General features: G+C 51.1%; 29 protein-coding genes (2 of these 29 cut by a window edge). 11 read left to right on the plus strand and 18 right to left on the minus strand.

Features of this window, described 5'->3' with window-relative positions; translation table 11 throughout:
* On the minus strand, positions 1-11,152 hold the start of the coding sequence (locus ACTJJS_RS29870; protein ID WP_440667345.1) for a Calx-beta domain-containing protein. It extends 13,625 nt beyond the left edge of the window; only the first 11,152 of its 24,777 coding nucleotides appear in the window; its start codon is at positions 11,150-11,152; its stop codon lies off the left edge, out of view.
* Between the two features lie 659 nt (positions 11,153-11,811).
* Here ACTJJS_RS29870 and ACTJJS_RS29875 point away from each other — a divergent pair.
* Positions 11,812-12,477: a response regulator transcription factor gene (locus ACTJJS_RS29875; protein WP_343745865.1), complete on the plus strand. Its 666-nt coding sequence runs from the start codon at positions 11,812-11,814 to the stop codon at positions 12,475-12,477.
* On the opposite strand, the gene ACTJJS_RS29880 is transcribed toward ACTJJS_RS29875, so the two are convergent.
* Both ACTJJS_RS29880 and ACTJJS_RS29885 read right to left on the minus strand, forming a co-directional pair.
* On the minus strand, positions 12,443-15,439 hold the full coding sequence (locus tag ACTJJS_RS29880; RefSeq protein WP_440667348.1) for an ATP-binding protein: 2,997 nt from the start codon (positions 15,437-15,439) through the stop codon (positions 12,443-12,445). The genes ACTJJS_RS29875 and ACTJJS_RS29880 overlap by 35 nt on opposite strands.
* A gap of 241 nt (positions 15,440-15,680) precedes the next feature.
* The gene (locus tag ACTJJS_RS29885; RefSeq protein ID WP_440667349.1) at positions 15,681-16,013 is read right to left on the minus strand and encodes a hypothetical protein; all 333 of its coding nucleotides are present in this window, start codon (positions 16,011-16,013) and stop codon (positions 15,681-15,683) included.
* Between the two features lie 297 nt (positions 16,014-16,310).
* Between ACTJJS_RS29885 and ACTJJS_RS29890 the strand changes: the two genes are divergently transcribed.
* The gene (locus ACTJJS_RS29890) at positions 16,311-17,198 is read left to right on the plus strand and encodes an alpha/beta fold hydrolase (protein ID WP_440667351.1); all 888 of its coding nucleotides are present in this window, start codon (positions 16,311-16,313) and stop codon (positions 17,196-17,198) included.
* Here ACTJJS_RS29890 and ACTJJS_RS29895 read toward each other — a convergent pair.
* The 3 genes from ACTJJS_RS29895 to ACTJJS_RS29905 form a co-directional block, all read right to left on the minus strand.
* A complete protein-coding gene (locus ACTJJS_RS29895) occupies positions 17,191-18,135 on the minus strand; it encodes a pentapeptide repeat-containing protein (protein ID WP_440667353.1) in 945 nt (314 codons plus the stop codon). The genes ACTJJS_RS29890 and ACTJJS_RS29895 overlap by 8 nt on opposite strands.
* A gap of 134 nt (positions 18,136-18,269) precedes the next feature.
* The gene (locus ACTJJS_RS29900; RefSeq protein WP_440667355.1) at positions 18,270-19,844 is read right to left on the minus strand and encodes a hypothetical protein; all 1,575 of its coding nucleotides are present in this window, start codon (positions 19,842-19,844) and stop codon (positions 18,270-18,272) included.
* Between the two features lie 62 nt (positions 19,845-19,906).
* Entirely contained in the window at positions 19,907-21,721 is a 1,815-nt protein-coding gene (locus ACTJJS_RS29905) for a cytochrome c peroxidase (protein WP_440667356.1), read from the minus strand.
* A gap of 469 nt (positions 21,722-22,190) precedes the next feature.
* On the opposite strand from ACTJJS_RS29905, the gene ACTJJS_RS29910 reads away from it, so the two are divergent.
* Positions 22,191-24,551: a metallophosphoesterase gene (locus ACTJJS_RS29910; RefSeq protein WP_440667358.1), complete on the plus strand. Its 2,361-nt coding sequence runs from the start codon at positions 22,191-22,193 to the stop codon at positions 24,549-24,551.
* A gap of 79 nt (positions 24,552-24,630) precedes the next feature.
* On the opposite strand, the gene ACTJJS_RS29915 is transcribed toward ACTJJS_RS29910, so the two are convergent.
* Positions 24,631-25,701: a hypothetical protein gene (locus tag ACTJJS_RS29915; protein WP_440667359.1), complete on the minus strand. Its 1,071-nt coding sequence runs from the start codon at positions 25,699-25,701 to the stop codon at positions 24,631-24,633.
* Positions 25,702-25,952: 251 nt separating this feature from the next.
* Here ACTJJS_RS29915 and ACTJJS_RS29920 point away from each other — a divergent pair, with 251 nt between their 5' ends.
* From ACTJJS_RS29920 to ACTJJS_RS29930, 3 genes are all read left to right on the plus strand, one after another.
* Positions 25,953-27,344, plus strand: a complete 1,392-nt coding sequence (locus ACTJJS_RS29920; RefSeq protein WP_440667360.1) for a B12-binding domain-containing radical SAM protein — start codon at positions 25,953-25,955, stop codon at positions 27,342-27,344.
* Positions 27,345-27,449: 105 nt separating this feature from the next.
* Entirely contained in the window at positions 27,450-27,809 is a 360-nt protein-coding gene (locus ACTJJS_RS29925; protein ID WP_440667361.1) for a SnoaL-like domain-containing protein, read from the plus strand.
* 232 nt (positions 27,810-28,041) lie between these two features.
* Complete coding sequence (locus tag ACTJJS_RS29930) at positions 28,042-28,800, plus strand: basic secretory protein-like protein (RefSeq protein WP_440667363.1); 759 nt, start codon at positions 28,042-28,044, stop codon at positions 28,798-28,800.
* A gap of 144 nt (positions 28,801-28,944) precedes the next feature.
* Here ACTJJS_RS29930 and ACTJJS_RS29935 read toward each other — a convergent pair whose 3' ends face one another.
* Positions 28,945-29,451 carry a hypothetical protein gene (locus ACTJJS_RS29935; protein ID WP_440667364.1) on the minus strand — a complete coding sequence of 169 codons (507 nt, stop codon included), beginning with the start codon at positions 29,449-29,451 and terminating at the stop codon, positions 28,945-28,947.
* Positions 29,452-29,726: 275 nt separating this feature from the next.
* Here ACTJJS_RS29935 and ACTJJS_RS29940 point away from each other — a divergent pair, with 275 nt between their 5' ends.
* Both ACTJJS_RS29940 and ACTJJS_RS29945 read left to right on the plus strand, forming a co-directional pair.
* On the plus strand, positions 29,727-31,310 hold the full coding sequence (locus ACTJJS_RS29940) for a right-handed parallel beta-helix repeat-containing protein (protein WP_440667365.1): 1,584 nt from the start codon (positions 29,727-29,729) through the stop codon (positions 31,308-31,310).
* Positions 31,311-31,490: 180 nt separating this feature from the next.
* A complete protein-coding gene (locus ACTJJS_RS29945) occupies positions 31,491-33,377 on the plus strand; it encodes a hypothetical protein (RefSeq protein WP_440667367.1) in 1,887 nt (628 codons plus the stop codon).
* Positions 33,378-33,422: 45 nt separating this feature from the next.
* Here ACTJJS_RS29945 and ACTJJS_RS29950 read toward each other — a convergent pair whose 3' ends face one another.
* From ACTJJS_RS29950 to ACTJJS_RS29970, 5 genes are all read right to left on the minus strand, one after another.
* Positions 33,423-34,265, minus strand: coding sequence for a YwqG family protein (locus ACTJJS_RS29950; RefSeq protein WP_440667368.1), 843 nt, complete (start codon positions 34,263-34,265; stop codon positions 33,423-33,425).
* Positions 34,266-34,443: 178 nt separating this feature from the next.
* Positions 34,444-35,802 carry a hypothetical protein gene (locus ACTJJS_RS29955; protein ID WP_440667369.1) on the minus strand — a complete coding sequence of 453 codons (1,359 nt, stop codon included), beginning with the start codon at positions 35,800-35,802 and terminating at the stop codon, positions 34,444-34,446.
* 11 nt (positions 35,803-35,813) lie between these two features.
* Positions 35,814-36,572 (minus strand): ABC transporter ATP-binding protein, encoded by a 759-nt coding sequence (locus ACTJJS_RS29960; RefSeq protein ID WP_168873531.1) that lies wholly within the window; start codon positions 36,570-36,572, stop codon positions 35,814-35,816.
* A 99-nt stretch (positions 36,573-36,671) separates the two neighbouring features.
* Positions 36,672-37,601: a helix-turn-helix domain-containing protein gene (locus ACTJJS_RS29965; protein ID WP_440667371.1), complete on the minus strand. Its 930-nt coding sequence runs from the start codon at positions 37,599-37,601 to the stop codon at positions 36,672-36,674.
* 5 nt (positions 37,602-37,606) lie between these two features.
* On the minus strand, positions 37,607-38,470 hold the full coding sequence (locus tag ACTJJS_RS29970; RefSeq protein ID WP_440667372.1) for an NmrA family NAD(P)-binding protein: 864 nt from the start codon (positions 38,468-38,470) through the stop codon (positions 37,607-37,609).
* A gap of 244 nt (positions 38,471-38,714) precedes the next feature.
* Between ACTJJS_RS29970 and ACTJJS_RS29975 the strand changes: the two genes are divergently transcribed.
* From ACTJJS_RS29975 to ACTJJS_RS29985, 3 genes are read left to right on the plus strand one after another with little or no spacing between them, the layout of a single operon-like run.
* A complete protein-coding gene (locus ACTJJS_RS29975) occupies positions 38,715-41,843 on the plus strand; it encodes an AsmA family protein (RefSeq protein ID WP_440667374.1) in 3,129 nt (1,042 codons plus the stop codon).
* Positions 41,844-41,885: 42 nt separating this feature from the next.
* Positions 41,886-42,227: a HopJ type III effector protein gene (locus ACTJJS_RS29980; RefSeq protein WP_168873527.1), complete on the plus strand. Its 342-nt coding sequence runs from the start codon at positions 41,886-41,888 to the stop codon at positions 42,225-42,227.
* Positions 42,228-42,258: 31 nt separating this feature from the next.
* Positions 42,259-43,455 carry a winged helix-turn-helix domain-containing protein gene (locus tag ACTJJS_RS29985; protein ID WP_440667376.1) on the plus strand — a complete coding sequence of 399 codons (1,197 nt, stop codon included), beginning with the start codon at positions 42,259-42,261 and terminating at the stop codon, positions 43,453-43,455.
* Here ACTJJS_RS29985 and ACTJJS_RS29990 read toward each other — a convergent pair whose 3' ends face one another.
* The 5 genes from ACTJJS_RS29990 to ACTJJS_RS30010 form a co-directional block, all read right to left on the minus strand.
* Positions 43,456-44,289, minus strand: coding sequence for a hypothetical protein (locus ACTJJS_RS29990; RefSeq protein WP_440667378.1), 834 nt, complete (start codon positions 44,287-44,289; stop codon positions 43,456-43,458). It lies immediately after the preceding gene.
* Positions 44,290-44,319: 30 nt separating this feature from the next.
* Complete coding sequence (locus ACTJJS_RS29995) at positions 44,320-46,809, minus strand: TonB-dependent receptor domain-containing protein (protein ID WP_440667380.1); 2,490 nt, start codon at positions 46,807-46,809, stop codon at positions 44,320-44,322.
* Positions 46,810-46,826: 17 nt separating this feature from the next.
* A complete protein-coding gene (locus ACTJJS_RS30000; RefSeq protein WP_440667381.1) occupies positions 46,827-47,537 on the minus strand; it encodes a thioesterase II family protein in 711 nt (236 codons plus the stop codon).
* A gap of 1 nt (position 47,538) precedes the next feature.
* The gene (locus ACTJJS_RS30005; RefSeq protein WP_440667383.1) at positions 47,539-49,233 is read right to left on the minus strand and encodes a cyclic peptide export ABC transporter; all 1,695 of its coding nucleotides are present in this window, start codon (positions 49,231-49,233) and stop codon (positions 47,539-47,541) included.
* A gap of 84 nt (positions 49,234-49,317) precedes the next feature.
* Positions 49,318-57,671 carry the 3' portion of a non-ribosomal peptide synthase/polyketide synthase gene (locus tag ACTJJS_RS30010; RefSeq protein WP_440667385.1) on the minus strand. It continues 12,532 nt past the right edge of the window, so 8,354 of the gene's 20,886 nt are visible here — the last part of the coding sequence; its start codon lies beyond the right edge, outside the window; the stop codon is at positions 49,318-49,320.

Below are 57,671 nucleotides of genomic sequence, written 5' to 3' on the forward strand. Positions count from 1 at the left end.
TAGTAACGCCGCCAAAAGTGGAGAAGTTCTGTATACCGCTGAATTCCACGTATTCCACGCCGTCCTGTTGACCGGTAGCGGAAGGTGTCAGTTCATTAATATTGGCCAGTCCTGCGGCAGACAGGTCTGCAAGGGTAGCGGTGATATCGCCGGTATGTTTGAACCATGCCCAGCGTTGAGCGCCGGTTACGCCGCGCGTGCCGGAGAGCATGTTCTGTGCGTTGGCTTTTTCGGCCGGGTTCCAGAACAGGCGGAGGGTAACGCCACCGTTCTGTGTCAGGTCAGCGCCGGTGTAGCTGATCTGTACCAGTCTGCGCATCAGCTGCGTACCGTAGTCGGTGCCGCTGTTTTTGCCCAGGGCTGCGTTCATGTCCCTGTTCACGTCTACCAGGGCGGACAGTTTGGTCACGTCCATGGTGTTACCGTTCAGGGTAATGGAAGCAATGTATTTGTTGGCATCGGAAGGATCGATGAAATACAGGGTGCCTTTGTCGACACAGGTGGACGCTACTGTTCTCACGGTAGCATCCGGTACCAGGTTGGCCGTACGTTGCAGGTGGCTGGTCACGAGGGTGAATACCTGGCCGTCTTTCAAAGTGCTGATGTTATCGAAGCTCACGATACCGCCATTGAAGCTGGTAGCAGGAATTTCGGTGATGGTGCCGGTAGCGAAGTTACCGTCGCCGTCTTCGTCCACCAGAATGGTGAAATCAGCAGCAGCAGTGCCTTTCACCGTGATGCCGTTCAGGTTGAACTGCATGCTGAGTGGCTGTGTGCTGATATCGTAGTTGGTGAACTGTGTTTTCCATTCCTGGGTGAGGCGTTCAGGGATACAGCTGCCGACAGGCAGGTCCGTACCGCTTACGGTCAGTGCATTACTGTTGCTGCCCAGCATCAGGTAACTCTTGTCTGTACCGAAGGTATTGCCGTTATCAGCATTGGTAGCAGCGATGGTGCGCATACCGATTGTCAGGATGGAACCGGGATGGATGCTGCGGGACTGTTTCTGTGTCAGTGCTTCGCGGTCGTCGCGGCCGATACCGAAGATATTTGTTTTATAAGTGTTGTTCGCAGTGGCGTTCCAGATCACGGAGCCGTCGGTGGCCAGATAGTTCTGTGCGGTGGACTGGTCCAGCGTAATGCCATATTTAACACCGAGGTAGGATTCCACCTGTTGGGCTTCCGTAGCCGTGAGGGCAGATTTGTAAACGATCACCTCGGGGATTTTACCGTTGAAGATGCGGTCGTCAAAGGTGGCAACATCTGTGGTGCGGCCACCTATTTCAAAGAAAGAACCGCCTGCCTGCGTAAAGCAGTCCTTGGTAGCGGCAGTACCCTGTAAGCCATTCAGCCACGTGCCTCCATTCCGCCCGTTATTGGTACTTACATACACGCCACGTATTATATTAGCTCCTAAATAAGGAGGATAAGATGGTGCTATCAGGCATCCGGCGCCATCCAGCGCGTAGTTAACACCGCTGGTATACACCAGGCCCCTGCCGGCATTAGGAGATGCCGACCAGTCACCATTGGTGGCAAATATACCTACGAGGCCGTTAGTTGCAGGGCCTTCCGGGGCGCTCACAGAGAAAATGGACAGGTTAGGCGTTGAGTTCCAGTTAGCATCGGCATTACCCTTCAGCGATTTGGTTTTAACACCGGAGAAATCTACCGCTGGGTTGAAGTTGATACCATTAGGCACTTTGAGGATGTCTGCAGAAGCAGCGATCGGATCTGTATGTGCAATAGGAGCTGCGCGCAGTTCCGTTACCATAGCGCCAGCCTGGTTGAACCATTGTTCCACCTGGTTATTGGCGTTCACCTGCAGGTCTGCATCTGCTTTCACCCACAGCATTTCGTTGGCAACACCGCCTGGTGCTGTCACGAAGCTGGCGAAAGTAAAGTATTGGCCGCTGGTCAGGTCCACATTGGTGGTGTAGCTGGCCACGCCGTTCACGTCTGCGGCAGACAATTGAATAAACTGGTCAGTGCCATCGAAAGTGGCATCGTTGCTCACTACCAGGTAAGGCGTAGTGGCCGTTTTGGGCAATTGGTCTCTCCGCACAGCGATATTCACGGTACCTACCGTACCGGATTCCTGGACCTTCCATGTTCTGGCCATACGCGTAGTAACAGCCGGGTTACCGGTGATGGCAGTAGAGAAAGCCGTGGCCGCGCCATCATCTCCCCATACCATATATGATTTATCTGCGGAGAAAGTATTTGTATTGCTAAGGTTATCAGCAGCGATGCCGCCGAGGCCCACTATGGGCTGCAAGCCGGTATTGATGTTCTGGCTTTGTTTCTGTGCCAGGCCTTCCACGTCGTCACGGCCGATACCGGTGATGTTATTTTTATAAGTGGCGTTAGCAGTGGCGTCCCATATTTTGGTGGTGCCATCGGTAGCCAGGTAATCTCTTGGTGTGGTCTGGTCCATCGTGTAGCCGTACTTGATAGCCAGGTACGTAGATACGCGTTGCAGCTCGTTGGTGCTTAACGCGGTCGGATATACGATCACATCTCCCATGGTTCCGATCCATGACTGGGCACGGTCCCAGGGCCATGCGCCAATACCCGCGGCCACAGTGCCTGTATTCCAGACCTTGGCAGCGGAGCCTAATGTGGCCATTTTGCTGTACAGCGTTGCAGTACCGCCATTACCGGCCCACACGCCCACCATTTCATTAAACACGCCTGGTTGCCAGTTACCGGCAGGACTGGTAACGTCGTTAGCCCATCCCACGAAATCGGCGGTTCCGTTTCCGCCAACAAGTGCAAGGCCGGTACCCTGGTTGGTAGCGCCCGCGCCATAGGCGATAATAAACTTATTACCTGCGCCGGTGGTAGCGGCGGCACCAGTGCCGAAGAGTGTTCTGGCAGCGGTACCCGTTGGCATCTTGGTGATGTCCAGGTCCATAAAATCCGCCCCATCGAATTTCACTACCGGGTTGAAGTTGGCGTTGCTGGCAGCGTTGCTCATAAAGAGCGGCTGATTGGCAACAGTGGCCTGTGTAGCATTGTTCAGGTCTGAAGCGAAGTCTGTCCAGCCGTTGATAGCCGTATTATCTGTTGTGCTGGAAGTACCTGCGTCTGCACGCAGCCACAGGGAAGTACCCGCTACCCCGCCCGGTGCTTTGATGGAAGCGCCATAGGTGAAGAACTGGCCATTCGCCAGGTCCACATTGGCGTAGTAATGTTTTTTACCGTTGAGGGTCATGGCCGTCACCGGGATGAACTGGTCTGTTCCGTCAAAGGTGGCGTCATTGCTGACGATAAGGTAAGTCTGTGCAGCGTTGGGCAGTACGTCATAAGGCACGGCCACCTGTACGGTGCCGACTGTGCCGGATTTCTGTACTTTCCACACCCTGCCCATGCGGTAGTTGGCCACAGGGTGACCGGACAGCGCTGTCTTAAAGAGGCTGCTGCCGGCATTGTCGCCCCATACCATATATGATTTATCGGCAGCGAACGTATTGGCGTTGCCGTTATTTGTTTCAGAGAGGGAATTCAGACCGATTGCGAGTTGCATACCGCTCATGGTATTGCGGGACTGTTTCTGGTTCAGGTCTTCCGCGTCATCACGACCGATACCGGTGATGTAGTTACCATAACCACCGTTGTTAGAAGCATTCCATACGATGCTGCCGTCAGTGGCCAGGTAGTTGGTAGCGCCGTTGTTCAGCGTGATACCATATTTGATGGCCATGTAGCTGTTCACCTTCTGTTGTTCAACAGGGGTGAGTGCGTTCATATATACGATCAGGTCACCCATACGGCCGTTATAGGAAACGCCGTTGTTCGCTCCCAGCTGGAATGGCTGGTTGCCCCCTGTGAACGTGCTGGCGTTGTTTCCGTTTTGTACATTTAAGCCATTCCTGTAAAGGGATTGTTTGTTTGCGGCAAGGCTTATATCGCTGGTAGCGGTCCAGAGATTCACCTGGTTAGTGATATCACCTGCATCATAGATAATGCGGTTGCTTGTATAAGGAGCATCCCAGTACACTTTGTTATCATTCCAGGTAGCGTGCAAAGTAAACTGGTTAACACCAAGAGCAGGAGCTGGCTCGGTAAAAATCACCGTGGCATTCGCGATAGCCTGACTACCTGCATAAAACGCGTTGGCGGCGTTGTAACTGCCACTTTTCAGCAAAGAATTACCATTCATCGCATGTGGGGCACCATTAAACCTTACCACGGGGTTAAAGTTCATATTGGCCGCAGCGTTGTCCATATATATAGGCTGGTTGGCCGGTGTAGCCTGTGCCACGTTATTGCCGTTCGGGCTGTAGTCGTTCCACGTGCTGATCGGCGTGTTGTCCGCTGTGGCAGAAGTATTGATATCTGCGCGCAGCCATATCATGTTGCCACTGGCCACGCCACCAGGGAATTTCGCCGCGGCGCCAAAAGTAAAGTAGATACCGTTCGGCAGATCGCTGGAGCTGAGAGTAATGGTTTTATCAGTATTCAGCGGCAGCTCTTTAGTGATCGTTGCAAAAGTAGGATCGGTGCTGATCAGCAGGTACACTTTAGTACCTTTTGCATCAGCTTTCAGGGTGATGTTCTGGTCTGTCCAGTTGGTTTTACCCACCTTCCATACACGGGGCAGTCTGCGGGTAGCGCTGGTACCGTTTACTACAGTGGTGTAAGTAGCAGCCGACTGACCGTTATCTGCAAATACAAAGAAAGATTTATCGTTGGTAATGGTGTTGCTGTTTTGTTCATTGGTCAGCGGAATATTGCTGCCCAGTGAGAGGGTCACAAAACCGGTGTCTACGCTGAGCGATTGTTTGGTGTTCAGCGCAGTAGCATCGTCCCTGCCGATGCCGGTGATACGGGCTTTGTAGGTCGGATCTGCGGTCCAGTATTTGGAACCGTCGGTGGCCAGGTAATCGGTAGCACCATCATTGAGGGTGATACCATATTTCAGGCCGAGATAGGATTCTACTGTCTGACGCTCTGCGTCTGACAGTATGCGGTTATAAGCCACCACTTCTCCCATACCGCCCTGCCAGTAATAGGCTCTGGCGGCCATGGTACGGGAACCAATAGAAACCAGGTTCTTTGTGAGCGGTGTCAAATTGAGTGTTCCCTGGTTGTCCAGCTTATAGTTGCCAAACATGCGAATGCCATTGGCTACGTTGCTGGCCTGGGTAACACTGAAAATATATGGTTTATTAGCCTGGAAGGTGCTGAGACCTCCTACTGCTGCCACTGATCCGGCGTTTTCCAGGTATTGCTGTTGCCCTGAGTTGACAACCCTGAATTCCATACCATGTGAATCTCCTAAACCGCCGCTGCCTACCAGCTCTCTCACGGCTGCAAAGCCAGTGCCGCTGGCCACAGCAAAGATAGTGGCAGTTGCCGGGTCTATACGGGTAGTATTGATATCAAGGAAGTCGTCTGTACCATCGAATACGAGGCCATAGTTGAAGTTAAATGCTTTCGCATCAGTAATAGGCTGGCTGCCTGTTACTGCCTGCAACGCATCATTGCCTTTATTGCTGTAGTCGCTCCAGTTGCTGCCGCCGGACATGCCGTCATCGGCACGCAGCCAGAAAGTAACGCCATTGTTGACGCCATTTGGCCCGGAAACATTTTTCGCAAAAGTGAAGTAAGCGCCATTGGCCAGCTGGCTGCTGTTAAGGGTAACGGTACCGTTAGCATCCAGCGCGTAAGTAGCGTCACCTGTACCGAAAGTATTGTCTGCGCTTACCACCAGGTAAGTGCGCGCATTACCGCCGGCGAGTTTTATGGTGATGTTCTGATCGGCCCAGTTAGTTTTCTGTGCTTTAAAGACGCGGGCCATGCGGGTGTTGACAGTATTGAGACCGTTAACCGGTGTCAGGTAGGTCGTGGCCGCGCCATCATCTCCAAAAGTAAAGAAGGAAAGGTCGTTGGTGATAGTGGCCGCATTGGTTTTGTTGGAAACGGCAATAGCGTCTCCGGCTGCGATAGTCACGATGCCGGTATCTGCTGCGATGGATTGTTTCTGCAGCAGCATGCCCCTGTCGTCACGGCCGATACCGATGATGTGTTTAGCGTAAGCACCACCGGTAGCGGCTTTCCACATGGTGGTGGTACCGTCGCTGGCGAGGTAATCCATCGGCGTACCGATGCCCAGCGTAAGACCATACCGCAGCGCCATATAGGATTGTACCTGTTGACGCTCTACAGCGCTCAGCTTCCGGGAATATAATATTATCTCAGGGATATCGCCATTAAATACGGCGTTGTGGCCCGCGCCAAGATAATCCTTGTTCACGGCCGGCGAGAGGAAGTTCACGGCATTGGCATTGACTGTCAGCAATACCTTGCCATCTACACCAGCCGCCCAGTCGTTGGTAGCGCTCCAGATATTGAGCATATGCGCATTGCGTATGCTGACACCCGCAGGATACGGGAAGTTCATTCGGCCGGTGTTGGTACCGAAATAAGTAAATTGATTGTTGTTAGTATAGTTATAGAACGCTGCACCACCGGCAAGTGTACCACCAAATTCAAAAGGATACATGGCGTTACCACTATTGTCAACGTTGGATGTTTGTACAGAGAATACTTCACCGGCAGTAAAGGCATTGGTTATCTCTGGCGTTTGTATGAAATAGTTACCACCGGCGCCGGCGCCATTGAAGCTGATACCCGGGTTAAAGTTAACGGACACTTCTTTCCATGGCAATGCTCCGGTAACGGCCTGCCCCCATGTACGGCCGGAAGCACTCAGGTCTTTCCACTGTGTGGCGTTACCGCCGGTCACCACTACTCCACTGTCCGCTCTGGCCCATACTTCCAGTCCGCCTGCCACACCGGCCGGGGCCGCCTGTACAATAGCAAAAGTAAAGAAGGCGCCATCGGCCAGCAGATCGCTGTCCAGCGTGATGTTACCATTGGCATCCAGTTTATAGGTTTTGTCACCGGCGCCAAAAGTTTCATCGTTGCTCACCAGCAGGTAAGTATTGTTGTTTCCTCCTGCGAGAGATAAGGTGATGGAGCTCTTAGCCCAATTGGTACGGTCTGTTTTATAGATTCGTGACAGGCGTGCGGAAATATCACCCAAACCACTAACGGGGGTGCCATACGTAGCCGGCTGACCGTTATCACTAAAGGTGAAGAAGGAACGATCGTTAGCCACGTCTGTGTTGTTGTCCGCATTAGCAGCTGCCAGGCCGCTTCCGATGCCAATGGTCAGGTTGGCGCCGTCCAGCTGCGAAAGGCTTTGTTTCTGCAACAGGGTACCATTGTCGTCTCTGCCAATACCCGTGATACGTTCGCCATAGCCGGTATTTTTAGCGGCTGACCACATTTTGGTGGCACCGTCGCTGGCGAGGTAGTCAGCAGCAGCACCTGTAGCGGTCTTCAGCGTCAGCGCGTACTTCAGTGCCAGATAGCTGTTCACCTGTGAACGTTCGGTAGCATTCAACTGACGGCTATAAAGGATCACTTCGGAAAGGCGGCCATTAAATATGGAACCATGTCCTGCGCCGATGGCACAGTTCAGTGCTGCCCCTCTGCTAAAGGAAACCGGATAGGCATTGCTGCTGCCAAGGGTTTTACCATCGAAGTTCATTGCCCAGTCTCCGGGAGCGCTCCAGGTATTTAATATATGCGCCTTTTGGATATTGCTGCTACCGAATGAATAACCCGGTCTTGCTGTAGTTCCAAAGTGCGTATAGATAGCTCCGCTAAACGGATAGTGTTGAGCCAGAGAGGCTGCCGGTTCTCCACCAAATTCATAAGGGAAACTGGCGGCAGTGGCAGTAGCCGGTGTATTGGAATATTGTACGGAGAATACTTCACCAGCAGTATTGCCCTCAGCAAACTTCGGTACTGTAAAATAGTTGTCACCCTGGAAGTTAACAGCCGGGTTATAGTTAATAGCGCTCCTGGCCCAACCCACAGATGTGGCAGCGTTAAGCGGCCATTCTCTCTGCACCGCCTGGTCGCTCCATTTCAGGATGCTGCCGTCGGCAACAGTTGCACCTGCATCCGCTTTCACCCACGCCTGGAGGTTGTTCGCCACACCGCCAGGGAAACGTTGCTGCTGACCGAAAGTAAAATAAGCGCCATTGGCCAGGTCTGCACCGGAAAGTGTAACCATTCCCGTGCCATTCAGTTTTATTTCTTTGGTAACAGTGCCAAAGGCCGCATCCGTGCTGATGAGCAGGTAGTTATTGCCTGCGCCGCCTTTCAGTTGCAGCGTTATCTGCTGGCTGTTATCCCACGAAGCGGTTTTCTGCACGCGCCATACACGGCCCATACGCTGATTGGCGTTGGTGCTGGTGACAGGCGTGAAATAACCGGTAGCACCGCCGTTGTCGCCGAAGGTGAAGAATACTTTATCCTGCGTAAAATTGGTATTATTATCGGCATTGGACAACGCAATAGCATTGCCCAGCGCGATGGTCACCATACCGCTGTCCTGGCTGAGGGATTGTTTCTGGCTCAGCATAGCACAATCCTCACGGCCGATACCGGTGATGCGTTTACCATAACCGGCGTTAGCGGCGGCCGTCCATATCTGTACGGTGCCGTCGCTGTTGATATAATCAGTGGCGCCATTATTCAGCGTGATGCCGTATTTGAGCGCCATGTAAGATTCAATACGCTGGATCTCGGCGGGCGTAAGATCACGGTTGTAGATGAATACTTCCGGGATAAAAACTTTTGTGAATTCCGAGAAGGTAGCGCCTCCCACGTCTAATGTCCATGCCGTGCCATCAGAAGCAGCACCGTTTTTCACCAGCGCACCGTTGCTTTTAAATTCATAAGCACCGCTGGCTCCTCTCTCAAAAGAATAGAGTTTGCCTCTTGCCGTTAATCCGCCGCCGGTGTTCAGCCACCCTTCTACATACAAGCGGTTTTCGAAGCCGGCATGCCATCCCATCAGTTTATTTCCACTGGAGCTGTTGAACACGCGGCCGTTCTGGCTACCTTCCAATACTCCCATGCCCATGATGGAGTAAGCACCGGATACAGCTGCCGTGGCAGGTACCAGGTGAGCGTCGTTACCATCATAATAAATAGCCGGGTTGAAGTTGACCATGCCGGTGGTATTGTCCGGATCACCGATCACCGTCATATGATTGGCCTTTCCGGAAATATCGCCCCAGTTCACGCCATTCACCGCCTGGTCTGCCCTGTACCATGCCACAATGCCATTGCTCACACAGGCAGGGCCTTTGGCAGACATGGTGATGGCGTTGCTAAACTCTGACGTACCGCAGTTGTTAGCCGGAATACGCAGGGTGGCAGTCCACGTACCGAGGCCGGTAGCGCCCGGACCAGCATTGTAAGTGATGGTCTGCGTAGAAGTACCGGCAGACAATCCCGTTAAGGACGTAACATAATATTGCCCGCTCGTTCTGTTCGTAGCGGGATCATTGGCATAAATATCGACGGTGTACTGTGCCCCGGCAGCTATATTCGGGATGGTAAGCTGTAGCTGGTACTGTCCTCCTCCCAGCGCGGTGGATGATACGAGTACCGGTGTTTTGCCTGCAGCAAGCGTGTAACTACAGTTGCCACCCGGCAGTGAAATGCCGGCAGCCGTATTATTATATATGGAGTTATTGGTGACAATGACTTTGTTGGGGGCCTCATTATAAACGCCCGCTCCACCATTATTATATATGACACAACCGTCTACCTGCGAATCTGTTATACCAGCGGCGCCATAAAACCAAACACCATGACTAATGTTATTCGCGATCGTATCTCCCTTCAGGTCTACGTCAGTAATGGCGTTCGCACCATTGATCGCAATACCCGTCCGGTCCTGGTTATAAAAAGCGGAATTGATGATGTCTACATTACTTCTCGGCGCATTGTTGTAAAATTCAATACCATCCGTGCTATTCGTAAATTTGGAATTGGTCAGCTGAAAATTGGTGGCTGCACCTCCAACATAGATACCATCTACGTCAAACCCGTTAAAGGTCACATTATCGATCGTCACGCCGGTGGCAGCTCCCTGGAAATAAATACCTGCATCGCTGTCATCTGTGGTACCCAGCTTATCTCCGTTCAGTACTGAATTGGTGCAGGTAAAGCCGTTGACCGTGGTATTAAACAGGATGTGGCTTCCCGCGTAGATCCCGGGTATCCGGTTTTCTATGACTGCTTTATTAACCGTGATATTGCTGGCGGCTCCGTTAAACAAGATGGACCAAAGATCAACCTCATTAATATTAATGGTATCGAGTGAAATATTCGTAGCAGTATTAACAAAGCGGAAAGCATAGTCGCCGTCGTCATCGGTGCCAATCACGTCCAGATCTACTGATGTGCGGTTAATATCAAAATTCGTGGCAACAAAATCACAATAGATACCCTGTGATATGCCGCTCCATAAACTATCAATGGTCACGTTTCTGAACAACACATTATTCGCCGTCTCTACAGCACCACCGGTGTTATTAAACACCATCGCATTCTGGAAACCGCTGATACTACTATTAATAAACGTAAAGCCATTCACACCCGCGTCACGGAAAACGATACCTTCTCCCGCACGCGTATTGTTGAACGAGCTAAGCTGGATATTATCCATGACCAGGTCGGTCTGCGTACCCCCTGTAAAATAAAAAGCCCGCCCGATGTGCGGTGCGCCGCTGGAAGGAGCCGGCTCTACGTCGTTGGAAGAAATGTTTTTCACCGTCAGCCTGGTGGAGGCTCCCTGCACGCGCATAAATGCGTTCAGGTAGTTGCCTACCGTACTGAAAGAGCGTATATTATCAATCGTTACCCCTGTTGTATTGGGAAAGATGTCTACGTTGATGTCCCCGTTGTTCTGCACGGTGAAATTCCGGATAGTGACACTGTCCGCATTAATCACAAAAGGATTAATAATGGAATTGGTCCCGGTGGAATACACGGTGATCTTGTTCTGCCCGTCGATCGTCAGTTTCTTCGCCGTAATAGTTGGCAGCGAGGTGGCCAGCGTTATCTGGCCATGCACATTGAACACGATATCGTGCGGGCCTGCGCCCGCTGCATTCGCATCCAGGATAGCCTGTCTGAATGAACCCGGCCCCGCGTCGTTTGTATTGGTGACAGGGAAAGTGCCGGCAGTAGCGGCAACAGTCGTCATCATGCCAAACAGCGCCAGTAACAGCCGCTTGCAGCTTCTGCTGAAAAACCTTGATTCGGGAGTCATAACATTATTTAAGAGGGACATCATGCAATAAACATTGGGTAATAAGAAACCAGGACCACCGTGGTACACACAGCGGAACAGGTTGATTCTTTTGGGAATCTTTATAGCTCAGGACGTGATATGGTTGACTATTAGCACCAGCATACAACTCTCTTTTTGCCGGTATAGATCAAACACAGACAGTTTCAGTTTTATGAATAATGGTTATTGAGACAGTACAGGACGGTGAAGTCCGCATGTGTTGAATTCGCGTAAAAGTTCCCCATAGGAATGTATTAAGTTTATAAAAAGGATACGGGCCTCATGAATCTCATCCAACATTCACATTGTTGTTCACAGTTCATCCTACAAATCGCCAGAAGTGTTCACATGACTCAACGGAACATTTCCGTTAACGAAAGTAGATAAACTATTCTTGACAAGTTGTAGTTGAACTTCAATATAGGTGTAGTAGTTATACTACTCATTCACATGGCCAACAGTCTGCGGAGGAAGCAGGATTTGCTAAAAGGGGGCAGGGCGCCCTCTTTACCCCAGACGCTCTGTCATTATTATATCATAAAAAAATTTATAAATAAACATATACATCCGAAGAAAAATATAGTATTTTAGTGGCGACAAAAGATCTATGCTACCCTCCCGCCCTAACCTTAAACGGAATGATACACGTATTGATAGCAGATGACCATTCGATAGTAAGACTTGGCATTAAACAAATAATCTGCTCCCTGCCTGGTAACATGCATGTTACAGAAGCAAAAACATTTGATGAAACCATTTCTTTTATTGAACAACAACATTTTGACCTGCTGGTACTGGACATTAATATGCCCGGCGGCAATAACCTGCAGATGATACAGGCGGTGAAGCTCCGCCAGCCTGACGTGCGGATACTGATTTGTTCCGCCTATGAAGAAATCATGTATGCACTGGGCTATCTGCAGACAGGCGCTGACGGCTATATTGAAAAAAACTCTCCGGACGATGACTTCAAAACCGCCATTAATAGTGTTTTGGCGGGAGAAAAGTACATCAGCAGAGCTGTCCGTGAACAACTGATCAACAAGTACACCAAACATCAGGACCACCGTCCCAATCCTTTCTCCGTACTTTCCGGCCGTGAGGTGGAAGTGATGAACCTGTTGACAAAAGGGCTTCCGCTGATAAAAATCGCGGAGATACTCCACTTGCAACTCACTACCGTGAGCACTTACAAAGCGCGCATTTTCGAGAAGACAGGCGTAAAAAATGTGATCGCTTTAGTGGAGAAAGCGCAGATGTACCAGGTGACTAGTCATTCCGGCGAAGTTGTAATGAAAGTATAGTGCCGCCGTCATCACCCGGACGGGCCTGGAGCCGGCCATTGATCATGGTCAGCAGTTCCTTTATCAGTACAAGGCCGATGCCTGTGCTGCCGGAATGTTCTGTGCCGTCATTTTCCGAATGATTAATCCAGTCTCTTACCGCTTGTGGCATTCCGCTGCCGGTGTCTGACACGTGGACCGTCAGTCCGTCCTCTCCGCCTTCGGCGGAAACTTCCACACTTCCGCGAACGGTATATTTTACAGCGTTGTCCAGCAGATTATGCAGCACCACGGCCAGCAGCAGTTTGTTGGCCACCACTCTTGTTCCGGGCGGAACACGGTTGATGAGCTGAATTCCTTTCGAATCGGACACCGGTTTAAAAATGGACATTTTTTCTTCTATCAGCCAGGGCAGATCAATAACCTCTTTAGTCAACTCGCCTGTCTGATAGGTGGTCCGCATATAATGTATCAGGTTGTCTACCAGATAATGCATGCGGTAAAGGCTTTCATAAGTGACCAGTTTTATTTCTTCATCCTGCAACCTGCCAGACGACTCCCCGTTATTATTGACGCGTAGCAGAAACCGCAAGGGAGTTTTAATATCGTGGGTAATAGCCGTGAGCAGATGCTTATGCATCAGGCTCTGCTTACGCAACATCTCGTCCGATTCCTGCAGGATGGTCATCGTTTCCTGCAATTTCTCAGTACGGTTAAATACTTTCAGCTCCAATAACCTGTTTTGCTCCTGGATACGCCTGATACGCAATTTGTACAGCACAAAGCCGAGACAGATTAAAACGCCCAATGCCAGCAACCGGAACCATCCGGTTTCATAGAATGCTTCCTCCACGCGGATAGTAATCGTCTTTTCAATATACTGGTCCCTGCCAAAACCTTTCAGCTTCCGTACACGGATACGATAATTCCCTGATGCCAGGGTAGACAATGTAATGGTCCTGTCGCTGCTCACCGGCAGCCATACCTGTTCTTCTTTCTGATCATCTTTCTCTAAACAATAATAAAAATAGAGGTTTCCCGGATCACCGAAATAAGGAGAGCTGACATGTAATCTGAAAGCCTTAAAGTTGTTCGGCAATTCAAAATGTTCACCGGGTTCGGTCAGTTTCAGGTTGTGCTCTACCCAGTCCACGAATATGTCTTTGTCCGGCATCTCCATTCGGATGGCGGATGGCGTAAACTGTACCAGCCCGTCGAGCGAGGGCAGCGAGATATCTCCATTGTCATATTTAAAGGCGCAGGGTTGGCAGCCTCCATTAAATTCGTTGGTATTAAAACCCTGGTCTTTGCCGAAATAATAGTAAAACAAATCACGCTGCTTCCCGTCCGCATAGTCCAGTACGTCCTGACGGCTAACACGGAACAGTCCTTTGTTGGTCGTGAGCCAGCAGTAACCATCCGTATCTTCTGTGACACAGTGCGTGGTGGACATATACCGCTTGCGGTCCAACGGCAGCGCTGTCAGCTTTTCATTGCGATAAAGAAAAACGCCTTTGTTGTAGGTACTTATCCATATTTCCCGCTGCCGGGGGATGTAGATACTGCGTATGCTTCCCTCTTCCAGTCCTTTAATAGTATCTGTATGGCCCGATGAAAGATGGACCCGGTATAATCCTTTGCTGGTGCCAACCCACATCAACCCGGGAATTTTTCCTTCTTTGATGAAGGTAACATCTTTCACGCCGGCTGGAACGTACTGTAGTCCCTGACTGGCATCGGCATTTTTCAGGTAATACAGTCCCGGAAATTTCCCTGCCGTCCACACTGTTCCCTGCGGGTCAACATAGACGGGGCCTATGAGATAAGGCAATTGGAATTTGTATAACTCCCGGCTGAAGTCCGGTGATATGCAGATCAGCGCAAAACCGCCCCGTCCCCAGTACCGGCCCTGTTTATCGCGCGCCAGGGCGTAATTTTCCAGCGAGCTTTCATTATTAAGAGACAATGGCTGCCAGGTATATTTGCCACTATGGCTGAAAACCAACCCTCTGCCTGTCACTACCGCGTCGCCGGGAAATGGCGCCTGTGCATAAAACACTTCCTCCCCGGAGACATTAGATTTATGAACGGTAAACTGTTGCCTGGTGCAAACGTATAGGCCTTTGGTAGAGCTGCCGAGGAAAACGCGGCTGTTCCGCTGATCGTAATAAATGGAGGTAATATAGGCCTGGTGTAAATCGAAGTCGCGTAGCACCAGTGAACCACGGATACGCCCCTCCGGTTCCGGCTGTAATACATAGCAGGCACGGTCGGTATATACGAAAACCTGGCGCGCCGCCAGATTCCAGAAAATATCCATTTTGCATTTGGCGAAGGCGGGGTCGGTCAACAGTTCTCCTGCGAGCGTTATCCTTGACGGCTTTTCCCGCTCCCATCCGATGAAGATCCCGTCTCTGTTCAGGTAAAAAAGCCGGCCACCGCTCACGAATAAACGCTGTACGTCCAGCTGTGGCTGTACAATGCGGTAATCCACATTGCCCTGTTTTACGTGGGAAATGGTATCACGGAATATAGAAAAATAACTGTCAGAGGTCTGTGGTATCACGATGGGACGTATTTTGGCGAAATGCGCTCCATAGTCGTCAGGCCATCCCCGGACGGGGTAATAATCATCTTTGGTATCTTTATATTGCTGGTATTGATATCCGGACAACTCTTTTCCTATATGCGTTACCGTGCTCTGCGAAACAGTCAGTATCTCCCCAACCTCGTTTTCCACCGAGATAGCGGTATCATTAGGGTAAATCCGTGCCATCCGGCTGCTTTTCAGCCCTGGCAGATTCTCGTTGCCGAAATTGAGGAAGTAGTTCCCGTCAAACCGCGTCAGGCCATTCTCTGTGGCCAGCCACAGGAAACCGTTCTTATCGGGCACAATGCCTTTGATGCTGTTTTGCGGCAAACCATCCTCATCTGTAAAACGTTTGGTAAAATAACGCGCTGTGTCTGCCGGAGCAGAAGACATTACCGGCAATATATGCAGTAAGCATAGGTGAAGGCAAAAAATAAGGCGCATTGAATAGTTTGATCCAGGACACACGACAATAGGAACAGGCTGAATTTTTCTTCGTTTATCCGGCAAAGATATAAATACGCCGTGAAATTAAAATCACATTAAAATTATATACCATCGTACCTGGGACGGGCGTCTTCCGGAGAAGTCAGGCTAAACACCGTTAACCGGCGCTTAGCCTGAAGGCTTCTGTCTAATCAATCTTTATACGGGAAATCTTGCCATCCAGGCCGTTATTACGGATGAAAGCCACCACCACCGTATCATCTTCATAGCTGCGCTCAAAGGTATCCACCGTGTACTCCGGCGACGTCCTTTTTACATTGACGATAGAGAAATCATCATTGGTGGCGCCGTCCGGCGAATCGTACACCGTTATCCGGCAGCCCTGACGCACGCCATAGAGCTTCATGGAGCGGATCTCGTCGTTTTTAACCGGACGAAAATTTTGTCCCGGAGTGTCTTCAACGGTCTGTACAATGTTCTGGGTGCCATTGTTACCTTCATAAAATACGATAATGCCCATAAAATAGAATTTTGAGGTAAATAATGAAGAAAAACAAAAAGGAGACATTTCTGTAGCTACAGAAAAAAACTGTGATAAAAGGATTGAAAATATGCCAACTACGGGGGATTAAATAGTCAGGACAACAAACTATAATAGATTGTTATTTTGAGAAATATGGGTTTTCTTTTGGGCCCTATCCTAGCGCTGTCAAGCATTACAACATGCCACGCCCTCACGCATTCACAGATTGAAGTTAATAAAAAAAATGAAACCCTCAAAAAATACGTACGGCATAAAATATGTTGCAGGCATAGGATGAAAACAATACAACCACCCAAAATAATTCATCGCACCGTTCACATTAACGGCCTGGATATTTTCTACCGCGAAGCCGGCGACCCCGCCCGTCCGGCCATATTGCTGATGCATGGGTTTCCCAGCTCCTCCCATATGTTCAGGAGATTACTGCCTGCACTGGCGCAGGCCGGCTACTACGTCATAGCGCCGGATTTCCCGGGATTCGGTTACAGCAGCTACCCGTCGGCCAACAGTTTCGCCTATACGTTTGAAAATATGGCCCGGGTGATATCGTCTTTTGTAACGGAAAAGCAGTTGCAGCAGTTCGCGCTGTACCTGCATGATTACGGTTCCACCATAGGCATGCGCGTGGCCCTGGAGCATCCCGAAAAAATCACCGCTCTCATTTTCCAGGATGGTAATTCCTACGAAGAAGGCCTCGGCAAAGAATGGGACGCGGCTAAAGCATACTGGGACAATCCTACTGCCGCCAACAGGGCACAATTACCCGAATGGCTAAACGCAGAAGGCACCCGTCAGCAGTATGTGGCCGGCGTACCGGAAGATCAGCTCCCGCTTTTCAGCCCGGACACCTGGACGCTGGACTGGGCGCTGATGGACCGCCCGGGCCATGTGGCTGCACAGTTTGCCCTGTTCGAAGACTACCGGCACAACAGAAAATACTTCCCGCAGTTCCGGGAATTTTTCCGTCGCACCCAACTCCCAACGCTGGTGATATGGGGTAAGCATGATGCTTATTTCAGTGTTGAAGAAGCAGCCTGTTACAAAAGAGACCTTCCCGATGCGGAAGTACACATTTTAGAAGCCGGACATAAAGCGCTGGAAAGCCATTTTGAAGACATCTGTCCGTTGATGCTGGACTTCCTGAAGCGGCGACTCAGCTAACGGTCACGTTTTCCAGCCGTGCACCCATTCCCTTCAGTGCGGCATAGGTAAGTTTGTCCATGGTGGCGCCATCGAAGTGGATGGTGCCGATAGCACGGTAGTATTTGTTCGTCAGTGCAAAAGCCGGACGGAATGAGACATTTTTGAGCGTTGCGCCTTTGAACACGGCATCATTCAGCAGGGCCCGGTCAAATTTGACGCCGATAAAGATCTGGCCGTCAAAACACTGGCCCCGCAGATCGGAACGCCTGAAATCCACGCCACTGAAGACACAGCGCTTAAAGACGGTTGTTCTGAGGTCGGTCATGTTCAGCTTCACATCCGTCAGCTTTACATCTGTAAATGTTGACCTTACCAGTTCTGACTTGCTGAAAACAGTCCGCACGAGAATGGAGTTGTCGAAACTTGTATCCGTGAGGTTAACGACAGACAACTTACAGTCTGTCAGATCGGCCCTATTAAAACAGGCCCCGGCCGCGTCGCAGGTGGTAAAGATGCTGCCAGTCAGGTCGGCACCTGTAAAATCCGCTCCGCGTAAACTGCTGGCGTGGAATTTTCGTTTAGGCGCCACGACACCGGCGAAATCTGTCCCCGCCAGGTCGGTCCCGGTGAAATCCGTCACCAGCGCCTGCTCTTCCCTGCCGGGAATTTTAGCTTCCACTGGTGCCATCGGCTCCGTATAGGCGACACTGTCAGTTGTCGCTTTAATCGTCGTCTCCGCCTTAGGGGATTCAAAATTCTCCGAGAAATAATTCAGGTCAACCCCCAGGATTTCGGCCAGCCGGTTGATGGTGAGGATATCAGGGAGGGATTCCCCACGTTCCCATTTGCCGACGGCCTGCGGACTGATAAACAACTGTTGGGCCAGCTGCGCCTGAGACATATTCGTCTCTTTTCTGGCCCTGGCGATTTTGCTGCCAATATTTTTAGCTTCCATGGATACTGCTTTTCGCAGCAAAGATAACCCGGTTCCGGGTCAATACCGTAAAACAGCGGCACCTGTTGGTGGTAATGACATTACCTGCTGTTGTATCTGACAACTACTGGTGGTATTTTCCTAAAAGGGAGCCGTCAGATCCCTCTGTCCTGAAATTTATCCGGGACGTTATAGCTGCCGTTTTTAAAGGTAACGACCGTCTTTTCGAGCGGCACATTGCTGCTCATGCAACTGCCGGTGATGATCACCAGACGGTAGTTCTCTTCTCCCGCAACAGGTTGCATCTGCCATTTGTTGTAACTGCATTGCCCTGTGCCGGAACCATTTTCATAGCTGTTGTCGGTAACGAGTGAAAAAGCACTGCTGAGCCTATCATTGGAAAAAGCCAGCACATCGTCCCAGAAAACGTTGGAGCCCATATGGGTAATGCCGCCAACGATCACGATGCCCGTGCTGTGGCTGCTCAGCTTCACCAGTCCGTTGAAATAACCGGAGTTGCCGTACATGCCGCCACCGCCGGCATTCAGTTCGTGCGCCACATGTTGCCAGCTGCCGTTATTGTTTTTAAACAGCCAGATGTCCACCCAGCCGGAGGGCGGCGCACCACCGTCTTTGATTTCATTTCTGAAGGCGGCGAGGCAATAGGTGTTGCCATCCTGCCGGAAGAACTGCAGGGAGTCCAGTGAACGGCTCACTTTATCATTTGCTACCTCTGTGGGTACTGTATCGTAAACGGATTGGGTCAGCTGATTTATCTGCGCTTCCCCAAAATCGGCCTGTGCGGGCAGTAACTCCACCCGCTCCGCAAATGCCTGTTTGATTTCCTTCCGGATATCCTGCTTCAGGCGGTCCATGGATTTTTCAGTGTCCAGCTTTTCCAGGAAAAGCTTTACGATAGCAGCGGTTTTTGTATTGCCATGTTTTTGTACAAAGGAGAGATATTCGTCTTTATTCTCCTGGTCCAGCGATGTGATATCTTGCCCGTTTTCAAAAGACGGGGTATTATCCTGGCCGAAGAGATAATCTTCACAATACCGTTCGAAGCTTTCCCTGGCGCTGACAGCCAGGATACTGTTGGGATATGTTTCCTGGAACTGTTCCCAGTTCAGCGTCCGCTGGCCCACCTCATGAAAAGATACGCCCAGTCCTGCGTCCGCGCTGTACAAGACGGTATCTTCATCCGCATTCAGTTGCAGGTAACTGCGGTAGTCTGCCGGCAATGCATTCTTAAACAACTGCGTGTAAAAGGTGGGCACCGTCCGTAATTCCGTATAGCCTTCCCCGATACCCCAGGGTTCAATTCCGGCAGTCGCCAACAGGTCAACTGTCCGTTGTACGCTGTCCGGCGGCACTATCTTCTTCTTTTCTTCAGCATAGTAGTTGGCGTAATTGTCCAGCCATGCGGTTTCATTGTCAGACATGCCTGCCAGGGCGGTATCCACATATAGCGCCAGCGAATTGTATAGTTTCACTGCCGCTTCCGGACTGATGCCCGGGAGCTGTTGTGCGATCGATTTTCTTCTGCTGATGATACCATCAACATATGTTTTTGTAGATACTGCCTGCCTTTCTGCAGGCTTATTAGCAAGAGCATCCACTTTCGCTTTTTCTTTGGGGTTATTTTTTGTGTTGCCGCCATCACAGGCAGCCAGCAAAACAATGGAGCATAACAGGCCTGGCACCAGGCCTTTGAAAAATGAACAGTTCATAAGTATTTTAAGCCGTGAATAAGGTCGTAAGATACAGAAAGCGTGGCAAATAAACAGTGGAATCAGTAGCCCACGGCAGCTTTCCAGCTGCTGGTGTCCGTTAGCGCCTGCATGAAGGCGATCAGTGCTTTCTTGTCCTGCGGCGTCAGTCGCAGCTTTTCGGCGGGCAATGTCTGGTTGGGCGGCGCGATGCCCAGTCCGGCCCCACCTCCCTTGTCATAAAAGTCGATCACTGATTCCAGCGTAGGGAACACACCGTTATGCATATACGGAGCTGTGACCGCACTGTTGCGCACCGTCGGCGTTTTAAAAGCATAGCGGTGAATGCTGATCTTATACAGCACATACTTACCGGGGTCCTGGTCCAGCGGCGCATGTGGACGGGCACTTGCCGGTACGCCCAGCACTTCCGATTCCGGCTCTGCAAAATATGGTGGCGCCACCCCGCTGAACAGCGGCGCAAAATGGCAGGTGCCGCATTTACCCTTTCCCATGAAGATATTGAAGCCTTTCTTTTCCATCGTGTTGAGCGCGGTAGTGTCCCCGTTCATATATACATCGAAGCGTGACTGCAAACTGGTGAGCGACCGCAGGAAAGATGCCAGCGCATTGGCGATGTTTTCTTCCGTGATGCTGTTATGCCCTTCCGCAAAGGCTTTGGCGAACAGACGCACATAGGTGCTGTCTTTCTTCAGCGCATGGGCTGTCTGTTGCAGGGAGCCATTCATCTCCCGTTTATTGTGCACCACGTCAGACACCTGGTTTTCGAGGAAGATGGCGCGGGAATCATAGAACTGTTTCGACTGGAACGCGGCGTTCAGCAAGGTAGGCGTATTCCGGGCGATGAGCGCTTTGCCGTCCAGGTCCGTATTGCGCGCCATACCGTCTGTAAATGCTTTTGAGGCCTGGTGACAGGAAGCGCAGGAGCGCTGCAGGTTGCCCGACAGCATAGGGTCATAAAACAGCCGTTGCCCTAACTGTATCCTTCCGGCCGTAGGGTCTGACTCATAATTGGGCGAGTAACCGTTAACGTTATAGTACCGCATCGCAAAGAGGTGTGGGGCTTCAGGAGACAGTATCCTGCGTTCGGGCGGCAGTTGCAGGTGCAGTTGTTGTTGCAGCGCCAGCAGCGAGGCACTCAACGGATTGACGTAATGCGTAATAAAATGAAGCCGGTCAAATTCGTTGAAGCCCGGGTGTGCTGCCAGGTATTGCTGCGCCGCTTTAAAACGTGCCGTCACTGTCTGCCGGACGTTGCTGTCTGCCACATCGCGGGCGTACAGCGTAGCAGCGTATTCAACGCCTTTCAGCGCGGCAGCCGCTTCGGGCATGGACAGCTGCGCTATGGGTGAATCATAGCCGGAAATACCCAGGGCGATGATGCGGTATATCTCAAAGCGCATCGCATCAAACACGTAGGCATCCATAAAACCATAAGGGTCCGTCTGCGATTGCAAAGCGGTAAACTGTGCCCTGAGCGCTGTGACAACGGGCAGTAGTTCTTTGGATGCCGCACCCGGCGCCCACAGTTTTTCTTCGATCACCTGGAAACCCTGTGGCGGCAATATGTCCCGGGAATTCTCCCCGTCCGCAAAAGGCAATGCCGGTCCGTTGATATTCCGTATCACGTGCGGGTAATAATATTCCGTGAGAAATTCGGCCTGCTTGTATGCCAGCCGTGCGGAACGGAACAGTTGTCGCTGCGTGGAAACCGGTGCATGGGCGCGGACAGCCCCCTCCAATAGCTGAAGACTATGTTCCACCGCTCCCATCTGAAGACCGAAATATGTTTCCACTGCTGTAACAGGCGGGGGCTCGCGGCGTGGGTGCGTATAGGTTAGTGCGGCCAATAACAGTACAGTAATAATGCTTCTCATGGTTTTCCGGTAAATATTATCGAATGAGCTGTTCTATAACGGGGTTTCAGCATCTTCAGCCCGTCTGCCGGACCGGAGATAAAAGCATGCCTGCCTTTATCAATGCTGCTTAATAGCGGTAAGCACCCACCTCGTTCCTATAAACGCCCCAAACACTGCAAAAAAAGATTTCATAAGAAGTTAACGGGTGTTTTAGATTAACTATTGTAAAATATGAAAATTATAATTAATTTCATTACCGGAACCATGAGGAGAATTTTTTGATTGATGAACCGGGAAATTCGGATGCAGCGATGATCCCTGAAATCAAAAAATCTCAAACTTATATTGCGGACCCTGTAATGAAGCAGTAATGCGCGCCCCGGAAACCCAGCGCTTCATTCTCAACCTTTTCTGTATAAGCCGTTAAATCCAATTCACCTTCAATCTAAATCGAACCTTCAACATCCAAACACTTAAATCTCATCCCATGATCCCATGCTTGTCCTCTATTGCGAAATCGTGCATCCTTACCTGTTGCAGCGCCCTGTTGGGCCTGACATTACAGGCGCAGACCACACTGGTCCCTTTTGGTTCAACCTGGAAGTACCTTGACAACGGTTCCAACCAGGGCTCATCGTGGCGATCGGCCACGTTCAACGACGGTTCCTGGAAGAGCGGCCCCGCCGAACTGGGCTATGGCGACGGCGACGAATCCACTGTGGTCAGTTATGGCAGCAATGCCAACAGCAAGTACGTCACCACGTACTTCCGGAAACAGTTCACCCTCTCCGGCCTCAGCAACTACACCAGCTTCACCCTGGAATTCAGGAGAGACGATGGCATCGTGGTGTATGTGAACGGCACCGAAGTAAAAAGGGACAATATGCCTTCCGGCACTATCTCCTACAACACGTTGGCCTCCGCCGATGCCAGTGATGACGGCGCCTCCGTACAAACAGCCACGCTTCCCGTTTCCGCTTTTGTGGAAGGCAGCAACACCATCGCAGTGGAGATACACCAGCAGGTGGTCACCAGCAGCGATATCTCTTTTGACCTGCAACTGAAAGGCAATAGCGGCAGCTCCTCTGCGTCCGTGGTAAGAGGCCCTTACCTGCAAATGGGCAATCAGACAGCCGTCTCTATTCGCTGGCGCACCGCCGAAGCCAGCAACACCAAAGTGAAGTATGGCACCGTATACGGTAGCCTGACGGACAGCGTGGTAAACACCACCTCCTCCTCCGAACATGAGGTGAGGATCACCAATCTGCAGCCCGACACCCGCTATTATTACAGCATCGGCACCACTACCGCCGTACTGGAAGCAACCGATAAAAACTATTTCAATACCGCGCCTCCCGCCAATACCACCCGCAAAATCAGGATCGCTGCGTATGGTGACTGTGGCAACAATTCCAGCAACCAAACCAAAGTACGGGACGCCTACCTGAACTATGTAGGCACCGCACCTACCGACGTATGGCTGCTGCTCGGCGACAACGCCTATGATGGCGGGTTCGACAACGAATACCAAACCAACTTCTTTAATATCTACAAAGACAACCTGCTCAAAAACATCCTGCTGTTTCCCACGCCGGGCAACCACGATTATGATAATGATCCTTCGCGCCAGGATGACCATAATATCCCCTATCTCGCCAACTTCACCCTGCCCAAAAATGGTGAGTGCGGCGGCGTAGCCTCCGGCAAGGAAGAGTACTATTCATTTGATTACGGCGATATCCATTTTATCTGCCTGGATTCCTACGGAGAAGAAAACAACAAACGTTTTTACGATACCTCCTCCACACAGATACAGTGGCTCAAAAACGACCTGGCCGCCAATAACCGCAAATGGACCATCGCGTACTGGCACCATCCGCCATACACCATGGGCAGCCATAATTCCGATACAGAAAGTGAACTGGTGAAAGTAAGACAGAACCTGATCCGCATACTGGAACGTTATGGGGTAGACCTGATCCTCAATGGGCACAGCCACGACTACGAACGTTCCTACTTCATCCGCGGGCACTACGGACTGGAAAACACTTTCTCCCTGACGACGCACGCTGTCAGCAAGAGCAGCGCCAAATACGACAGTACCACCAGCTCCTGCCCCTACATCACTTCGTCTGCCAAAACAAACCATGGCACCGTGTACGTAGTGGCCGGTTCTGCCGGACAGGTAGGCGGCACTTCTTCTTCGTTCCCCCATGCCAGTTCCTATTACGCCAACGCCACTACCGGCGGCTCACTGGTACTGGAAATAGAAGGCAACAGATTGGATGCGAAGTTCATCGCAGCGGATAAAACGATCAAAGACCGTTTCACCATGATGAAAGACGTTAACAAAACAACGGTGGTGAATGCTACTGCCGGTCAACCGCTGACCCTTAGCGCCTCCTGGCCCGGCAACTACAAATGGGACGATGGCTCTTCCAGCCGCACCAGGACCGTAACACCCAACAGCACCACCGTATATACCGTTTCCGATAACGCTACGCCCACTATCTGTGTGACCGATACCTTCAAAGTGGTGACCGGTACCCTGATGGCCACCAGCGCCGTTACCGAAAACAAAACAACGGCGGCGCCTTCCTCCTTCTCGGTTAAAGTATATCCTAATCCATCGCCCAATAATAAATTACAGGTAGAAATCAGCAGCAAACAGCAGCAACCGGTGAGATACAGCATCGTAGACCTCTCCGGCAGGAAGATACAGGAAAATGTATGGCAGGTAGCTTCAGGCACTTCCACACAAACCATCACGCTGCCCCGTGGAAATTATGTCCTCACCCTCATCAATACTAACGGTGAACGGCAAACGCAGCAGCTCGTCGTAGAATAATCCATACTTTTTATCATAAAAAATCCCGGGGCATGTAAATAATGCCCCGGGATTTTTATTTGTCATGCCGCGGCTGACGTTATCCGCCAATGGGGGTAGCCGCATGTATAAATGTAGGCCTGCTGAAAGTATAAAAAGGCTGAAAGAAACACCAGATACGTTTGGAGCCATGTGAACGGAACACCTGTGTGGTATTGTTGGGATTGGCTATAGAAAAGCTGATCGTAGCATTATTTACATCCGGGAAGTTAGGGTCGTAAATTTTAAGGGAGAGGTCTGTTCCATCCAGCTCATAGCCATATACCAGCACCACATGGTTTTCACCCAGGTCGGCAGGGTTGAGGGATTTTGTTTGTACCAGTGCGAGGGGCACCAGCTGGTTGCTGTCCAGTTTACGCTGCATTTTAGGCCATTCATCTTTGATCATGCGCCAGGCCCTGCCGCGTGGCGCCAGCCCTATCTTGCTCATATCCGTTTCATGGTCCGGCAGGGCAGGGTTCATCAAAGCCATATAGGTAGTGATGCCGCCAGGCAGGTTGAAGCTGGTGATAAAGCGGTCCACCAGGTAGTTGTACATAGCGCCACCACAGGGAGACGTGGTGGTGGCCGGCGGCAGCATTTTACTTTCAAAGAGGTCACGTACTACGAACACCATGCCACCGCATACGCCGTTTGAAGCGTTGCCAATGGGTATCTTGATATTGCCGACGGGAATGGGCGGTATCAGGTTAAACAGCGGGCAGTCCGGAAACCGGCTGTTGCTGAAGTGAAAAGCGTTGACGCTGGGTGTAAATCCGGGCACGCTGTGTTGTCTTATCCAGGTGTCGGACGACCATAACGCTTTACCGTTGGCATCATATATCACCAGATTGCCGTCGTCCTGTAATATCAGCCAGGCGCCGTAGTGGCGGTCTGTGCCCGTGTCCCATACATAGCTGTGGCCTGGACCGTACATCACGAGGTTGCCATCCTGCTGCATTTCCAGTATGTCCACCTGGCGGCCGTCGGTATTGGAAGCCCAGCGGGGTTTGTTGCCGGTGCGGTACAGCACCAGGTTGCCGTCGCCTTGAAGTATTAAAGTAGTTTTTCCGTTGGGGGCGGTCAATGTTCCGCCAACAGGGAGCGATTGTCCCGGTAGAAGCCTGTCCATAAAGGGGGTTAATTTAATTAGTGTGGTTAAATAAAGTCATTTGAGGTTAACCGGTTAATGACAGTACAAAAGTAGTCGTCCGCCGGCATGCCGGTAAGCGTAGAAACAGCGATTTTGATAACTCAGTAGATGTACGTAGCTGCTACCTCCCCTTCCGTTGCAGCATAAGAAAACAAATCCACTAAAATAAAAAGTACTTTGTATTTCAAAGTATATTCATATTTTCGTATGGCCATTCTAAACAACATGCTATGAAAATAGATATTATCATCGCGTATGTACAGCGATACGAATTCGGCCATGAGTACGATTTTGTACCACCGATCACCGGTATACACCTGGCGGCCATTACCCCGGCGGCGCATACGGTGAATGTATATCACCAGCAGGTGGACAAGATCAATACCGACACGGACGCCGATTTGATCGCCATCTCCTTCTTCAGCGGTTTTGCCATGGCCGCGTATACGCTGGCCGTGGAGTTCAGGAAAAAGGGGAAAACAGTGGTGGCCGGCGGCCCGCATGTGACGTACTGTCAAACAGAAGCGCTGGAATATTTCGATGCCATCGTTACCGGCGAAGCGGAGAACGTATGGCCGCAGCTGATCAACGATGCAGCGGCAGGCCAACTGAAACGGCTATACGCCGGCAGTCCCTGCGACATGCAGGACCTCCCCACGCCCAGGTACGACTTGCTGCCCAACAAGTTCTTCATCCGTAAAGTCATCCAGGCCACCAGGGGCTGCCCCTTCTCCTGCTCTTTCTGTACCGTTCCCTCGCTCAACCCCGGCTTCCGGCTGAGGCCTGTCAAAGATGTACTGCGCGATGCAGGATACGATCAATTCGATTACTGGTGGCAACGGAAAATAGTCTGGTTCTGGGACGACAACCTCACCATCCGGCGCCCCTATATCCGGGAACTATTACAGGAAATGATCCCATTGAAAAAATGGTGGCTCACGCAGGCCAGTATGGACATCGCTAAGGACCCGGAACTGCTGGACCTGATGAAGGCTTCCGGCTGCATCGGTGTTTTCCTTGGCATCGAATCGTTCGGGACAGACTCCCTCGCCGACGCCAACAAGCGGCAAAATAAAATCGCGCACTACAGCGCCGCGGTGAAAGCCATCCGCCAGCGCGGCATAGCGGTGATGGCAGGCTTCATCGCCGGTTTCGATCATGATGATGAACAAAGCATCGTCCGCATGGCCGATCAGCTCATGGAGATAGGCATAGACGTTCCTTTCCTGAGCATCATGACGCCATTCAGAGGCACGCCCATCTATCACACGTTAAAAAAAGAAGACAGAATACTGGAAGACAGAAACTGGAATTTTTATAACGGCTATAACGTTGCCTTTACACCGAAAAAAATCGATGCCGAACAATTGTTGCGCGCCCACAGAACGTTATGGAAAAAATCTTTTTCGCCCTGGTACGCCGGCAGACGGATACTACGCGGGATATTCACCCTCAGATGGGGAGCGTTGCTGCTGTCGGTGTTTATGAATAGTTTCTACTCCTGTAAACGCATGAGGAAAAACTATCCGATCGATATGACGAAACGAAAAAACGGTGTAAACACCGTAGCACCGGTGCCGCGCCAGGAAAGGGAAAACAGCGGGCTGGCAGTACCCGCTTAACGCATGCCCTGAATTCAAGCGGTGTTTTCAGTTGCAGCAAAGTCATCGGGAGGAAAAACAATCATAATTCTTTAATTTTATTTCAGACCATAAAACCCTCCCGTTATGACTGTAGAACAAATCGCCGCGCGCCTGGCAGAGCTTTGCCGGCAAGAACAGTTCAGTGTTGCGCAAAAAGAACTGTATGCAGATGACGCCGTCAGCATAGAGCCTCATGACATCCCTGGTTTCGACCGTGAAACCAAGGGACTGGCAGCGCTGAAGGAGAAAGACAGAAAATTCAACGCTATGCTCGAAGCCCGGTACGGCACTACTGTTTCCACACCACTGGTTGCCGGCAATGCCATTGCCTTTGTGCTGACCATGGACATTAAAATGCAGGGCAGGGAGCGGGAAAGCGTACGTGAACTTTGTGTGTACCAGGTAAAAGACGGCAAGATCATTTCAGAACAGTTCTTTATATGATTGAATGCCCTGCGGGGCATTTAATATTTAACCCGGGATGATATTGCTGCCCAACCTCCTTCCACGCGGCCACGCCGCAGCAACTGACGAATCCCTGAAGTACGCCACCCATCTGCTATCCGGCAATATCACCAAATTGTCAGGTTCTGCTGATGGTATAGGATTATTCTGAAGTTATCAATAACTTACTATTGATCGACCGTTTATCTGCCCCTACGAAACCCAACATCTGATGAGACACCCAAACCCGTTATGCATTGCACTCAGTGCCGTTTCTCTTTTCATTTTTTCTGCCTGTAGCAAATCATCACTCACCGGACCACAGGGACCCGGACAAACCACGTTAGCCACCGAAAAACAGGTAGCAGTCGCCTCCACCACGCCAGTCGGCACCGTTATTTATACCAGCAATGGGTACAAACTGACGTTTACCAATAATGCCGGTAATTTTGACGATGCCACCCGTCAAAAATTCGTGGACATGTACTTTAGTATTTATCCCACGTTGCTAAATCGATTTTACACAGGCGCTTCCAAACAGGTAACATTTGTCATTGATCCCAGCTACAACGGTGTGGCCTATACGTCAGGCACCACGGTGACCTACAGCGCCGCCTGGATGGCCAATCATCCGCAGGATGTGGATGTGCTCACCCATGAAGTAATGCACATCGTGCAGGCCTATACCGGCGGTACGCCCGGCTGGCTGACAGAAGGCATCGCAGACTATGTACGCTATAAATATGGTGTGAACAACGGTCCTGCGGGCTGGTCGCTCCCCGCCTGGTCTTCTTCCCAGTCCTATACAGACGCATACCGCGTAACAGCGCGCTTCCTCGTATGGCTGGAACGGCATGTGAGGGCCACCATTGTGGACGACCTGAACACGGCGCTGCGCAACAAGACCTATTCCGCCAATACATGGAACCAGCTCACCGGCAAATCAGTAGACCAACTGTGGACAGACTACTCCAATAATCCGGCTTTATAATCCAGGGAAAGATATCATAGCATTGCCGTTATTATTCTCTAACCAGGGAATGATGAACAGTCGATCAACTATTCAGGCAATGATATGTATTACAGGTTACCGGCAGCCCTGTAAGGCCTGGCCGGTAACCCTGCATCATAGTGCTTATATTTTTTGCGTGTTCTGAGGCTTCGCCAGCATACCTTTGGCGATGAGGTCTTCTGCGTTCATCTCCAGAATGAGATCACCGGTGATAACGCCATTCGACAACAACAGATGACCATCCATATTCCCGGCATAGGGAGCGTCCGCTGCCACGCCATAAAAGGCCCCTCTGCAGGCGCCAATGGACACCTCGGTCAGGTCTACCGGGTTTCCGCTCTGGTCCATCAACCGGCTTGTGCCGGCAGCGAGGTCCTTTGCCTTCATGAGCTGCCCGGTGTTTAACAGAAACAACTGATTTAGACCGGTCACCATCACTCTGCCATTATTAAAGTGAATCCAGACTGCCATACTTTCACTAACGCCCATGTCCATACGCACTGTGCGCGTTTGCCAGGAAAATACATGACCGTTCAGACTGGCGGCTTGTAGCTGGTTTCCCTCTTGTAACTCCTCCACAAACACTGGTCCCTGCGGGGTGGCAATATCGGTGCTTTGAAGATAAGACATAAGTATATAGTTTATTTGGTTAACAATACCGCCGCTATTTCGCGTCCGGCGAACGAATGTAAGACCTTTTTCCAAGTTAAAACACTCCGGGAAACACGAACAAACATTCAAACAATTAATTGACGCTAAACACTTTAAGACTTTGATCGTACTTTGTTCAAAGTTTGTCTTCGTTTTTACCGCGTTTCTGTTTGCAGGAAACGGTGGTCAGTGCATAGCTTTACTCCCACCAATCGGCCCACGCATTTTCACTGTTCCACTTAAGCATTCCACATATGAAAAACACCAAGAAAACATTCCTCCTGGGAATGATGCTCCTGCAAACCGGGCTGTTAAGCTCCTGCTACAAAAAATGGACTCCCGGAGACGGGCCGCATCATCCCGGCGATAACGTTGTCACCACCAACCGGTACTACGTAGACAGCAATGGTTCTGACTCCGCCAACGGCCTGTCCCCCGCCACAGCATGGAAAACGCTCAGTAAGGTAAACACGGTCACCTTCCAGCCGGGCGACTCGGTACTGTTTAAAAGAGGCGACGCATGGACCGGCACCCTGATCATCAAAAGTTCCGGTACCGCCGATGCCCGCATTACCTTTGGCGCCTATGGATCGGGAGAAAAGCCCCGGATCACCGGTAACAACAGCACCTTGTCAGCCGTGCTTATCCAGGACGCCCGGTATCTCACCTTCGAAAATTTCGATGTCAGTCACCCGCGTGCGGTACGCCCGCCGGACATGGCCTTGTGCGGTATCTATGTAGCCCTTGCCACCGCAGGTGTCTATCCCGGTATCACCATCAAAAACAATGATATACACGATGTGGAAGGCATGCCCATCACCAACCGCCATATGCAGGGCGGTATCTTCGTGCGCTCCAATGCCACACAGGGCTATTTCGACAGCCTGCTCATAGAAGGTAATCAGCTGCGCCGCTGCTCTTCCAGGGGCGTCCTCTTGGGCGACGGCAGCAACAAGGACACTACCTTTTACAACAACCATGTGGTCATCCGCCAAAATGTGATCGATAGCAGCGCGCTGGAAGGCATCATCGTATACACCGCCAAAAATGTGCTGATAGAACACAACCGGGTGCTGAACGCCGGCGCCTATACGCTGGGGGTGAACATGAACATCGTGCTGGCCGGCTTATGGGGCCGCGGCAAGGACATGACCATCCAGTATAACGAAGTCGCCTATACGCGACTGACCAACCCGGTGCCTTATTCCTCCATGGATTCCGAAGCGTTCGACATAGACCTGAGCAGCCCCGGCTATACCATCATCCAGTACAATTACTCGCATGACAATGCCGGCGGCTTCTTTTTACATATGGGCGATCCCGGTCCTGATTTTACGTACGGCATTGTCCGTTATAACATCAGCCAGAATGACGGCAATGGTTTTAACTACAGGACATTTGAACTGCACGGCCATCCCAATGGGAAAACAGTCCCTATTTACTTCTACAACAATACCCTCTACAATGATACCATGATCGGGGTGCTGGACAGGGCCGGCGGCACAGGCGTTCACCCCGGACTGGCTTTCCGGAACAATATCTTCCATGCCCCTGCGCTTCAGTTCGATGACCAGGCCAACATCGTGTACCAGCACAATCTTTATTATCCCGGCGCCAAAGCCGCCATTGACAGCAGCGCCCTGCAGGGCAATCCGCTGCTGATAGCCGCCGGCACAGGCAGCAACGGTATCAATACCCTCGGCGGGTACAAACTTTCGCCGGCGTCCCCTGCTATCCATGCGGGAACGCTCATCAGCAACAATGGCGGAAAAGACTTCTTTGGATTGCCGGTTTCCGGCAGCAGCCCGCCCACTATCGGCGCAGCGGAAAAGGAGTAATGAAACGTTACAAAATCAGTAAGCCCCGCTTCCTCAAAGGCGGGGCTTACTGATTGCTGACAGCCTCTGCCAGCCGGCAATAGCCCGGATACTCCCTTCCTTTTTAATGAAATAATATCGCAGCTATGTATTAACTTTAAACAGTACTCAAAATAACCATCGTCCTCAAAACCACACATTATGTCCACCAATCCTCTGGAACGTCTTACCGACGAACAAATCCTGCATCACCGTACTTATATAAAAACAGCTGCGCCAGACATTTGGAGCGCCCGGGAATGTTTGCTGATCGCAGATGATGAACCACACATCCGGGCACTGATCTCCCTTTGTGAAAAACGGCCCAACAACCCGCCTCCCGGAAGTGCGCCCTACACACAGGTGATAGCCGCACCCGGGTATGTTCCCTACCTGTCGGAGAAAGTGCCCACAACACAGGTAGGCGATGAGATGTGCCGGCTTGCTTTTGACGCCACGTTCTCAAAAGGCCTGCAGCAGGCTTTATCGTCCGGCCCGATGGCTGCCGCAGCGGCGCTGGCAGCGGCCACCGTCGCTGTCGGGAAAACAACGTACGGCAAATGGATACCGGAAGTTGGCCGGCTGATCCCCAAAAAAGGCAACGAAGTACAGGCACTCTGGCGGGAATACCGCAAACAGGCATCGGACAAAATGGAATATGCCACGCCGATGATGATACGGGATTTCTTCTCCAGCGCACTGGCATGGCAATTTGTTCGTATCAACGATGGCCGCATACACGACCTGGGAGGCTCTATCATGTGCCTTACCACCGGCAGTGATTTCGTGGGGTCGGCAGATGATCCTGGGCTGGGTGATATCGATATTTACCTGAGGGCCATGAACGAAGGACTGGCCTGCCTGGGAGGCTCTGCTGTCACGCCGGCCATCAGGGACGCCGTGATATGTGCGGCGTTTATGCAGGCCCGTAAGGCCGTCACTGCGGCAACCATGAAAAGAGACACCGCCGAACTGAAAAAGCTGCTTGCCGACAGCAAAGGACCTGTCACCCCCACTGAATTTATGACCATGCGATGGTGGGAAGCGGCCATGATCGGGTATCACCGCATAGGCCTGGGTGCTGAAGGTTACCGTCACCTTGCTGACGAGACAGGTGTTTTCCTGGCTACCAGGAAATGCGGGAAGATCAGGCGTGCAGTCGATAACCTTATCCGTTATGATGAAGCGGTAGACATACTTTTTGACGCTGTTCAGGGCGATGGCCTGAACGAAGCGCTGGTGGCCATGTGCGCAGCCGGCAGCAAAGGCATCGCGGGGTACGCACATGCTATGGCGGCTGTTACAGATGAAGTGTTCCAATGTGATTGCGGTGCAGAAGGACATATCGACGTGGGGGAAATGTCCATGGCCAGCGCCCTCTGGTACGCGATCATCCCCAGATACCTGATCAGGGCGCAGCTGGACGGCCTGGCACAGGGAGGCCCGGAGATAAAGTCGGCGTTTGCCCGTCCCTTGCCCGGCGAAAGAAATATCGTTGCCCATACATTGCCCGGTGATCAACTGCATACTGATGACTGGCATCCGCTATGGACCACCGCCAGGGCAGATGTGGCGGAGCTGACGGCCCGCACCCTTAAAAGGTCCCTGCTTGAAGGCTCCTATGACGAAGCAAAATATCTACGGTGCCACAACGCCGCCTACGATGTGCTGAGCGACTGTATGACCGTTGCAAACGACGATCAGCAAATACTGTCCCTCTCCGGTAAATGGTGCCTGTTCTTCGATGAAGCACTGGCCGATTTTAAAGCGGAACACATGGAGGTCATCTCCCATTTAAAAGAGCTGGTAGGAAGGATATGGACACACCTGCTCATCGGAGACCATGGCCGGAACGGCGACACGCATGCCCGTATCTTTGTGGACACGGACCGCCACTTCAGAAGCACCTATTCCCTGGACGCCTTTGCCGGAGGAGCTATCAGGCGGGCTTTTCTTGGAACAGTGTCCAGCGCAATGGAGCTGAGCGGGTTCAATCCCTACCATTGCCTGGTGGAAGGCGCAGCCCGAATATGCGGGGACAAGAGATAATACAAACAGGGCCGGCGTTTGATGCCGGCCCTTCATATCTTTATATTACATATCCTGTAATACGCACCAGCAGTCGTCAAAATTCCTTTTCTCCAGGTCCTGTTTTCTGATCCAGAAATACAGGCGGCCCATATCGGCCCACATCATGCTGGCATCACCCTCGTTACTGTCCACCTGTAACAACAATAACCAGTCTTTGGCATCGGCCATCACGCCTGCATATTCCGGACCGTCAAACTTCCCGAAGTCACCGGTAAAATCTTTATGGGTAACGATCTGGCAGAACTCCTCCATCTCACCTTGCAGTATGTCAGCGTGACCGAATGTTTTATTGCTCTCCCCCTCTTTCCATACTGTCTCCCGGTAGACATCTTTTTCCTCGTCGCCGAGAAAGGACAAAGCCTTACTCCGTCTGAACGGCATGGACACCTGTGTTTCGCAGGTAAGCGAACACGGGCCAAACTGTACACTCAATGACTCAGGGAAATCGGGGCATTGGAGATCCTCCCTTGGGCCGTCGAAATAGAGCACGCGGAACAGGTGCTTTTCCTCCATGGAATACCCGCCCATAGCCTGATCTGCGTCATAAAAGAAAAAGAGAAAGCCGGTATCAGGAAGCAGCTGATAAGTGTCGAAAGGTTTTATTTCCTGCAGGTCCAACTGTGCAATAAATGACAGCGGGTTGCCTTTATTGTCCGCCGGCCACGGCATATGCTCCGGAAGATCGGGCGTACCACCTATCCTGGAACTGCCAATGGGCACATCATTGTAGTCGTGGATGGGCGCCAGGTGGTATCTAATGGTGTCTTTCATGACGGCTTCAAACCGGGGTTTGTGTTTGTCTAAATTGCTGGCGGTTAACGCGGCGTAAAATTCCTGTTTATTCATGGTATAGTTGTAAAACTGGCTAAAGATAAAATCTTTTGTCAGTTTTTTTTCTGAATTATAACGTGAAGGGATACTCGTATTTTTAAGGAATTGGCAGCACAACAGGACACCTGATTTTACATCGGCTGCCCCGTGATTACCTGGGACACACCTGCCGGGTTAAAAAAATTGCGCATAGCTAAAACACTTCTGCTGCCAGGGATTGCAGCATCTTATCCATCCCTTTTTTGTGCCAGCGTAAATACAAAAGCAGCACCGCCACCATAAAACCACCCTGTATCAGCAACATTAATGACAACTGCTTTATCGCCATAAACATTCCAATGATAAGAAAGGCAAGTATCGCCCCGGCAACAATGGAAGTATTAGACCGGAACCCCATCATATCGAAGGTCTTCGTCACTTTCTTCGGAAGCAATAAAGAAGAGATAAAACCCAGGGCTATGCTGTCAGGATAGACAAACAACAAAAAGACGAACATGTTTGCAGACGGAGCAATGTACCAGCACAGCAGCAATGACACTACAAAATCCAGCAGCAACAACTTACCGATGCCACGACAATAAGCCCAAAACAGCTTCCCCGGCGATTGCACATAGCCTATCATAAAATAAGCCTGTGGCACATATCCTACAAGATTGTTGAACACATAATTAAACAAAGCCACCGGTGAACAGACTATCGCCCAAATAAAATAATTGTCTTTAAACGCTGGCAACCTGTTTTTAGAGGCCGCTGCAATAAGTACCCCCGACAATAACAACCTGAATAAAATGCCAATGAGCAGCGTGGTCTTTACTGTCTTTTTCCTGATGACGGCCGTAAAAATAAGCTGACCAAAACTTTTAGACCTGCTATCAGCCGATTGCCCCGTTTGTTTGGCGTCCATCACCTCCTGCCGCTGGTATATGCTTACAAACAAGGTCACCAGCACCATCAATCCCGTCAGCTGTATGATAACCAATACCCACAACGGCAGCTTCAAACAGAGCGTAAGCAATATAATGGTCCCTGTAACCAACAACGTTATAGACGAATAAACAAACATCCATGTCCCGGCCTGCTGTATTTTCACGATCCTTTCCAGCAGATGGTAAACCAACATACTGCCTGCCAGGTATAAAAAATAACCCGTTGCCACTGTCCCGGAAGAGAAATAAAAAGCCGCCAGAAATAACAGCAACAGTAAGAAAAAGGGAGATATCAGATCGTAACACAACTGAATAATCGCTTTTTTCCATAGCCCCACCGGGTAGGTACGCATGAAAACCCGTCTGAACATAACATTCTCCGGAAAATACCCTTTCAACAGTATCAGCGCCCCGATAATCAGGGCCAACCGGACCATTAACCAGTCCACCGCAAAATACTGACGGGCATGCAGGTACCGGAACAGGTAACCGGTGGCCAGCCCGTATAGCAATGCCACACCCGCTAAAATGACCATCAGGAAAGTGCCAAACCATCCGTCAAGGTCGTCACGGCCTTTGGCCAGCGAAATAGCCTTGAGTCTGCAAACAAATAAAAGAAGTTTCATGAACAGGGTAATTAAACAAGCCAGTTGATCTTTTCATCGCTCGTATCCTGCGGGCGCAGTAATGTAAACAGCGAATCTTCCAGTGTGCTTTTGCCGCTCGTGGTAAAATTGACAAGGGTATCATTATAAACAACCCGGCTCTTTTCGAGGATAAGCAGCCGGTCACAAATTTTTTCGATAAAAGTGAGATCGTGGGAAGAGATCACCACCGTGGCACGCTGTTTATATTTATTGATAAATTCTATCAGCCGCCGGCAACTGAAAGCGTCCAGACCGGAGAAAGGTTCGTCTAAAATCAGCAGCTGTGGCTGATTTACCAGTGCCGCACAGATACCGGTCTTTTGTTTCATGCCAAATGAATAGCCACTGATCATCTTTTTACTGCTCTCCCGCTCTTCAAAGAAATACTCAAACAGGTTCAATAAGTTTTCATCTGACTGCCTGGCTTTTCCATTATACAGATAGTTGATGAACTGCAGGTATTGCAACCCGGTAAGTTCTTCCGGCAAATATTCCTGGCCGATGTAAAACCCGGTCTTTTTCTTAACGTCATTATTTAACGACGCTCCCCCGAAATATTTTATTTCGCCGGAACTGGCGCCCAGCAGCCCCAGTATTATTTTTATCAAGGTGGTCTTCCCTGCTCCGTTTCGCCCTAACAACCCTATGCAGTCGTTCGCCTGCACGGTGACGTTCACTTTGTCCAGGACAACCTTCTTATCATATGATTTGGAAATATCTGTGAGGTCAAGGATACTGTTATCAAGCATATAAAATTCGTTTAATGGAGGGGGCTAACCCGGTACAACTGTATTAATATACAAAAATTGAGGGGACCGCCTCCAAAACTTTTTGCCTGATAAGAACCGCTAAAACCTGCTGGCCTTCCTGAACTCCAGCGGTGAGATATTCGTTTTTGTTTTGAACAGTTTGGAAAATGACTGCGGATATTCAAACCCCAACTCAAAGGCTATTTCATTTACCGACAAATCAGTCATGGTTAACCTCTCTTTTGCTTTTTCGATGAGCTTTTCCTGTATATGCTGTTGGGTACTGTTGCCGGTCAGTGTTTTGAGCAGTCCGCTCAGGTAATTGGGAGATATATTGAGCTGCCCTGATATGTCCTTTACTGTTGGTATCCCTTTCTCTTCCAGCTCTTCCGGTGTAAATGCCTTCTCCAGCAATGCTTCCAGCTGGTCTACAATACCGTGATGGGTGATTTTGCGGGTAATGAACTGCCGCTGGTAGAACCTTTCTGCATATCCCAGCAACGTCTCGATGAGGGAAATAATAATCCCCTGGCTGAACTGATCGATATTGGCCTGGTACTCCCGTTCAATATTCCTGAACAGTCCGCATACCGTCTGCTCCTCCTCTTCCGACAGGAACAGCGCTTCGTTTACCGAATAGTCGAAGAACTCATACTGCTTTATTTTCAGGGCCAGCGGATGACGCCACAGAAAGTCCGGATGGAGCAGCAGCAACCACCCGGACTGGTTTATTTCATCTTCCCGGCAGGCATTGAAGCTAAACACCCGCCCCGGCGCCATGAAGCTCATCACTCCTTTATCAAAATCATATTCCTGCTGACCATACCTCATTTTCAGACAGGCCTGGGTGAACCGGCTCATACTGATAAAGTAAAAGTCGGTGGTCATCGTGATGTCTGAGCTCCGGGTCCGGTCTGTTAAATCAGCAATATTCACAACGCTGATCAGCGGATGTTTTGCTTCCGGCAGGCTTCTCAGTTGCGACAGGCCATGAATGCCTTTTACCTTCAGGGGCGGATTTCCAGCCATAACATTTAATTTTGATGGTACCAGGCAGCGTACTCCCTGGCGAAGTCCTTTAATTTTCTTTTTCCTAATGCAGGCCTGTTGAGATAATAGTCCTGCTGTGCTTTCCCGTTGTGCATATGCTCCTGCATTTCCACCAATAATGCGGCCACTTCAGGCGATACGCCGCTGGCTTGCAGCCCTTGCTGTACCTGGTCTGCCGGCAGCGTTACCCATTGGAGGCCCGGTATGCCCACTGCTTCTCCGATAATTTGGGCCGCCTGGTTGCAGGTCAGTTCCTCGCTGGCCACATACCTGGTTTTCAAACCCGCTGTTGCCGGGGTATTGATCTCTTCCGCGATGGCCACGGCAATATCTTCCGGGGCCACAAAAGCCACCATGTCTTCTCCGCCATAGTTAGACGCTATCCTGCCCTGGTGGCGGATCATGTCTTTCAGGTGATAGAAATTACTGTAGAACGGCCCTGGCCTTACAAAGGTAACGGACACGCCGCTCAGCGCCTCAAACTTTTTCTCCGGCTGTACGCTCTGCAACAGGTGGGCTATCCATCCGGTGAGCACCACTACGCGACCTACGCCTGTTTCCCGGGCGGCATGAACATAATTGTCCATGTTCCGGTCCCATTCCCCGACATCCCTGGAGGTGAAGTCCAGCGGGTTCATACAATAAACAGCATCTGCGCCGGCAAAGGCTTTCACGAGGAAAGACCGGTCGCCGATACGGCCAACGGCGGGCCGGGCGCCCATCGCCTGTATGGCCGCCTGTTTGCTGATGTCTGTCGTGATGAGGGTCACTTCATGTCCTTCCTTCACCAGTATTTCCGTGAGCGGCTTGCTGATATGTCCGAGAGAGCCGGTAAGTACGATTTTCATTGCTAAAAATTTTATGTGCCCAAAGGTCACCCGGAATGAGCCGCTAAAAGTGTTCAGATCTCAGAAGGTTATAGGAGAATCTATGTAATAAATAAACGTTGTCTTTTTGAAAACCGCCCTGCCTGCGAGCCCTACAGTTAAAAAAGCACTACCTTCGCCCCGGAACCGTAATAAAAATTGTCAGTCATATGTGCCATCCTACAGGCCATATGCCGGCACCGCTTAAATATATACCCGGATTGCTATGCGTAATGCCTTCATTAAAAAAGTTGCATTAAAAATATTAAAAATTACTTCGATATCTTTAGCCGCTATACTGGCGTTATTGTTTTTGCTGCCGATGTTGTTTCCGGATGCCGTGGCAAACAAAATCAAGACCTGGGCCAACAGCAGCATCACCGGGGAGCTTAATTTCTCCAAAGCCCGGTTATCGTTCTTTAACCACTTCCCAGCCCTGACGCTGACACTGTACGATGTTAGCCTCAAAGGCGGAGCGCCTTTCCAACAGGACACGCTGATCGCCGGCAACGAAGTGGCGCTGGGCGTAAACCTGCAAAGCGTATTCTCCGATGCCATCACCATCGACGAGATATACCTGACCAACGGGAAAATCCATATCATGGTGGATTCCAGCGGCCATCCCAATTACAACGTATATAAATCCGCCCCCGCCGCCACACCAAACAAACCGGACAGCGGCAGCGCCTCCATGAAAATAGAAAGGATACAGATTGAACACTGTCACCTTATCTACGATGACCAGTCGCTCCCCATGTACCTGCAAGCCAAAGAGGTGAACTACGTCGGAAAAGGAGACCTCTCCAAAGCGATCTTTGACCTGCACTCTAAAATCAATATCGGCTCCCTGGATTTTACCTACAACAACACCTCCTATATTTTATCCAAAAAACTGAACGGAGAACTGATCACTAAGATCAATACCAACTCCCTGGATTTTGTTTTTGAAAGAAATGACCTGAAAATAAACGACCTGCCGGTAAGACTGAAAGGCGCTTTCGCCTTCCTGAAAAACGGCTACAAGATGGACTTCCGGCTTAGCTCCATGGAATCCAGCCTGCACGCCATTTTCGGCGCGCTGCCACCCGAATATCTCACCTGGATGCAGCATACCAATGTGGAAGGAACCGCAGACGTAAACGCCAGTTTAATCGGTGAATACATCGCGGAAACCAACACCATGCCCAACCTGACTTTTAATATGCAGGTCCGTAATGGCGTGATCACTAACCCGAAAGCGCCTGCGCCCATTAAAAACCTGTTCCTGAATTTTCAATCCAGGCTGGCGCAACTGAATACCGACAGCCTATACCTGAATGTAGACTCTATCTTCTTCAACATCGATAAAGATTATTTCAGCTCCGTGATACGGGTAAAAGGGTTGAAGACACCCGACATCCATCTCAAATTAAATACAGACCTGGACCTGGAAAAATGGAGCAAAGCCATGGGCTGGCAGTCCTTTGACGTGAAAGGCCGCCTGCAGGCCCATATGCTGGCCGATGGCCCCTATGCCACCCGCATTGTGGACCGTGGCCCCAAACAACGCCCGGACACGGTTATCAGCAGTATCCCTTCCTTCGATCTGAAGGCCAGTTTCCACGATGGTTATTTCAAACTGGCCTCCCTGCCCGAAGCCCTTAAAAACATCAGCTTCCAGGTGGCGGCCAATTGCCCGGACAACGACCTCGCACATACGCACTTCAACATCGACAATATCAACGCCAACCTGCTCAGCAACTATATCAAAGGGCACCTGCGTTTCAGCAACGCCCAGGCGCCCGTTATAGACGCGCAACTGGCTTCTGTGCTGCAACTGAGCGACGTCAAACAGTTCTATCCCATGGACAGCCTCGACGTGACCGGCGCCCTGCATGTTGATATCAATACCAAAGGCAGCTATGTCCCGGCAAAGCGGCTATTCCCGGTAACTACCGCCACGCTCACCATGAACAACGGTACGCTGCAAACAAAATATTATCCGAAACCGATCCAGAAAATCAATGTAGACGCCACCGTCACCAATACCACCGGCACGCTCAGCTCCCTGAAGGTAGACGTGAAACCCGTCGCCTTCGAATTTGAAGGAAACCCTTTCCTGCTGAAAGCAGACCTTAGCAATTTCGATAACCTCCGGTACAACATTACCTCCAACGGCACTATCGATCTTGGTGCCATCTATAAAGTATTTGCGCTACAGGGATATGACCTGAAAGGTTTTGTCCAGACCAACCTGGCCCTCAGCGGCACCCAGGCCGACGCCCTCGCCGGACGTTACGGCAAACTAAACAACCGGGGCAAAATGACTGTCCGTGACATTGTGCTCCAGTCAGACATGTTCCCCCTCCCTTTCCATATCAGCAATGGCATATTCCGGTTCGACCAGGATAAAATGTGGTTCGACACCTTTATCGCCACCTATGGTAAATCGAAGCTCACCATGAACGGCTTTTTAAGTAACGTGATTGGTTATCTCACCGCAAAAAACCAAACACTGCACGGTAACTTCGATTTCAAAAGCAATTATGTGCTGGTAGATGAACTGATGTCCAATAGTAGCCCGGCTACCGCCACGCCTGCCAAACCCAGCGCCCCCTCCGGCGTGATCATGCTGCCCGCCAACCTGGCGCTGACGCTTAATGCGGCCGCCGACAGGATACGCTTCAAAGGCATGAACATCGATAGCTTCCATGGACAACTGGTGCTCGACAGCGGAAAAGTAGCGCTCAACAAAACCGGCTTTAATATCATCGGTGCGCCGGTAGAGATGGATGCCACCTACGCCTGCATTCAACCACAGCGTGCCACCTTCGACTACCACATCACTGCAAAAGAATTTGATATCCGCCGCGCCTATAATGAAATCAAAATCTTCCGGGACATGGCCAGTTCAGCCGCCAGCGCCAGCGGCATCGTAGGCCTGGACTATCACCTCAGCGGTAAACTGGACGGCAACATGAACCCCGTTTATCCTTCCCTGAAAGGTGGCGGCGTATTGTCTGTCAAAAAAATAAAGCTGAAAGGTTTCCGGCTGATGAACGCCGTCAGCCAGTCCACCGGCAAATCAGACATCAAAGACCCGGATGTTTCCAAAGTAGATATCAAATCCTCCATCAGCAATAACATCATCACCATCGAAAGGACCAAACTGCGTGTAGCCGGTTTCCGTCCCCGCTTCGAAGGACAGGTGAGCATGGATGGCCGGTTGAACCTGAAAGGCCGACTGGGCCTGCCACCGTTCGGCATCCTGGGCATTCCTTTTAACGTTACCGGCACGCAGAGCAACCCGAAGGTAAAACTGCGCAGGGGCGATGATAAGGAACAACTGGAAGAAACACCCGATACCGAACAATAACCTTCACCACACGTCACATTATCTTAAAAAACTTTATTTCGAATGAACGAACAGTTAACGACATTAATAGCAAAACTGAAGGACAACGCTATCCAGTTTAAATCAGTGATTGAGTTTATCGACAGTCAGTACCACCATCAGCCAACAGCCTTTAAAAACGGGGACACTTACAATGAAGCCACCCAGAACCAGGGCAGCGCCAGGGTTTTTGCTTTCGCTCAGTTAAACGATCTTTCGAAGGAAGATACCCTCAGCTTGTTTGCAGAACACTATCAGTCCGTATTAAATACGCCCAACGGCGATGACCACCAAAACATCCGGCAGTTTATGGCCCATGGATGGGCAGGCGTGGTATTTGAAGGACAGGCGCTCACCTCCCGGTAAAGAACGCTGAAAATTTTCTTATTTTGCTGTCATGATGCAGCAACATATCCTCACCGCCCCGCAAGCCAGAAAAATCATCCTTCATGCCGCAGGCCTGGCACAACCAGGCCAGTTCGGCAAAGGGATCGAAGCCGTCTACAAACTGATCGACCATCTTGGTTTTATCCAGATTGACACCAACTATGTGGTGGAGCGGGCACATCATCATGCTATCGCTGCGCGCGTGCCAGACTATAAACCGGAATGGATTGACGAGCTGATGGCGGATGGAAGCATCTTTGAATTTTTCACTTACGGCACCGGCTATATTCCCATGGATGAGTTCCGCTTCTCGCTGCCAGTCAAAGCGGGCTTTTTGTCCCGGAGAAAACCGTTGACACAACCGGAGATCAACCTCATGAACAAAGTGTTGGACAGGATTGGCCGGGAAGGCCCGTTGATGGTGAAGGATTTTGAAAACGACCGGCCGGTGGCCAGTTCCGGCTGGTGGGATTGGCGGCCGGCAAAGCTGGCGCTGGAGCGGCTGTTCCTCGATGGCAGCCTGATGTGTACCCGCGAAAAAAATTTCCATAAAGTATATGACCTGCCTAAAAACCTTCTTCCGGCAGATGTGGACACCACTATGCCCACCCCGGAAGAATATGCGCGGTACGTGATCCGTCGTTCTTTACAGGCACTGGGCATCGCGTACGCCAAAGACATCGCCTGGCGCGGACATTACGCCAAAGACAACCCGGTAAAAACAACGCTGGATAAAATGGTGGAGGAAGGGGAAGTATGCCCTGTCAGTATCAAAGGACAAAACACCGCTCCCCTTTATATGTTGCCTGATTACACAGACAAAAAAATAAAGCTGAGCGGTGATGCATTTATTCTCTCTCCGTTCGATACCTTAAATGTGCTGCGGCACCGGTTAAGAGACTTTTTTGATTTTGACTACCAGATAGAATGTTTTGTTCCCCAGGCCAAACGCAAGTACGGATATTTTTCACTGCCTGTACTGGTAGGTGATACCTTTGTGGCCAGAATGGATGCAAAGGCAGACCGTAAACACCGTGTACTGACCGTCCACAACTTGCATGCAGAGCCCGTGACACTCAGCCAGCCGATGATCAGCAAAATCGCCAATGCAGTCAGGTCATTCGCTACGTTCAACCAATGCAGGGACATCGACATAAAAAAATCAAATCACAAACAACTGGTCAAAGCCATTAAAGAAGCCTTTTGATTACTTATTGTATATAGGGCTTCTTTTCAGCATATAATGCAGGGCATCATGGTATGACCCTTCATTGTTTAAAAACGCGGTACGCCTGTTGGAAAATATCCGCTCATTCTGTTTATTGAAAATACCCAGGGTCACTTCGTTCTCATACTGGTTTTCAACGGTGGTACTGGTAGAATTATCGTTTTGCCTTTTATTGCCCTCCACCTTTGTAGTGCTGGAACCGGAAGAGTTAACGCTTTCTTTTACGCTGCGGGACAGCGTGCCCTGTAAAACAAATTCAGCGCCCAATATCCTACAAAGCTCATCGTACGTGTATCCTTTGATGGTATTCATATCAATGCCGTTCCTGTACAACAGCGCATTGGTGGTGTTTGGGTCCTGGAACCTGTACTGGCCGCTCCTTTTGCTCAGGTACACATAGGTATCGTTCTGTAACTTCTCTCCTCTTTCAGTGACCTGTTGCAACGGCTCATTGACGGCGATATACTTAAACGGCAGGATGGCCACCAGCCCGGATTCTATAGGCCGGCTGTTGTCAACCGGCGCTTTGGCCGTGTTAGTCGCGGGAGCGCTGAACACTTCCACCCTTCCGCTGCTGAAGGTAATCTTGCTGATGTCCGATTTTTTCAGTTCATACACGAGTGTTTCTCCGGAATGAATAAATTTAACCGTGTTGGTTTGCATCTCAGTGATCTTTCCGTGCTTTTCTTCTCCACTCAGCATAAGCACTACGTCTTCTTTACCGCCCGGTGTCTTGCCATTTTGCGCTTTTAAAGAAAAACAACTCAGTAACATCAATAGAAGGGTCACTGACAACTTCAACATTCTGATCATGATAAAAATATTAGGGTCTTAAAAATGATGCTACTTTTTCTCCGTCTTAACCCTTTTCTGTTCATCTGACGCTGCACTTTCATGTTTGTCTGTCACGTCTTTTTTATCATTCTTATTAAAACGGTAGGTGAATGTAAGTTTCAACACCTGCGACTGCCATCTTCCGCGCATATCGATATCAATATTCTGATAACGGCTCGCTGCGTTGTACCTGTTCCAGCCGAAGATATCAGAGGCGCTCAGCCGGACAGTGCCCTGTTTGCCAAGGATATCTTTCTGGATGCCGGCATGTAAGGAGCCAATTGGCTGAACCAAAAACGTGCCATCAATGCTGCGGGAAGACCACATGCCCATAAACTGAAATCCCCAGCCGCTTTTCAACTTCACCTGCTGCATCAGCTGCCCGGTGAAGACACCGGCTTTCAACCGGAACGGTTCATTATTGAGCGTGCCCGAGTAGTCGTAATCGTTATAGTCCATGTAGATAACGGTGGCCATGTTATCGCCAACAGGTATCTGGGCATTGATATTGGCGCCCAGCACTTTGCGGGTGTTCAGGTTTTCCGGCCGCTGATAGGTTTCATTCTTTGCGGCGTCCTGCAGGATGACGTCCTGGATAATGTCCGTTGTCCGGTTGTACAGCAGCGTGGCCGTTAACGCGCCCTCCCATACACTGTAGCCCAGTTCTATGTTATGGCTGTATTGCGGGTTCAGATAAGGGTTCCCTTCGTTGTACGTGTATTGGTCCAGGTAGAAACGGAACGGGTTCATGCTGCGGTAATCCGGCCGTTCTATCCTCCGGCCATAAGTCAGTGTCACCTTGCTTTCCTTGTCAAGATCATAAGCTATGAAAGCAGTGGGAAAAAACTGTAGGTAGCTGCGGGAGAAGGTCTGTCCGTTGTTTTTCTGTTCCCCTTTCAGCCAGGTCTGCTCTGCCCGGAGCCCTGCCTGGAACTCCCAGCGGTCGTGCTGATGCCGGAGGTTCAGGTAAGCCGCGTTGATATTTTCCCTGTAGAGGAAATGATTGCTCAGCGTATCGTTCTTTTTCCAGCCGGCGGCTACGCCATCGAAATACTGTGCATTATTGTCTGTATTGACAAACGATGTTTTCAGGCCTGCTTCCAGACGGGTACCTGATGACAGCGGACGGGTATAATCCGCTTTCAGGCTGTAGATATTAATTTTCCCGGGCAGGTCTGCCAGGAACAGCTTATGTGGCGCTGCCTCGCTGCTGTCGGGCCTGTAGTAACGGTTATCAAAATGTTGTTCGCTGGTGCTGTTGTACGACAAATAGTCGGCGTTTACCACCAGGTCATGTCCTACAGTATCAAATACATGCTTCAGGCTAACATTGGCTTCCATATTGTCCCATTTGCCTTTTGTGGTAGCGGGTGCGTCTACACGGGTTATCATAGTGCCGTCACCGTTTTTTAACAGGGTATTGTTGGTACTGGATGAGGAGGAGGGATTATGAAACCCGCCCACCGCCACGCCTATGGTCGTTTTGGTGCTGGCGTAATAATCCAGGCCCAGCTTTCCGGTAGCACTCTGCCCTGTCGTTTTGGTGTAAGTATGCTGATCATAAATACTGGTGATTTTATCGTCACCGTTACGGAAGTTACGGACTATATAATAATCTTCAAAACTCTTCCGGTAGCTATAGCCGGCATTTCCATAAAAATTAATATGCCTGTTGCTGTAGTTAAAGTTGAGGTTCTGCGTAGTACCGGGATATTTTCCCTGTAAGGCGGTAAGGACAATGTTTCCGTTAAATCCGCCGGTCTTTATTTTTTTTCTTTTGATATTAATCACCCCGTTGCCGGCCGCGTCATATTTTGCGGGCGGGTTAGACATGATCTCGATCTGCTCCAGCTGTGAGGCGGGCAGGTTCCGCAGGAAGGCGGTGAGTTCCGCGCCGGAGAGGTATGCAGGCCTGTCGTCTATCATCACTTTTACACCTTGTTTTCCTTTGATGGAGATGCCCCCGTTCTTGTCTACCATCACGCCGGGCAACTTCTCCATCACCTCCATGGCGCTGCCTCCTGCGGCCATGACAGAAGACTCCACATTGACAACGGTACGGTCCAGCTGTTGCTCTATAAACGGCTTTTTAGCGGCTACCGTCACCCCTTTCAGGTTGCTGGCATCTGATTGCAGCACGGCATTGTCCAGCGCCACCTGGGGCTGGTCCAGGCTGAAAACCGGGCCGTTCCACTCTTTGTATCCTATATAGGTGACGGTAACAAAATAACGGTTGAAGGGAATGCTTTCCAGCTGCCAGTTACCGGTGGTATCCGACAAGGTCACTTTCACCAGTGAAGAATCCGATGCTTTTTTGAGCAGTACGGTGGCGGCAACGACCGGCTGTTGCGCCGCGTCGCGCAGCTGACCGGTTATTTTACCGGTTTGCGCACTGGCGGCAACCGATAACATCAGCAATACCAACGGCAACATCCATTGTCTGATCTGGCGTTTTGGGGAACGGGGCATCATGGTAGTGTTTTCTATAGTTGTGTACATTTTATTAAAAGGGTTTTTCAACTTTGTTGAGGGGTTAACGCCACGTCACGGATGAGCATGGCTATATTCTGGAACTGATGAAGAATAAAGAAATGGTTGCCGGGATAACGCAGTATACGAACGTCCCGCTCTGTTTCAAGCGCCCATCCGGCGGTCTGGCTGGCACTGATTTCCTCGGTGGCCCCGGTGATGACGGTAATACCGGTGCTGTATTTGCCCTGCGACTGGTACCGGTAGGTTTCCAGCGCCTTCATATCTTCCCGGATCACGGGCAGAAAAAACTCTATCAGCTCCGGATCGGCCAGCAAAGCATCCGGCATGCCGCCCATCGTTTTCAACTCCGACATCAGCTGCTCGTCTGACAACAGGTGCAGTTGCCTGCGCTGGTCATTAAATACAGGTGCCGCACAACCGGTAGCGAAGAAATGCAGCGGAAGTTGTTTCCACTCCCCTTTCAACCGGTGTACCAGCAGGTTGCCCAGCATGGCGCCCATGGAATGGCCATACAGCACATAGGGCGATCTTATGTGCGGCAGCAGCTGTTGGTAAAGGTCGGCGGCCATCGCGTGCATATCAGACAACAACGGCTCTGCCAGCCGCTTGCCGCGGCCCGGCAACTCCAGCGTCACCATATCTATGTGCCTGCCTAAAAAAGGTTGCAGGTCACGGAAAGAGTAACTGTTACCGCCTGCATACGGAATACATATCAGTTTGGTTTTCTGTAACATCTCAAATGCTTTTTTGAACATCGTTTTCTCCCACAGCATGTTGCAGCTCAGTAGCCGCATTCACTTTGGTATCGCTTACAATGTTGCCATAGTCGAATTTTATCAGCCGGTCGCCACAATCGAAATAGGTATCGTCATGGGTCACTACAATAACGGTCTTTCCCATCTCTTTTAACTCAGGAATAATTTTCTTGTAGAAATATGCCCTGAACACAGGGTCCTGCTCTGCGGCCCATTCATCCAGCACAATCACATCTTTGTCTTCCAGCATCACATAGATCAATGCCAACCGCTTCTGTTGTCCTTTGGAGAGATCAGCTTTAATCGATTTTTTATCCTGGTCAAACACGACAATTTTTTCCAGCTCCATCTTTCGGAGCCAGAACATCAACCGCTCATTGTCCGGCTCCAGTTCCAGGCCGTCATAGTTTTCATTAAAAAGAAGGCTGTCCGTGAAGATGGCCGCAATGCGGTTGCGGTAACCCGGGTATGTTCTGTCAGTGATCACCCGGCCGTTCAACGAGATTGTGCCGGTATGCGGCACGTACAGGCCTGTCAGCAGGTTCACGAAAGTACTTTTACCACTGCCGTTGCCACCGGTAATAAAAATGCTTTCTCCTTTTTTAATATCGAGGGTCAGTGGTTTTAAACGGAAAGTTTCCGCTCTTCTTTCATCATAATATTCAAACGTAACGCCTTCGAAACGGATGTTGTCAAACCTGTCATCTGCGGCGGGCAGGTCGCCATGGCCGATAGATATGGCTTTGGAGGCATTGATCTTATCATGGAACTGCTCCAGCCGGTCAACAGCTATCTGCATCTGCGTAAACTCGCTGATACGCGCCACCACAATCCCTACTGGCCCCATCAGGTATAGCAGGGTGGCCACAAACTGGTTGCTTGCCACGTTTGTCATATGCAGGATAACGGGCAACAGGAAAACGATAATACCAATCAACAGGTACCATAAATAATTCCCCATCAGCTCATTCCCCATATACTTGATCAGTGTTTTAATGGTGAGCTCCTTTACCCTGTTCCTGTTCCGGGAGATATATTTCAGGAAGATATTATCGCTTCGCGTGATGCTCATCTTCACATCCTTAAAACCACGCAGAAAATCATTGACATTCTGCTGGTATATGTTTGCCAGGTCCCGCACGGTGTTCAGGTCCCTGGCGATGGACAGGTTCCGGATATAATACACCACCGCCAGCGTAGACAGCACGCCAAGGATGAGCAACGCGCCAAAGAAATTGGTGTAGAACAAATAGGTCAGGCCGATCAGTACCATCACAATGGAGTTAAATGTTTCTATAAAAACATTGGGGAACCGTTGCAGCGTAGTGACGTCTGCCGTGGCGGTCCGAACTTTTTCTTCTCCCAGCTTAACATATTCTTCATAATCTGAAAAGCGCAGTTTCTCAAAAATAGACAATCCCAGATCATTCCCCAATTCGTAGGTAAGCCGGATCGTATAGGATTGAAAGGCCCTGGCGGTAATAAAAGACACCAGTATCATGACCACATATATCTGCCAGTCGTATCCTTTTACAAACGGCAGATCGGTCCCCGCGATCTTACTATTGATCAGTAACAACAGGCCCATAGACCATACGCTGTTGATCATCCCAAGCAATAATAACAGGATGTAAAACAACTTCGATTTTTTCTGAAGCAAGCTTATTAATCTCATACGTCCCGGATTCTAAAAATGGTTAAACAATAAAATATGAAAAAGGGATGCCGCCCGGGCCGAAGCCCCGGGCAGCTTTTCCGCCTAATATGACAACTGTTCGCTGAGGTATTGGGCCAATGCCACAGCATTTTCCTGCTTCAGCATCGAGAAGTGGTCCCCCGGCGCTGTAAACACTTTTACCGCTTTCGTATGGGCGTCCCATCCAAGGCTTTCGGGCTTGTCCTTCCATTGCGCCGATGCCGCTTTAACGATGTGCAGGCCGGCATTGGTAAGTCCTTCCACCTGATAGCTGTTCAGCACTTCGATGTTACTTACCTTGATGTCCGTTAACCGCATGATAAAGTCCACATGCGCCAGCCTGTCTCCGCCCACCTTACCTTTCAGGTAATTGGAGATAAACGGCACTACGGCTTTCATGTCCAGTGGCTGTACCATTTGTTTAAGCCCAGTCACCCATGCAGGTGGCGTGTTGGATATCACGTTGTTCTCCTGCAGCACTTCCACCAGGGCATCGTAGAAAATTTCCTGGTAGGTGATGGCGCCCTGTTGCAGCACATCGATATGTCCTGGATGCGCATCTGCGTCCAGTATTGCCGCGAATGCCACCGTTTCCCCGGCAGCTTCCAGCTGGCGGGTCATTTCATACAACACGTACGCACCAAAGGAGTGCGCAATGAAGCGATATGGCCCATGTGGTTGCAGTGCTTTTATCCAGCGGATATTTTGTGCAGCAATAGCAGCGATGGTGTAGAGCGGTCGCTCTCCTTCCAGCACGCCCGGCATTTGTATGCCGTATACCGCGGCGGTGGCCGCCAGGCCTTTGGCCAGTTCATCATAACCATCGCTCAAACCATCCTGGCCGGGAATAATAAACACGGTCGTCCGGCCGTTGCTTTTGTTTAAAGGTATGATGTGGCCCTCTTCTGTGGCCGCAGTGGTTTCCCCGCTTGCCTCCGGTACTGTCAGACTGGCGGCCAGTCCGGCAATGGTAGGCGTATCGAAGATGTTACTGAGGGCAATTTCTTTGCCCAGCTTCCTGCGGATGGCGGCGATCAGACGGATAGACAATAACGAGTGGCCTCCCAAAGCAAAGAAGTCGTCATGAACCCCCACCTGGTCTACCTCCAGCAGCTGCTGCCAGATGTCCGTCAGTATTTCTTCCGTTTCATTCCGCGGCGCCACATACGTGTTTCCGGAGAGCGTGCCTGCATCTGGATCAGGTAGCGCTTTCCGGTCTACTTTTCCATTAGGCGTGACCGGTATCCTGTCAATTTTAATCAGCTGCGATGGCACCATATAGTCCGGGAGCTTTTCTTCCAGGTAGCTGATGATGGCATCGCGGTCAAATGTTCCGTCTGGTAAAATATAGGCGATCAACGACCTGTTATCGGTGCTGCCTTTGGCCACTACTACGGCCTGGCTTACGCCATCGCATTGTTCCAGCGCGTTTTCGATCTCGCCCAGCTCTATGCGGTAGCCGCGTATTTTCACCTGGTCGTCTATTCTGCCCAGGTATTCGATGCTGCCGTCCGGCAGCCAGCGGCCCAGGTCACCGGTGCGGTACAGCCGTGCGTCCGCTTTTCCGGAGAAATGGTCCGGGATGAATTTCTCTGCCGTAAGCTCGGGGCGATAGAGATAACCACGCGCCACGCCTTCGCCACCGGCACATATTTCACCCGTCACCCCTACCGGGCACAGTTCCCGGTGCTGGTCCAGTATGTACACCTGCACCTTGGCCACAGGGTTACCGATCACGATGGTGTCGCCACGCAGCGGATCATCCGTAAGGCTGGTACAAACCGTGTTCTCCGTAGGCCCGTAGGCGTTAATCACCCGGATGCCTTTGGACTGGAAGTACCTGGCGTCCTCGCGGTTCAGCGGTTCACCGGCAGACACGATTGTTTTGATGGTGCCCAGTTCCTCGCGGATCGTATGCTGGTAAGACGGTGGCAACACCACCAGTTCTACCTGTTGTTTGCGCACCATATCGCCAAACCTGTCTGCTGCCAGCAGGTCTTCTTTCCGGGGGAGTACAAGGCTACCACCACTTAACAGGGTATTGAAAATTTCGTAACAGGATGCATCAAAGCCGAAAGCTGCAAACTGTAATGTTCTCATACCAGGTATTAATCTGAGGGATGCTGCCTGGCTTAGGGCCAGGTTTACCACACTTTTATGTTCAATCATTACGCCCTTGGGGTTGCCTGTACTGCCGGATGTATAAATAACATATGCGAGGTGATGCGGTGCAGGGATAACAGCCGGCGCCTTCGTAGGCTGGTTGCTGATCGCTCTGCGGTCTGCATCTGTTCTGATAATATGGATGTGATCGGGTACCACCAGTTCATCGGCCAGTTCACGGCTGGTGATGAGCATGGCGGCACGGCTGTCTTCCAGCAGGTAGGTGATCCTTGCTGCCGGATAAGACGGGTCGATCGGGAGATAGGCCCCTCCTGCTTTCAGGATGCCCAGTATCGCGACGATCATTTCAGGTGAGCGTTCCAGGCAAACCGGCACCAGTGTTTCCTGCTGCACGCCTTTACCGGTCAGGTAATGCGCCAGCTGATTGGAACGGATGTCCAGCTCCTGATAAGTCAGCACCTGTTCTTCAAACAACAGGGCAATGCTTTCCGGCGCGGCGCCCACTCTTTCTTTGAACAGGTCCATAATGGTTTTACCGCTGCCGTCGTAAGCCGCCGGCATAGCGTTGAAATCAACGGCAATATGCTGCTGCTCTTCTTTGTTCAGCAATACCACATCGCCGATTTTAGCCGCCGGGTGACTGACAATAAACTCCAGCACCTGTTGGAAATGTCCGCGTAAGGCAGTCACGTAGGCACGGTCCAGCAATGCTGTATTGTATTTAAACCTCACCGCTACAGATTCGCCCACTACCGCCGCAATACCTAAAGGATAGTTGGCATGGTCGCGCATCTCAATATTGTCCATCTGCAACTGCCACTGGTGGGTGTTCAGCAGATCACTTACGGGATAGTTTTCGAATACCAGGAAGTTGTCAAACAAGTCACCTGGTATTTCCATCCAGCGCTGCATATCGTTGAGCGACGTGTACTGATGTTCCCGGCTCTGTACCTGCTGCTGCTGGATTTGCTGCAGCCAGGCCGCGATGCCCAGTTCCCTGTCGATAGTGGTATGGAAAGGCAGGGTGTTGATATACATCCCTACACGTTTTTCCACGCCCGGCAGATCATCGGGGCGACCGGAAACCGTTACGCCGTAAGTGACCTGCTGCTGGCTGGTATAGCGATATAACAGGTACGCCCATACGGCCTGTATCACGGTATTCACGGTGATACGGTGCTGCTGCGCGTAAGTGAGCAGCAGCTTCGCTTTGGCGCCTGCCAGCTGCATTTCCTGCACTTCATATACGCCCTTGCCTTTGGTACGTTCTGCGGTGGCGCTGATGAAAGGCAGCAGTGTTCCGCTGTCTGCCGATGCCAGGTAGCCTTTCCAGTAGGCCATCTCTTCTTCCTGGTCACGGCGTTCCAGGTAACGGATATAGTCTTCGTACTTATCTTCCTCAGTTGACACTGGCTGTTTGCCGGCCATCAGCTGATCGTATGTTTGCAGCAGTTCTTCCACGGCCACAGACCCTGACCAGCCGTCGAGCAACAGGTGGTGGAATGTCCATACCATCCGGTAGCGTTCATCGGTCAACCGTATCAGCGCAATGCGCATCAGCGGCGGTGTGTTGAAGTCGAAGCCTTTCACCAGGTCGGCCGCTTCATAGGCCGTCCATGCTGCTTCCTGCTCGGCAGCGTCCATATGCCGGTAGTCCTGCTCATCGAAAGGTACGGCCACCTGCTGCTGTACGCACTGCACCGGAATACGGAACACATTGGCAAAGAAGCTGCTGCGCAATACGCTGTGATGCTGCACCAGGTGTTGCCAGCTGTCTTTTAACACAGCGATGTCCGGCGCGTCCAGCGTGCAGCAAAGCTGTTGTATGTAGATACCGTCGCTGCTATTGTACAGCCCATGGAACAGCATGCCTTCCTGAAGGCTGCTCAACCGGTACAGACCGGTGATATGGTCCCTGCGGGTGCCGCCGTCGGCGTGCGGCGCATCAAGGAACTGGTCCAGCTCCGCATTGGTCACGATATCTCCCAAACCATAATCGGATGGCGTAAACACCGGCTGGGCAGCCTGGGCAACCGTATGGGTAATCAGTTGCTGTAACTGCGCCTGGTACTGCGCTACCAGCTCCTGTATCGTACTGCCGTTATAGTGATGGGTACTATAGCTCCAGTACAGCACCAGTTCACCGTTTTCCACTGCGCCGTTGACCGCAATTTTATGGCGCACCTTCACATCCGTGACACTGCCGGTACCGGCAGCTTCCGGCGCGGTACTGAACCATTTACTGTTTCTTCTGGCGGCATCTACCTGTCCGAGATAGTTAAAGGTGATATCCCATGGATCATTGCCCTGTAAAGCATCTTCCTGGTTGATATATTTTAATACCCCATAGCCGATCCCTTTACCAGGCAACTGTCTCAGTTGTTCTTTGATTTCTTTTAGTAAGACGCCGGGGGCCGTGTCTGCGCTATTGTTCAGCCATACGGGGTACAGGCTCGTGAACCAGCCTACCGTATTGCTGATGTCGATGTTGGGGGAAATATCTTCACGGCCGTGTCCTTCCAGGCCTACTACCACGCCGGCGCCGTTCCAGGTGTGCAGGGCGGCTGACAGTGCAGCCAGCAGCACGTCATTGATTTCGGTATGATACGCTTTGGGCGCTTCCTGCAACAACAGCTGCGTTAACGTTGCGTCCAGGTGCATCACCTGCGTGTCCATATCATTGCCGGTCAGCTCTCCGTGATAAGATCTGTCCACTTTCAACGGCTGGTACTGCTGCACGATGTGCTGCCAGTATTCCCGTTGGTGCAACAGCTGTTTACGTTGACCGTATTCCACCAGTCCCTGCTGCCATTCGCGATAGGAGCTGGTTTTATGGGCCGGCGCTAATGATTCACCTTTGAGCAGGCTGTCCAGCATGATTTCCAGGTCGTCCTGCATAATCTGCCATGACACGCCGTCCACTGCCAGGTGATGTACAATGATCAGCAGGCGGTTGGCCGCTTCGGAGGCTGGTGTTAAAAACAGCACCGCACGCACCAGGATGCCTTGCTCCGGTTGCAGACTGGCCTGGTAGCGGTCGCAATGGGCGGCCAGTGTAGCGGCATAGTCTGCAGTATCAATATCACGCAGGTCCACCACTTCCAGGTCTCCGGCGTAGTCGCCGTAATGTTGGCGCCAGCCGTTGTGTTTACGGGTGTAGGTAAACCGGAGGCTGTCATGACGAAGCAGCAACTGTTGTACGGCTGTCTTTAATATCGTCGCATCAATTTGTTTGTCGATACCGACGAACAACTGTTGAATAAAGTGTTTGGCGATTGTTTCTTCTTCGAGGTACCATTGCTGAATAGGCGTCAGTCCGCTGTTACCGCTAAGCACACCTTGTTCGCTGTGAACGACTTTTTCTTTGCCGGTAGCCAGTGAAGCGGCCAGTCCGGCGATGGTCTGGTGTACAAACAGGTCTTTCGGTTTCAGGTCATATCCAAAACGTTTGGCCCGGCCTACCACCTGTATGGTGATGATGGAGTCACCGCCCAGCTCAAAGAAGTTGTCATTTCTGCCGATATTTTTAACGCCCAGCAGTTCTTCCCAGATAGCAGCCAGTATTTGTTCCACTTCTCCGTTTAAGATAGCGCGGGTATGGGTCGTGGCAGTATAAGGTTCCGGCAGGGCGGCCTTGTCCACTTTCCCGTTGGCCGTCACCGGTATTTTTTCCAGCGCCATTACCAGGGAAGGCACCATATATGGCGGCAGTTTGTCTTTCAGCGAAGCCAGTAACGGATCTTTCTCGAAGGTTCCCTGCGGCACTACGTAAGCGACTAAACGTTTATGTCCGTTGTCATCTGTTTTCACCAGTACGACAGCCTGGGTAACGAAGCCGCTCTGCAGCAGGGCGTTTTCAATCTCTCCTGGTTCTATACGGTAGCCACGGACCTTCACCTGGTCATCTATCCTGCCCAGGTATTCGATGTTGCCGTCCGGCAGCCACCGGCCAAGGTCGCCGGTGCGGTACAGGCGCGCGCCTGGCTGACCGCTGAAATGGTCCGGTATAAATTTCTCTGCCGTGAGCGTTGGGCGATATAAATATCCCCGTGCCACGCCTGCGCCGCCGGCGCAGATCTCGCCGGCCACACCAATCGGGCAAAGTTCGCCATGCTGGTCCAGGATATATACCTGTCCGTTAGCCAGCGGTTTACCGATAACCACCGTCTCACCTTGCAAAGGGCTGTCCGAAATGGTGGTGATGACGCTATTTTCCGTAGGCCCGTAAGCGTTAAAGACGCGGATGCCTTTTGACTGGAAGTATTTCGTGTCTTCCCTGTTCAGGGCTTCGCCACCGGAGATAATAGTTTTGATGGTGCCCAGCTCTTCCCGGATGCTATGCTGATAGGAAGGCGGCAGCAACAACAACTCCACCTGGTGTCGCCGTACCATTTCGCCGAACTTGTCCGCTGCCAGCAGGTCTTCCTTGTGAGGGACCACCAGGCAGCCACCACTTAACAGGGTGCTGAAGATCTCGAAGCAGGACGCATCAAAACCAAAAGCGGAGAATTGCAGTACCCGTATGCCAGGCTTCAATGACAGCACTGTTTCCATGTTCAGCGCCAGGTTCACCAGTCCTTTGTGTTCTATCATCACCCCTTTGGGATGCCCGGTACTGCCGGAGGTATAGATCACGTAGGCGAGATCGTCCGGTGCAGGTGTGGTACCAAGGGTGATGCCAGGCTCTCCTTTAATGGCCATCCAGTCATCATTCGTTTTAATGATCTGAATATGGGCCGGGATATCAGGCAAGTTGGCCAAGTGGCCGTTGCTGATCATCATGGTGGCACGACTGTCTTCCAGCAGGTAGCTGATGCGCGCGGCCGGATAGGACGGGTCAATCGGGAGATAACCGCCGCCGGCCTTTAGTATGGCCAGTATGGCAACAACCATGTCCGGAGAACGCTCCAGGCAAACAGGCACCAGGGTTTCTTTTTGTACGCCTTTGCTCATCAGGTAAACCGCCAGTTGGTCTGAGCGTTTATCCAGCTCCTTATAAGTGAGTGCCTGCGTTTCAAACACCAGGGCTGTTTGATTCGGCGCTATGGCCACCCGTTCTTTAAACAGGTCTATGGCAGATTTTCCGGTAGTTGTTTGCGGCAGGGCTGCGTTATTGAAGTCAATGGTAATCCGCTCCCGTTCTTCGTTATTCAACAGCACTACTTCACTGATTTTTGCCGCAGGATTGCGAACAATATATTCCAGCACCTGTGTGAAATGATCGCTGATCTGCTGAATATACGCAGGAGACAACAACGCTGTATTATGTTGCAACAGGATAGTGATTTCCTGTCCCACCCCTATCGTGATGCTCAGCGGGTAGTTTGTATGTTCTTCTACGTGTAGCTGTTCTATCTGCAGTTTCCATGGATAGGAAAGCGTTTCTTCGTCCACCGGGTAGTTCTCGTATACCATCAGGGTATCGAACAGGTCTCCGGTGACGTTGGTATATCGCTGACTGTCGCGCAGCGGTGTATACTGGTACTTGCGGCTTTGCACCTGTGCCGCCTGTATGTCACGCAGCCAGTCGGTGACAGACAGTTCCGGCGCCACAGCGATGTGTACCGGCAGGGTGTTGATGTACATGCCCACTTTCCGTTCTATGCCCGGCATATCGTCCGGGCGGCCGGACACAATGGCGCCGTAGGCCACGTGCTCGTTGCCGGTGTAGCGGTATAACAGGTACCCCCACACGCCCTGCATCAGCGTGTTGACCGTGAGGCGCTGTTGTTGGGCATATGCAGTAATAAGGCGCGTTTGGTCAGCATCCAGCACTACCGGCGTTGTTTTATAACGGCCCTGTGCTTTTGTCCTGTCTGCGCTGTTAATAAACGGCAATAAGGTGCTGTTGTCGATACCCGCGAGATATCCGCGCCAGTAGGCGCCTTCTTCGTCTTTATTCCTGCGGTCCAGGTAACGGATATATTCTTCGTAGTGGTCTGTAGGCCCTTCTTCCGGCTGTTTGCCTGACGCCAGCGCTTCGTAGGTACGCAGTAATTCTTCCAGCAATACCGGCATCGACCAGCCATCCAGCAACAGGTGATGATAGGTCCATACCATGCGGTAGGTATCATCCTGCAACCGGATGAGGCTCATCTTCATTAACGGTGGCGCGGTGAAATCAACGCCCTGCTGCAACACTTCCGCTTCATGGGCGGTCCATGCCGCTTCCTGCGCTGCCGCATCGAGGTGGCGGTAGTCCAGCAGCGTCACCGGCAGTTCTGCATGACGGTACACACATTGTACCGGTACATGGAATGCATCGTGGTAAAATCCGCTGCGCAGGATGGTAT

Source organism: Chitinophaga sp. 22308 (assembly GCF_052045305.1).
GTDB lineage: Bacteria > Bacteroidota > Bacteroidia > Chitinophagales > Chitinophagaceae > Chitinophaga > Chitinophaga varians_A.

Excerpts from the sequence above, each read along its gene's own strand:
- ACTJJS_RS29890 (WP_440667351.1), top strand. The coding sequence starts at position 16,311 with ATGAAAACAATACAACCACCCAAAATAATTCATCGCACCGTTCACATT.
- ACTJJS_RS29910 (WP_440667358.1), top strand. The coding sequence starts at position 22,191 with ATGATCCCATGCTTGTCCTCTATTGCGAAATCGTGCATCCTTACCTGT.
- ACTJJS_RS29895 (WP_440667353.1), bottom strand. The coding sequence starts at position 18,135 with ATGGAAGCTAAAAATATTGGCAGCAAAATCGCCAGGGCCAGAAAAGAG.
- ACTJJS_RS29960 (WP_168873531.1), bottom strand. The coding sequence starts at position 36,572 with ATGCTTGATAACAGTATCCTTGACCTCACAGATATTTCCAAATCATAT.
- ACTJJS_RS29970 (WP_440667372.1), bottom strand. The coding sequence starts at position 38,470 with ATGAAAATCGTACTTACCGGCTCTCTCGGACATATCAGCAAGCCGCTC.
- ACTJJS_RS30005 (WP_440667383.1), bottom strand. The coding sequence starts at position 49,233 with ATGAGATTAATAAGCTTGCTTCAGAAAAAATCGAAGTTGTTTTACATC.
- ACTJJS_RS29880 (WP_440667348.1), bottom strand. The coding sequence starts at position 15,439 with ATGTCTTCTGCTCCGGCAGACACAGCGCGTTATTTTACCAAACGTTTT.
- ACTJJS_RS29900 (WP_440667355.1), bottom strand. The coding sequence starts at position 19,844 with ATGAACTGTTCATTTTTCAAAGGCCTGGTGCCAGGCCTGTTATGCTCC.
- ACTJJS_RS29985 (WP_440667376.1), top strand. The coding sequence starts at position 42,259 with ATGATGCAGCAACATATCCTCACCGCCCCGCAAGCCAGAAAAATCATC.
- ACTJJS_RS29995 (WP_440667380.1), bottom strand. The coding sequence starts at position 46,809 with ATGTACACAACTATAGAAAACACTACCATGATGCCCCGTTCCCCAAAA.
- ACTJJS_RS29940 (WP_440667365.1), top strand. The coding sequence starts at position 29,727 with ATGAAAAACACCAAGAAAACATTCCTCCTGGGAATGATGCTCCTGCAA.
- ACTJJS_RS29915 (WP_440667359.1), bottom strand. The coding sequence starts at position 25,701 with ATGGACAGGCTTCTACCGGGACAATCGCTCCCTGTTGGCGGAACATTG.
- ACTJJS_RS30000 (WP_440667381.1), bottom strand. The coding sequence starts at position 47,537 with ATGTTACAGAAAACCAAACTGATATGTATTCCGTATGCAGGCGGTAAC.
- ACTJJS_RS29930 (WP_440667363.1), top strand. The coding sequence starts at position 28,042 with ATGAGACACCCAAACCCGTTATGCATTGCACTCAGTGCCGTTTCTCTT.
- ACTJJS_RS29905 (WP_440667356.1), bottom strand. The coding sequence starts at position 21,721 with ATGAGAAGCATTATTACTGTACTGTTATTGGCCGCACTAACCTATACG.
- ACTJJS_RS29975 (WP_440667374.1), top strand. The coding sequence starts at position 38,715 with ATGCGTAATGCCTTCATTAAAAAAGTTGCATTAAAAATATTAAAAATT.
- ACTJJS_RS29925 (WP_440667361.1), top strand. The coding sequence starts at position 27,450 with ATGACTGTAGAACAAATCGCCGCGCGCCTGGCAGAGCTTTGCCGGCAA.
- ACTJJS_RS29980 (WP_168873527.1), top strand. The coding sequence starts at position 41,886 with ATGAACGAACAGTTAACGACATTAATAGCAAAACTGAAGGACAACGCT.
- ACTJJS_RS29935 (WP_440667364.1), bottom strand. The coding sequence starts at position 29,451 with ATGTCTTATCTTCAAAGCACCGATATTGCCACCCCGCAGGGACCAGTG.
- ACTJJS_RS29990 (WP_440667378.1), bottom strand. The coding sequence starts at position 44,289 with ATGATCAGAATGTTGAAGTTGTCAGTGACCCTTCTATTGATGTTACTG.
- ACTJJS_RS29950 (WP_440667368.1), bottom strand. The coding sequence starts at position 34,265 with ATGAATAAACAGGAATTTTACGCCGCGTTAACCGCCAGCAATTTAGAC.
- ACTJJS_RS29875 (WP_343745865.1), top strand. The coding sequence starts at position 11,812 with ATGATACACGTATTGATAGCAGATGACCATTCGATAGTAAGACTTGGC.
- ACTJJS_RS29885 (WP_440667349.1), bottom strand. The coding sequence starts at position 16,013 with ATGGGCATTATCGTATTTTATGAAGGTAACAATGGCACCCAGAACATT.
- ACTJJS_RS29955 (WP_440667369.1), bottom strand. The coding sequence starts at position 35,802 with ATGAAACTTCTTTTATTTGTTTGCAGACTCAAGGCTATTTCGCTGGCC.
- ACTJJS_RS29945 (WP_440667367.1), top strand. The coding sequence starts at position 31,491 with ATGTCCACCAATCCTCTGGAACGTCTTACCGACGAACAAATCCTGCAT.
- ACTJJS_RS29965 (WP_440667371.1), bottom strand. The coding sequence starts at position 37,601 with ATGGCTGGAAATCCGCCCCTGAAGGTAAAAGGCATTCATGGCCTGTCG.
- ACTJJS_RS29920 (WP_440667360.1), top strand. The coding sequence starts at position 25,953 with ATGAAAATAGATATTATCATCGCGTATGTACAGCGATACGAATTCGGC.